This window comes from Nostoc sp., from assembly GCF_036917195.1.
Taxonomy (GTDB): domain Bacteria; phylum Cyanobacteriota; class Cyanobacteriia; order Cyanobacteriales; family Nostocaceae; genus Nostoc.
In genome coordinates, this window is record NZ_JBALDG010000023.1 from 1 (window position 1) to 57671 (window position 57671).

Here is a 57671-nt window from a genome sequence, read left to right on the forward strand (position 1 = left end):
AACGCTCCTTGAAACTGCTTTGGTACTGTTGCCAACTGCTGCACAGGCATATTCTTAGCTTGAACTTGCGCCTGATATACACCATTAGCCACTTGGATATTAGAGGCTGTAATAGTCCCACCCGCAACATTTACCCGCGCCTGACCACTGGCTTGAATAGTTTGCAGTTTAAAAGAATCAACAGAACCCGCGACGTTGAACTGACCATTTAACGCTCCTTGAAACTGCTTTGGTACTGTTGCCAACTGCTGCACAGGCATATTCTTAGCTTGAACTTGCGCCTGATATACACCATTAGCCACTTGAATATTTTTAGCTGTAACCGTTCCACCGCCAATAGCAAGGCTACCTTCACCACTGCCACGCAGGGTTTTCAGGCTGAAATTATCTCTGTTGCCTGCTATTTGGAACGTACCCGCCAATGGATTATTTAAAGCTGGGGGAGACTGTTTCAATATTTGTCCCAACCGCACACCATTAGCTACAAGTTGAGCAGAAAAGCTTTGGTCTTGCAGTTGGACATTAGAAACTGCAACTGTGCCGCCACCAATTTGAACTCCTGCACCATCAGTGCGAATCGTAGCAATTTCAAATGGTGCTGTGCTTCCTGAAAGGATGAGACGACCATTGAACTGTGCCCCAGCCAAAGAGACATTTTGCAGTTGACTTTTGTCTACAAAGGGTTCCAATTTTACCCCAGAGGCAATAGCCACAGCTTGCCAACGCTGATTGGCGTAACTACCAGTTGCCCGTACCGTACCACCATTTACATTAAGAGCCACATTGCGGAAGGAGACAGTGCGATTTGGAGCGATCGCGACTTCGCCAGTTCCGGGGTAAGTTCCATTAGGAGCTTGAAACTGTACCACAGTTTGGACATTGGTAGGAGCGCCGATTAATTGGGCTGTAGCTGAGACATTGCCAATTTGAAAAGTGGGTGTTGTTTCGTAAACTTTTGCGATCGCATCCCCTGGAACATTCTTGGCGGCGAAATTTAAATCCAGTTGGGGGGTTTTGCCAAGTTGAATTGTGCCAGCACCCGTGATTTCACCACCAACTTTAGCTTTACCTTGAATATCTTTTAGGGTAATTAAAGAGGAACTAGTAACAAGCTCAAACTTACTACTGATGCTATCAAAATCAACTTTATCAATCCGGGCAGTTTGGATTGTGGCAACTGAACCTGAGAGAATTGGCTCTTGAGTTGATCCAGTAATCTGCAAAGAAGCTTGTACTTGTCCAGCGATCGCCACAGGTAGTTTTACCTTTAGAGTCTCCTGGGCATTAGCCAAACTCACCGCATTTACACGCGCCGCCAACTTAAAACCTGCTTGAGTGTCGATGATTCCCGTAGCCACTAGGGGAATTTTGCCGTAGTTGGTATTAACATTATTTAACTGCAACTCCGTTCCCTGAAAGCGGAGGTTTCCTTGAGTATTGCTCAACAGTTGCGGGACTTTGGGTATTTGAAGTGTTACCCCTTGCACAGTAGCGCTGCCAAACAATAAAGTCCGCTGTCCTGGTGTCAACCGAACTAACAAGTCGCCATTGGCTCGACCCGCTTGTAAGCTTAGTGGTAACTTAATCAACCGAGTAATATCCTCAGCCAGGAAGCCTTGTGCTCGCAACTGGAAGTTGCCTGCTAGCACCTTGGAACGTGTCTCTCCCTGAATGGAAATACTGGCACCACTGTCTGCTTGACCTTCGACATCAAACCTGATCAACTGATTGTTTGCTAAAAGTTGAGCAGAACCGTTGAGTTGAGAAAATCCCACGGGTAATTGCTGAGTTTTGTTAGCGGATAGCTGTTGTTTAGCCCGTGCTGAGTTAGAAGTTGGGTATTCTCCTTTGCCCCCCTGCCCCTCTGCTCCCCTGCCCCCCTGCCCCCCTGCTCCCCTGTTCTGCGGCATCAACGCCAGCTTGGCATTGCGAAACCGTAGTTTGTCCAAATCGGTTTTAATAGCGCCGCCTTCACCTGACGACACGATGTTAGTGGAAACCCAGCGCCCTTGGTCATCCTGTTGAATGTAAATATCTGGATTGACTAAGGTGACATCTAGCTTTAAGTGGCGATTAAAAATTAGTTGTAACAGGTCAAAACCTACCTCTACAACTTCGACTGTGGCCCGATCTGGATCTATGGGTGTCGCTGGGATAGCTGAAGCCCCAAACTCCACTCCTGTCAACGAAAATTGTGTGACTCTTCCCAGTTTTACTGGACGGTTGAGTGTAGTCGTGAGAGTTTGTTGTGCCAACGGCGTTAACTCTGTTTGGACAAAAGTCCACAACCGCCAAATACCAACAACAATTCCTAACAGTAAAAGTCCGCCCAAGGCAATGCTACCGCGACTCAACACCAGCAACCATAGACGCTTGCGGATAGGGGACGGGAAGTGAATATCTTGATTGGGAGATTTAGTCATTTGCTTTTACTGTATTAACTGCCGGATATCGCTGGCACACACAAGCATTAACTGGCACATTGATTCAGTATGCCATTTCCAGAATACGCCAACTAAACCCAAGACCTGATTGTTGAGTTACGGTATTTCCTTGATCCAATACTTATGCTTATAATATTGGCGTTTTCAGGAAAATCTGAATAGAGTGAAAATAAATTGTTCCTGTGACTTTCGCTGAGGCACAACCTAGAACTTTAATATTAATAGACCTTAAAAAAGACAGATGATTACACCAATGCGTCTTTTTGTGTTAATTTTTAATGCTCGAACGGAAAATGAGGGGATTCACACGATTCGGGAGGGCGATCGCAATAAAATTCTGATGTTTGAGTCAGAAGACGACGCCACGCGCTTTGCCTTGATGCTGGAAGCTCAGGATTTCCCCTCACCTACACCAGAGCCAATCGATGCTGAGGAAATTAAGGAATTTTGCGAAAGTGCTGGATATGAATGGGAAATCATCCCAGAAAACAGCAATTTAGTTGTCACTCCCCCGGAACTGAATGTGGAAGAAACTGACTGGCAAGCAGATGCCCAGAAGGAGGATACTGTTGAAGACACCTTCCCCCTTAATGAACAGCCACTAGAAGAACCAGAATTATCTGATTCTGAACTAGAGAAGATGCGTCGTAAATTGGAAGGATTGTTGTAATTAATCATTAGTCATTAGCAACTGACTAATGACTAATGACTAAGGATAAAGGACAAATGACAGAGGACAAATGACAAACTTGCAGGAACGCGGGCATCTTTTAACCGAGCTGGTAAATCCTAACAGTCTGAACTTAGACCAGCTCAGTTCTCTGGAATTGGTGGAGCTGTTTAATAGCGAAGACCAAAAAGCAGTCGCGGCGGTGGCGGCGGCGAAAGTTCAGTTGGCACAGGCTATTGATAGCACCGCAGAGCGTTTGCGCCACGGCGGACGCCTATTTTATATCGGTGCCGGCACAAGTGGCAGGTTAGGGGTGTTAGACGCTGCTGAGTGTCCACCTACTTTTTGTACGCCCCCAGAGTTAGTACAGGGGATTATTGCTGGTGGTGCAGGTGCGCTGGTACGCAGTTCAGAGGATTTAGAAGACAGCATCGAAGATGGTGAGGCGGCGATCACTGGGCGACACATTACCCAGCTAGATGTAGTAGTTGGTATTACCGCTGGTGGTACAACGCCATTTGTCCACGGTGCGCTTTATGCTGCTCGAGCGCGGGGAGCCACTACTATTTTTATCGCCTGTGTACCAGCTGAGCAAGTTAGCTTTGATGCCGATATTGACATTCGCCTATTGACAGGGCCAGAAATAATCGCTGGTTCAACTCGCCTGAAAGCTGGTACAGCCACTAAGTTAGCTTTAAATATCCTTTCCACTGGGGTGATGGTCAAGTTGGATAAGGTTTACGGCAATCGGATGGTAGATGTGGCGGTAACAAATCAAAAGTTACGCGATCGCGCTTTGCGAATTTTGCAAGACCTCACAGGTTTAAGTCGGGAAGCTGCTAGTTTTTTACTAGAACGTAGTGGCAAGTGGGTTAAGCTAGCGCTATTAATGCACTGGACTGGTTTGGAAAAAGACGAGGGCGATCGGCTTCTTTCAGAACACCAAAGTAATCTCAGGGCTGCTGTTGTGACCTACAAAAACGACAAGCAGCCCTGAGAATTTCTTTATGACCGATTCTGCCAGTTGCGTAAGTCCTGTATTATTTACCTGCAAAGCTTGGAGTGCTGAGAGTTGGTTAATGATTTGGTGTAGAATGTTTTCTACAGATTGTCAGCAACTTGTGTCTGTTGGAGGACGTGATACAGACCTTGAACTACTAACTCTGTTGATTTAGGACTGCTATAGAGTCTACTATCACAGGGAATCACATCGAACGAGCTAGACCACAAACATTGAAAGAACGGGACGTTTCAGTTTGAGTTTATCTCTATTATTAAGGGGTTGATTAACAGTAATACAGAGAATTTCAACAATTCACTTATGGTGACAGATCATTGATATTTTTGGAAATGCCATTGCCTTAATTACTAGGTAGATTATTTGGATCTATACCTAAAGAACGTAAATACTGCGCTAATTGTTCAGCCCGCGATCGCTCTTGTTGTGCCTGTTCTGCGTCTGTCAAATAGCGGTTTCCTTGCTCATCATACCAACATAAAAACTCCTGTTGTATCCCGGCAATTACAGCTTGGTGTCGCCCAATACCTAACCCCACCTCTGACATCAAATAGGGTTCACCTATTTGTAGTTGGTAGTTTCCATCTATCAACTTATACACTTCAAAGGGTTGATGTTGGTCGCGTCGCCAAAACTCAGGGTTATAAATTACGTAGTATAATACACCGATTTTTCGGTATATATCTAGCTTTTCGTCATATTCACCTCCTGGGGTGTGGGATACCATTTCTAATGTGAATTATTGGAACTATCCCATTTTCTTCCCAAACCGCGTAACTTTTGCGTGATTTGCCACCCTTTTTCCGTTCTACTCCCACACTTAAAAAAGCATCTGGCACTACAGGGACTCTAGGATTTACTCCTGTGGAGTGATATACTCCCATATTTACTCGAAGTACCAATCCATGCGATTTGCCCAAATAGAGTTGAGTAAGAAGAGTAAAATGTTGAGCAAAAAATTTTGGTCTTCGTTATTTACTGGCGTATCGTCTGAACAGGGAAGTTCATCAGTAGTTGGTAACGCATTTTTGAGATCAGGTGAGAGCATAACTGTTGTCTCGCTGGCGTTTGATACCTTATTATAAGTAAGTGACGAAAAGTTTAGCGTTTGGGTGCAGGTTCGCCAAACTTAATCAAAAGTGCGATCGCAATACTAACAAGCAAAATTAACGTCATACTCAAGGCTGAACCAAATCCCCAATTTTGCGTTGCTCCAAGAAACTGGTTATAAACTAACCGCGCCGCCGTCATACTAGAAGCACCACCAAGTAATTCTGGATCGACAAAATCCCCCAAGCCTGTGATGAATACAAGCATAGAAGCAGCCGCAATTCCAGGCAAAATTTGCGGTACGGTTACTTGATAAAATGTTTCCACCGGATTTGCACCTAAATCAGCCGCTGCTTCTAACAACCGCTTGTCTAGCTTTTCGAGAGAAGCATATAAAATCAAAACCATATACGGTAACAAGCTGTAACTCATGCCAATAAATACAGCTTGACTTTGGTTAAGTAATTCCAAAGTAGGCAAGCCTAAATTGCTGAGTAAACTGTTCAATAAACCAGTAGGACGAAGAATTGTAATCCAAGCATAGGAGCGAAGTAACGAGGAAGTCCACAAAGGTAATATAAAGCCTAATAGCAGCAAATTTCGCCAACGCTGTGGCGCTATCTGAGCAATCCAATAGGCAACAGGGAAGCCCAAAATTAAACAAATTATTGTAGTACCAAACGCAAAAAATAGCGATCGCCCAATTACTTGCACATAAAGCGGATCAAATATTCGGATATAGTTTTTGAATCCGTTGGGATTGACCAAATCTCCTGGACGGATGTCTGCAACCAAACTTAACTCGAAAATTATCAAAGTTGGTAGCACCAACAAAAGTAATAACCAAATCCCAGATGGTGCAAGTAATACCAAAGGTTGGAGCCAGTTTCCTCGCAGGCGATGCAATTCTTCTATTTTATAAATCTCGTTTTTTTCAAAATTCATCACTTATAACTCTGTCAATTTGAGATTTTGAGTCGCACCTTTGGTGCGCTTACAGCGCAACTTGGATTTTGGTGAAGCAGCGCGTTCTTCTCCCAAAGGGAGAGGCTAGCGCCAAGGGGGTCTCCACGCCACTTGCTTCACTTGGGGAGACCCCAAGACCGCAGTGGCTCCCCATGAGCGACTGCTGTCAGCGCAGCGGTAGCGTTAGCGACGTAGGAGCGTCGGAACGAGCGTCCGTAGGAGCGTCACCCGAAGGGATTGAATTAAAAATCTCAAATCAATCCAAACTTTATTTAGCTGCTAGTTAATTGAGTCCAATAGCGATCATAAACCTCTTCAAATTCTCCTACAGGGGTAACACGTTCACAATTTGCTAAAAAAGATTCTGATGGAAATAAATTAGCATTGTTTTGGATTGTTTTTGGCAATTGCTCAAATCCAGCACTATTAGGCGTAGAAATACTCAGACGTTGACTGATTTTGGCCGCTAATTCTGGTTGCAGAATCATGTTAATCCAAGCATAAGCTCCAGCTAAATTGGGGGCTGCTTTGGGAATAACAATAGTGTCTGTCCATAATGAAGAACCGCTGCGAGGAATTACATATTTTAGTTTAGGATTTTCTTTAGAAATTTTCACTGCATCTGCTGAATAGCACATTGCCAATAGTAAATCTCCTGCTAGAATTTGATTTTGCCAAGCGTCGGTGTCAAAACGTGCGATCGCAGGTTTTAGCACCTTCAACTTTTCATAAGCTTGTTTGATTTGTTGTTCATTTTTTGAGTTGTAAGAATAACCTAGCATCCGTAACGTCGCACCCATAACTTCTCGAACATCATTGAGCAAGGTCATTTGTTGATTAAGTTGCTTTTGGTTTTGCCAAAGGTAATCCCAGTCTTGTGGTGCATCTTTGATTTTTTCGGAATTGTAAAGGAAACCTGTTGTTCCCCAGTTAAAAGGGATACTATATCGGTTATTGGGGTCATAACTAGGATTTTGAAACCGGGGAAATAAATTCTCTAAACCGATTAAGCTATCGTGATCTATTTCTGTTAACAAACCTTTCTTTACCATCTTCTGCACCATGTAATCAGATGGATAGATGATGCTGTAAGTTCCACCGCCTCCAGCTTGCAACTTAGCCAGCATGACATCATTGGAATCATACACATCCGCTAGCACTTTCATGCCAGTTTGGGTGCTAAAAGTTTTCAGTAATTGGTTGTCAGTATATTGCGTCCAGGTAAAGATATAAAGTTGGTCACGTTGACCAGAAGTATTAGAATTAGCACGGACTTCACCCAGCCTCCAGCCACAACTAGCTAAAGATAAGCTAGAAAGCGCTGCCACCCCTTTTAAAAATTGCCGTCTGTTAGTCATTAAGTTAGAAGTCATTCATCGACAACTTCTAGATTACGGTATACCTCATAGCCCCTGGTGTGATTTTCTGGGGTAAATGTATCATTCTTCACACTTACCAAACGCACCCTTTCCTTCTCCTATGGTCGCCCCACTAGGCGAATGTGCGCTCTGCGAACGGGTAAGATGTGGGGCTTCTGTCGGAGTTAGCTAAAGACTTTATTTTACTTTCGAACTTGGTTAATCTATGATGGTTGTCCTCCCTCAAGGAGATCCCTGGATGAAAGGAGTTTTTCATCATATGGATATCAGTGGGACAACAAACCAGAGGTTTTTGCAGATGAAATTATGCAGATTTTGACTATATGGCTTAAACTAGTAGGTTTATGATCATATTTCTTATAGCTTCAATCAATAGGCTGTTATGCTCTTCCCAAAAAAGCCAAACAAGTTTGTAGAGAATTGCGGCACAAAGTAGTTAAATATGTTGTTAAACATTTGTAAACTGTTAGCAGCCGAGTAGCCGCGTGTCACATCTTGTTAAGGAATTATTATGAGACAACTTGTTATCGTTGAACGCGTATGCCTCATTGGTCATATCGTGTCAAAAGCCTTTGGACTGGCAGGGATGCTGCTGGTCGTACCTAATGCCGAAATAATTTTAAACTTATCGCAGGTTGGCGAAACTGCCATACAGTTAAGTATGGCAGGCGGCGGTGTAGTTGATATCATCTTGGGGACAATAGCTGTCTCTATTTATGCCTACCGGACGTTAGGATTAGGAACTTGGCTAGCATTTTTGCTACCGGCTATGTTTATCTCTTTGGGAAGTGAACTACTGGGAACCAGTACAGGTTTTCCATTTGGTGATTATAGCTACTTGAGTGGCTTGGGTTATAAGATTGGGGGGCTAGTTCCTTTCACAATTCCTTTATCTTGGTTCTATGTTGGGCTGTCGTCTTATTTAATTGCCAGAGCTGGTTTGAAAGTGGCTCAAAAACCCAGTTGGGGACGCCATATTACTGCTATAGCCGTTGGTGCTTTGCTCTTTACTTGCTGGGATTTTGCCCTTGAGCCAGCTATGAGTCAATCTTCTTTGCCCTTCTGGTATTGGGAACAACCAGGAGCTTTCTTTGGGACACCTTACCAGAACTATGCAGGTTGGTTTGGCACTAGCGCCCTGTTTATGAGTGTGGCAGGATTGTTGTGGAGAAATACATCGATTAAATTAGAGCGATCGCAACTCAATCTCCCCTTAGTCGTTTATTTAACTAACTTTGCCTTCGCCGCCGGACTAAGTTTGGCTGCTGGGTTCTCCATCCCTGTATTGCTCGGCTTATTGCTTGGTGTGGCTCCCGCCGTGGCGCTGTGGTTAAGGAGTTCAACCACACCCACTCCAGTTGCAGTCGAATCAGCAAGCAAGGAAGTATCAGTAGCAAAGGTTGAAGTTGCCTTGAAATAGCCTAGAGATTGGGGAGTGGGGAGTGGGGACAAAGGGAATAACCCATGCCCAATGCCCAATGACGCCACTTGACGCCAGTCCGCTCAAGTCGCCAGACCATGCACGGCAGTTCCTCCTGGGGGAAACCGCCTACAGCCCTACGGGCATCCTACGGCAGGCGCTAGCCTCTCACGAATGGGAGAAGACCGGACTGCCTTACCATACGGCTGGCTTCTCCACTTAGGGAGACCCCAGACGCTCGTTCGCCTTTGGCGTCTCCCCTTCTCCCAAAGGGAGAGGCTAACGCCAAGGGAGAAGACAGCAGTGGCTCCCCCATGCCCATTTATTTTGTATAGTCGCAATTTCAAATTGTTAAGTATTTTGACAACAGTAGACAACGCTTTGATAGTAGAAAGCGCCATCTCCCTTTTATTGCTACTTATTCAAGTACCAGCAACGGCGATTCTGTTTTCGCGCCTGCTAAAGGGGCCAAGACGCCTTCCCCCAATAGAACCGCAACAGCCGACGCCGGAGCTTTTGGGTAGGGTTAGTGTCGTTGTTCCCACGCTGAACGAGGCGCTTCGCATTAGCCCTCTGTTGGCTGGTTTAAGTCAACAAAGCTACGAAGTTCGGGAAATTATTGTTGTAGACAGCAAGTCTAGTGATGGCACTCCCGACTTGGTAAAAGCGACACAGCAGAAAGATCCGCGCTTTCGGGTGATCACAGATGACCCCTTACCCTCTGGTTGGGTGGGGCGTCCTTGGGCGTTACATAACGGTTTTCTATATAGCTCTAAGGCTAGTCAGTGGTTTCTGGGGCTGGATGCTGATATCCAACCGCATCCTGGTTTGGTTGCTGGTTTGGTGAAGACGGCCGAAGCACAAGGCTATGATCTGGTTTCCCTTTCACCCCAGTTTATCCTCAAATATCCAGGAGAGTGCTGGCTACAACCGGCTTTGTTGATGACCTTGCTTTACCGATTTGACCCCGCTGGGATCAATACAGAGCAGCCTGAACGGGTGATGGCAAATGGGCAGTGTTTTTTGTGTCGTCGCTCGGTTTTAGCTGCTGTGGGTGGCTATAGCAGTGCAAGTGCTTCTTTTTGTGATGATGTCACTTTGGCACGAAAGATTGCTGCTCAAGGGTATAAAGTGGGGTTTTTAGATGGTGCAAAAATGCTAAAGGTACGGATGTATGAAGGGGCGATGGAGACGTGGAAGGAATGGGGGCGGAGTCTCGATCTTAAAGATGCAACTTCTCCTTCGCAGTTGTGGGGAGATTTATGGCTACTCACATCTGTTCAGGGTTTACCCCTTTTAATTGTCCTCACTTTTTTGTTGATTTCTCCCCCACTTGCATACTTGCTACAAACGCGATTAATCGCGTCTCCTCCACTCCTTCTGGTGGGACTGAATTTATTCTTGGTGGTGATTCGCTTTGCTATGCTAATTGCGATCGCACCTTCCTACGATCGCAAAAGCGCCAAAGGTAGCTGGTTATTCTGGCTTTCCCCTTTGGCTGATCCCTTAGCTGTGCTGCGAATCTTCTTATCTGCGTTCCATACTCCGCGCGAGTGGCGAGGACGCAAATACAGTGCTGAGTTATGAGTTATGAATTATGAATTTTCAACTCCTAACTCCTCACTCCTCTTCACCTCCTACTTGATCCCCGCGTTCCAGTTCCCAAAGAATTTGATTTCCTTCACGACGTACCCGTGACACTATCCAGTTTCGCCAGCGCCATTGATCTCCCCGACTGGTAACAGCGCTGGCGTGGACATCCATCAAGTCTGCTAATTCAGAACTGGTGATTAAGTAGCCTTTTTCAGAGATTTCGTCAGCGATACGCAGAGTTTCGACCAAGCTGCGGAGTTGCGAAACCCTCATTTCTGGCGGTTTCTCTTCGGTTGCGGCCGCAATTGGCCCAGTTGATGGTTCCATAAGAGTTATTTCTGGTGCAGAAGTACTGACTTGTTGTCTACTTTGGTTAATTACTCTAGAGTTTTTCTCAGAATCAGCTACTTTTGCTACATTTAGTTCATTTGTAGAAGGTAAAGATTTATAAAAATTTGTCGGAGTTAATTGTTGTAGCGAAGGGATTTTGCCACTAGCATAGGTGCGAGCGATCACATCACAACGTTCGTTACCTATGTTACCAGAATGTCCCCTGACGTATTGCCATTTTACCTGTTGGGTATTGAGTTGATCGAGAGTTTCCAAAAGGTCTTGGTTTTGGACGGGTTTACCATCTGACTTTTTCCAGCCTTTATTTTTCCAGCCTTTCACCCACTTGGTAACGCAGTTAATCAGGTATTCGCTATCGGTATGAAGGGTGATGGCTTGGGCTTGTTGAGATGTTTGGAGGAATTGTAGGGCTGCGATCGCAGCTTGCATTTCCATTTTATTATTAGTGGTATGAGGGGATGCATCGCCCATTTCGTGGATTGAGCCATCGTTAAAGTAGACAACTACTCCCCAACCGCCAGGGCCAGGGTTCCCGGTGCAAGCACCATCGGTGTATATGCTTTGGATTGTGGGTTGGGTGGACATGGTTTAGGATATCGAACTGCAAAAAAGAGGCAGCGCGTTGCTTTGGTTCCCAAAGTTGTAGCGACTGCGGGTTTTTAGGGCGAAAAGGAGACGCCGAACCAGGTATTAAGAGGATTTGTTTAGGGCTGAGACGTTTACATGACATTGCCTCGACTTGAAAATTGATTCATTCACATTCCCTAACTTATGTTTTCAGTTAACGACCGCATTCTCAAATCTAATTTGTCATCCAGTCAATCTCCACCCTCCACACTTATTAATATTTGTCAAGTCTCAACCTCTGCTTTTTCAAAACCCTGATCATTAAAGTATTTTATAATTGTTAATAAAGTTCCCAGTAATGCATAGCTGATCAAAGAGCAGTTGATATTGGTTAAGGTGCGTCTCGTTTTTGTCCGGTCATTCATCCCAGGCTGCCCGAAGTGACAGACGTGCGCTTCTGCCCAATTAAGCTAAGATATTCTGATTATATGAATGTATTTGTGTTGGATAGGCTTTCCCTAGAGTTAAAGTGGTGCTTTGAAGTTATTTATTAATATGTATATCCTGAATAGGGACTTTGAGTTATGAAGGTTAGTTTGCAGCCTGCCTTGAATGATGGTAATTTGGACGCGAATCAACTGAATAGTCAACGTCAGTTGGGAATTTCGATTTCGGCGATCGCGGAAAATCAAGACCGCAATGTGCCACTGAATTTATGCTTAATTCTCGATCATAGTGGTTCCATGAATGGGCGATCGCTAGAAACGGTCAAAAAAGCAGCAAATCGTCTGGTAGATAGACTCAATCCTGGCGATCGCCTCAGTATTGTAGTTTTCGATCACCGTGCTAAAGTCTTAGTACCTAGTCAAAGTGTCGAAGATCCAGAGAAAATCAAACAGCAAATTAATCGCTTATCTGCCGATGGTGGAACTGCGATTGATGAAGGATTGCGCTTGGGGATTGAGGAGTTGGCGAAGGGAAAAAAAGATACTGTTTCCCAAGCTTTCCTATTAACTGACGGGGAAAATGAACACGGTGATAACAATCGCTGTTTGAAATTCGCCCAATTGGCTGCTAGCTATAATTTGACTTTGAACACTTTGGGATTTGGTGACAACTGGAACCAGGATGTTTTAGAAAAAATTGCTGATGCTGGTTTGGGGACTTTATCTTATATTCAAAAACCCGAACAGGCAGTGGATGAGTTTAATCGCCTGTTCAGCCGCATTCAAACAGTGGGATTGACTAATGCTTACCTGCTATTCTCCCTGATGCCCAATGTCCGGCTAGCAGAACTAAAACCTGTTGCCCAAGTTTCCCCAGACACAATTGAGTTACCACTGGAACAAGAAACTGATGGACGTTTCGCTGTACGGTTGGGAGATTTAATGAAAGATGCAGAACGGATGATTTTAGCTAATATTTATTTGGGACAATTGCCAACAGGTGAACAAGCGATCGCTAATGTGCAAGTCCGCTATGATGATCCAGCCGCCAACAAAGTAGGTTTATTAACACCAAATATCCCAGTTTATGCCCATGTAGTCAAAAATTACCAAGCAGACCCGAATCCCCAGGTGCAACAATCTATTTTAGCATTAGCTAAGTATCGCCAAACCCAGCTAGCAGAGACGAAATTGCAACAAGGCGATCGCACTGGTGCCGCGACGATGCTACAAACGGCTGCTAAAACCGCCCTACAAATGGGAGATACTGGTGCAGCGACGGTGTTACAAACTTCTGCCACCCAGCTACAATCTGGTGGAGATTTATCCGAAAGTGATCGCAAGAAAACCAGGATGGTCTCCAAAACAGTTTTGCAAGATACCCCTTTGCAATGAAAGTTAAATTGCTATCGGCGTTAAATGACAATAATGTTGATGTGGCTCAAACAAGTAGCCAACGTCAACTGGCAATGACAATTTTTGCGATCGCTGGTGAGTTTGACCAAAATCTGCCCCTTAACCTCTGCTTGATTTTGGATAGAAGTGGTTCTATGCATGGACAACCAATTAAAACGGTGATCCAGGCGGTGGAAAGATTAATAGATCGGTTGAAAGTAGGCGATCGCATCTCAGTTGTGGCTTTTTCTGGTTCTGCGGAAGTCATTATCCCCAACCAAGAGATCCAAGACCCCGAAAGCATCAAATCTCAAATAAAAAGCAAACTCAGTGCTAGCGGCGGTACAGTCATCGCTGAGGGTTTGGAACTGGGAATTACAGAACTGATGAAAGGCACAAGAGGCGCTGTTTCCCAGGCGTTTCTGCTGACGGATGGGCATGGTGAAAACGGTTTGCGAATTTGGAAATGGGATATTGGGCGAGATGACAACAAGCGCTGTCTTCAACTGGCGCAAAAGGCTGCCAAGTTGAACCTAACTATCAACACTTTCGGATTTGGCAATAACTGGAATCAGGATTTACTGGAAAAAATTGCCGATGTCGGTGGTGGGACTCTAGCCCATATTGAACGTCCTGAACAAGCCGTGGATCAGTTTAGCCGACTGTTTGGACGGATTCAGTCGATTGGGCTAACTAATGCCTACTTGCTGTTATCTCTAGTGCCCAATGTCCGATTAGCAGAATTGAAACCTATTGCCCAAGTTGCCCCAGACACTATCGAGTTACCAATAGAATTAGAAGCTGATGGTAGCTTTGCTGTGCGTTTGGGAGATTTGATGCAGGATGTAGAACGGGTAGTTTTGGCAAACATTTATCTGGGACAATTGCCAGAAGGTAAACAAGCGATCGCTCATCTGCAAATCCGTTATGATGACCCGTTAGTTAATGAACAAGGCTTACTTTCGCCCCTTGTGCCAGTGTATGCAGATGTGGTGCGGGCGTATCAATCGGCATCCAATCCCCAGGTACAACAGTCTATTTTAGCATTAGCGAAGTATCGCCAAACCCAGTTAGCCGAGGCGAAATTGCAACAAGGCGATCGCACTGGTGCAGCCACGATGCTGCAAACAGCCGCCAAAACTGCTTTACAAATAGGAGATAAAGGTGCAGCGACAGTGTTGCAAACTTCTGCCACCCGCCTGCAAGCTGGGGAAGAACTTTCGGAAGCAGACCTCAAGAAAACTAGGATTGTATCAAAGACAGTTTTACAGGAATAGTAATCCAGCGTTACTGATTAACGGTATGAAAGTTTCACGCCTTGGCAAGGCAGGCGCTAACAGCGGGTTTCCCGACTTGAAGCGACTGCTGCGTAAAGCGAGAAAAAATATTTTATTCCTCAATTGAGCAACAAAGTAGTCGCATATTCCTAAATATTGATTAACAATTACAGAAGAGTTTGACTTATGCTGATCCAGAAGATTGTCCAAGAATTGCAAGACATCCTTGAAGACAAATTAGCAGAACTTTATGACCTAATCCACTACTTTCGGCTAGGTTTAAGTCAAGAACGTACACAACCCCGCACCCCTGGTTTATTAAAAGGACAACTTGGCGATGCTTTCTTAGAACCACTACCAGAAGATGAACTCCAGCAATGGGAATGAGCTACCTCATCGACACCCATATCTTACTGTGGTGGCTCTTTGACGATCCAAAACTCCACATGTTCTTCACGATTAGGGTAGGTAGCTAATAACTCAATCACCCGATGAACAGTAAGGCGAAGATTACGAATAGAAGGTTGTCCATTCATCCGATTGGGATTGCTGGTGATGCGATCTAATTTCATGGCAGTAACTCTAGCTCCTTACGAAAATTATCGTTTTTCTTACACCCACCAACAAGGAAACTTAGCAGAATAATGCTAAAAACTAAAAGTTTCAGAGAAAGGTAAATAAATTTCTGACTATAATTACGAATCGGTTTTAACTTTCACAAATGTAGCAGGTGTTTCAAGTCTTCCAATAAAACATCCTCTTAGCAAAATTAGACTGCTTATGTTGATGAGAGACGATTTGTACTCCAAGCAAAATTTTCTAGCAGGGAACAGGAAATAAGGCTTCTGCCACTAAAATAGAAAAATCATTCACGAGCGTTGTATTTATGGGTAATGAAGTTGAATTACTTGAATACTGGCGAGAACTCACACCCCAAAAGCAACAAAAAGTTTTGGAGTTTGTTGAACTACTTAAATCGGAGTCAGAAACAACACTTCCCGAATCTGATTTTGTGCCACAAACACCCTTAGCCAAAAAATTATGGTCGATCCGACAACGAGCGATCGCTGCTGGATTGCAACTTCTCAACGAAGAAGAAATTGAACTTGAACTTGCTGCACGTCGCGGTGGATTCCGTGAGTCTTAAGAAGACTTACATAGACTCTGGTGTACTTATCAGCGCTTTCTGTGGCATTCAGTCAGTCAGCATCAGAGCGAATCAAATTCTTAACGATGAAAATCGGGAGTTTGCCTCAAGTAGCTTCGTTCAGTTAGAAGTTTTGCCTAAAGCAACTTTTAACAAGCAACAAGACGAAGCAGAATTTTACGAAACATTTTTTAGTGCTGTCATCCACTGGGCAACTGACTTAGAGCAAATTATGCAGAATGCTTCTCAAATTGCCTGTACTTACGGTTTAGCTGCGATGGATGCACTTCATGTGGCGGCTGCTTTGCAAATTAAAGCTGATCAACTGATCACCACTGAAAAGCCAAGTAAACCAATGCATCGAGTAACAGAAATCCAGATTATTTCAATATAAAGCGATCGCTCACAACCAAAAGCTCCGGCAAACAAGCCAATTTAGTAAGTCGAATGCCATTTTGCTTGCGGAAAACACTAAAACTTGATGAACTCAGCGAAGTCTCGTCACGAAGAGGGGAGTAGGGAGTGGGGAGTAGAGAGTAGGGAAGACAGCATTGGTCGTGGCTCTGAAACCCCGACCAATGCAATCGTCTTTCATTCGGGGCTTGTATCCCACGCTCTTGTTGGGGCTATTTTTTCCCAACTCCCTACTTCCTACTCCCTACTCCCGCCCCAACGGGGCTTGGTCAAACCCAGTTAGCCGAGGCGAAATTGCAACAAGGCGATGTCTTACGACAAGCCGCTACGCGTCTACGCACTAGTGCAGCATTTAATTAATATAATTACCCTTTATACTGCTAATTCCATCATTACGAGGCTGCACAAGCTCTTGGCAATCGCCTCTGGAGTCAGAACAAAATCTACTTTCCCAGTGTCAATAGCAGCTGAAGGCATATCAAAGTACTCCGAAGTAGTTTCATCTTGAGCAATTGTCGTGCCGCCATACTTTTTCATTGCTATCACTCCTAAAGCACCATCTCTGCCGCATCCACTTAAGACAACAGCAATCCCCCGAATTCCGTAATTAAGTCCTACCGACATGAATAGTTTATCCACTGAGGGACGAACAAAGTTCATCTTTGGCGACTCTAATAGAGACAGACTACCGTTAGCATCGACTACTAAGTGCCGATCTTGAAGATAAGTGTAAACTGTCCCCGGACGCATTATTTGCCCTGGATTTGCCTGCTCTACGGACAACGCTGTATAGCGTCCGAGGATATGTGCTAAACGACTAGGGTAGAGAGGATTCATGTGCTGAACTACAATAATCGCCGCTGGGAAATCTGCTGGTAAAGCCGACAAAATTTCGATGATTGACTTTTGCCCACCCGCAGAAGCTCCGATCGCCACTATATTGTAAGCAATATTAGAGCCTCAATGCCTCTATTCTTCAGAAGGCGGGGCTAATTAACTATAGTCGCGGGCAAATAACTATCCTTGACCGCTTAGGTCTAGAAAATATCACCTGCGAGTGTTACCAAGTCGTCAATGCGGAGTTTAAGCGTTTGTTTAACGGTAAGTAGGTCGGCGTAAATATTTATCCTTGGATGAAGCAGGAGGTAAAAGGGTTTGAGTCTATTTAATTTTTCTTAACTATAGTTTTGTTTTTTCACACCGTTCTACTTAATTAAGATTATTGGCTCCATCTTTGGGACTTCCAACAAATAAATTATCTAATCTTGTGGGGTGGGCCGGACAGCCCGCCTTTAGCTATGGGTTTGAGAAAGCAATATCTCTTTTTGCTTGCTAAATCTACTGAAATCAGAAAGCAAACTGGGGTTTGAGAAAGCAATATCTCTTTTTGCTTGCTAAATCTACTGAAATCAGAAAGCAAACTGGGGTTTGAGAAAGCAATATCTCTTTTTGCTTGCTAAATCTACTGAAATCAGAAAGCAAACTGGGGTTTGAGAAAGCAATCAAGCATTTTGAGAAAGCAATATGCCTTTTTGCTGATTGAATATGAAGTTTTGAGAAAGTAATATACCTTTTTGGGAAACTCCTGGCGCAGTTCTTCTCGATTAGGGTAGGCAGCTAATAACTCAATCACCCGACGAACGGTAAGGCGAAGATTACGAATAAAGGGTTGTCCATTCATGCAATTAGGCGCAGGTTGCTTGGTGTGTAAATAGTGCGTTATAAGCTAAGTACAGCCGCCGCGACAGCGAATACTATTAGATTCGCGGTAAAGGAGCTAAGTTGGATAAATTTGGAAAATTATTGTGGTGGGGTTGGTTGATCTTTTGCCTGGGATGGACAGTAACTCAAATGAATGGAGGTAGGGAAACTCTTTGGTTGCAAATTGCTAACAAATGTCCAAATTGTGACTTGAGCGATGCCAAGCTGAGTAGCGCCTATCTGGTCAATGCTGATTTAAGCGGTGCCAATCTGAGTGGTGCTAACCTGAGTAGTGCCTCTCTAACCAATGCTAATCTGAGCCGTACCAACTTGAGTGATGCCAACCTGAGCGGTGCCAGCTTGAGCTACCTCCCGTTCTTCGGTAAAAGTGCAAACCTCAGCGGTGCTTACCTCATCCGTACCAACTTGAGCGGTGCAAACCTGAGCGGTGTCAACTTCAGCAGTGCCCGACTGAACAATGCCCGACTGGGCGGTGCAACATTAGATGCTAATTTAGAGGGTGCTGATCTAAGTGGTGCCGACCTGCGAGGTGCTTACCAGGGTGGTGCTAACCTCAAGGGTGCTAACCTCAAGGGTGCCGACCTGCGCGGTGCCAACCTGCACGATGCCAACCTGAGCGGTGCAAACCTGAGCGGTGCAAACCTGAGCGGTGCAAACTTGACGCATACATACATACAGGGAGCAATTGGACTTAAGAAATAATCACGGCACGATAAGGTGAAGATTACGAATAAAGGATTGTCTATTCATGTGATTAGGATTGCTGGTGATGCGATCTAATTTCATGGAAGTAACCCTAGCTCTTTGCAAAAATTATGGTCGTATATTGCTTTATGCCATTGCTTATTTTTGTTTCTTACTTGCGTCCAATTTTATAAACAAATTTTTGATTAACATTATTTAGGCATTATAACGGTTACCGCATGGGTAAGATACAAAAATAAATAATTAACTACAAATCAACGCTCCACTATGCATATTATAATCTTCTTTGTCAAGTTTAACTTTGCTTTAAAGGTGGGTAAACTTCCGCTACAGTGTACTAGTAAAATTCTGCTAAAAGTGCTAAAGGTAAATGATTGGGAGCTTGAGAAGTATACATGAAAACCACTGGTATTCATCATGTAGCAATTATTTGTTCTGATTACGTTCGCTCAAAAAAATTTTATGTAGAAGTTTTAGGCTTTTCGATTATTCAAGAGACTTTTCGTGCCGAAAGAAATTCTTATAAATTAGATTTAAAAGTTGCAGAAAATACTCAAATAGAACTATTCTCTTTCCCAAATCCTCCAGAACGAGTCAGTAATCCAGAAGCTTGTGGTTTAAGACATCTTGCTTTTGAAGTTGATGATATAAAGCAAACTGTTGATTACTTGAAATCTCATAATGTTGAAGTAGAAAATATTAGAGTTGATGAGATTACAGCTAAAAAATTTACTTTCTTTAAAGATCCAGATAATTTGCCATTGGAAATTTATGAGGGTTAGAGGTTTCAGAGATATCTTGCGTAAGTCCTACCCTTTACACAGATATAGTAGTCCTAAATCATTTGTGAGAAACTATTAATGACAAATCACAAATGACAAATAATAAAAGACAGGCTGAATTAGATATAGTTAACGGGAGTATAGCGAAATATATGGAGAAAGATTACATTTTGTAATTTTTTATAAAATTAATTATTAACTTTATTGATTTTAGCCGAAAATAGATTATAAATAAAAAAATAATCTAAATAAATAGAAAATAGTCGTAATCCACTAAATGAATTGTCTAAGAGGATGTTTCAAAAATCGCAAAGTATACTATAAACTCCTCTCTTGAAAAGTTTTGCATAAGAATTAAGTATGACAAAAGTTAAAGATATTATTAATAAGTGCGATACTGGTTTGAGCAAGAGTCTCAATTTGCAGATTATTGCTGTAATCAACACAATTGTTCCGAATTTACTTGTCAATTTTGACGATCTAGACGTAGATGTGTCAGGTGATCAGATTAACCCATATCTGCAACCTGCTGCTAAAGAGTCACTACGTTTGGCGATTAAAGAACGTGGAAAACAACTCGTTGTTAACTCAGCTTATCGAACGGTTGCCCAGCAGTATCTTATACGTAAACAGTATGAGAGGAATCTGTGTGGAATTACTGCTGCTGCCTATCCTGGTTCTAGTAATCATGAAGGCGGTTTAGCATTGGATGTAGAACATGCTGATGATTGGCAACAGTTTTTTGAACGGCACAATTGGTTTAGGCTTGGTCGAGACTTTGACTTTCCTCACTATGACTACAAATTTCCGGCTGCTACTCGTAGAGATTTAGGCAAAATTGGCATCATAGCTTTTCAGAAATTGTGGAATCAGTTTAATCCCAAAGATCAGATTCTTGAAGATGGTGATTATGGGCCTCAGACTGAAGCACGACTGGCAAATTCACCTGCTGAGGGCTTTAGAGCTATTCCTGTTAGGACATTAGGATTAACAAACCCACCTATGCAGGGCGATGATGTCAAAAAAGTGCAAGCAGCATTGCTAAATGCTAAAATAGCGAAAATAGATATTAAAGTCACTGGAATTTTTGATGTTGCTACTGACAATGCAGTTAAGCAGTTCCAAGAAGCAACAAAGCGTTTAAGTGTAGATGGTAGGGTTGGAGAAACGACGTTGAAAGCCCTGGGATTATAGCTGAGTATTTGGTTGTGCTTGGATAATATTTTTTATGCAACTACTGACAAAATTTGGACAAAAAAGTTGATAACAGCTTTGATAATTTATTTTTAAGCTTCCTCAACTTGTCCCATTGGAATCATTATTTAGTATGAGTATCATTTCCTTGAAGCATCTAATTATAGGTGCAAGTATTAGTTTACTTTCCCTATTGTCCAGCTTGAGCGTCCAAGCCCAACAACAGTCACAAACTATTGAGCTAAAAGTTCATAGCGAAAGCGATCGCAAACAAAGCTGTCCAGACAAAGTTATAGTCACTGAAAAAGCTCGTCCTTATCAAGAAGGTGGTTTTGTCACAGATGGCTCTGTTGACCTGAGTGCATACGCAAGTAATATCTCTGTCAATGGTAGTAATAGATTTAGCGTTACATGGGTTGGTAAGTTAAAGCCAAAATATGCCAAATGCTTCGCATCTGCTGGAATAACAAAGGTTGATGGCAAAGATTACTCTGGAAACACCAATTATTTACGGACGCATTTTTTCAAAGGTAAGGTTTACTTCATCCTGGATTTGGCTGGTGGGCACGACGCTAATGACTATCCTCTGATCGTTCTTAAGAAGAGTTTAAATAATGGCAATCCAGCGTGGAGTTGGGGTGGAACTGATTAGAGTTACGAGTTAGTATACCAGGGATTCAACGCCGATTTAAGTGATATTAAGTCTGGATAATCATATCATGTCTGCTTGATTAGTTATGATTCTAGACATCTATCTAGTCTTTTGAGCTTTCCACTTTCCACTGTAAACATAAAACGGGTTGTTTTCACTGACAGAAGGCCAACATTCAGAACAGACAAAAATCCACTTGTTACCCTCTTGATATTTCACCCTATACAAAATCGGTGCAGGTTGACTGCACCGATGGCTGCGCCGACGCTGCGCGTACGCACAATTTAACTCTAATTGCACCTGGCATTTCCCTCACGCCAATGCGGAAGCTTGGGGTTTGGCAAAAATCATTCTTCCTGCGCTGGTTTGCAAAGCACTAGTGACTACCACCCGCAATTCACCACCTACATAACTACTACCTTCTTCAACGACTACCATTGTACCGTCATCTAGGTAGCCAATACCTTGACTGGGTTCTTTGCCTTCCTTGAGAATTTTCAAATCCAGATTGTCGCCAGGTAAATAACTAGGACGGACGGCGTTCACTAAATCATTCACATTCAAAACAGGTACTTTCTGGACGCTGGCGACTTTAGACAAGTTGTAGTCGTTGGTTAGCAATGTACCGCTAATTTCTTGGGCGAAGCGGACTAACTTCGCATCCACTGTGGGAATATCTTCGTAGTCAACTGCATTAATCAGGATGCGATCGGGGTAATCTTCCTTAATGCGGTTGAGAATTTCTAGTCCTCGTCTTCCCCGCACCCGCTTTTGGTCTTTACTAGCATCCGCTACTTGTTGAAGTTCTTGCAAGACAAACTGCGGTACAATAATTTGTCCTTCCAAAAACCCTGTTTCTAGTAACGCTTCAATGCGACCATCGATAATGCAGCTGGTGTCTAAAACTTTGGTATTGGCGGGTTTTAGCGTTCCTTCCACTACCATCGATTCGACGGTGTTGGGATTAATGAACCGCAATAAGCCTCGTCCGTGGGTATCTGCCAAATTCATCCCAGTGACGGAGAGGATAATACTGCCGACAACTGCCACCAGTGGCTTAATAAATCCAAAATCCGCCGGTATAGGTAGTAAAAATAGTGGGGCTAGCATGAGATTAGCTAATAATAGCCCAATCACTAAGCCAATGGCACGAGTTAAGATCACTTCCAGAGGCATTTCTTTGACTTGTGATTCTAGGCGACGATATGTCGTCTGGAAACTCAGCCCGATCGCACCACCAATAATAGCGGCAAAGACGGCAACAACTAAGCGTAAAGCTTCAAGATTTGTTACCTGATCTAGTGTGCCATTGGGTAGTAGTTCAATGCTGTAGAACCCTATTCCCGACGCTGCTAGGATAAATGAGAAAATAATAATGGCGTCAAGCATGGTTGTCTTGTTTTCCTGCAACTGTGTTAACCGAGAAACTTAAGTATTTTTTATTTCATCGGTAAGATAAACTAATCAATATTGACTTACACTAAGGGTTTAGTAGGGCAATATCTGCAATTATTATAACCAAAGCTTTTTATCTTAATATTTTTCATTGTTTCGTTGTAAAACGACAAAAACTTGTAAAAAAATCAGTTATTTTCATTGTCTTTAATTCGCAGTTGGGTTAACTTAAAACTTTTCTCAAAATGAGTCAAAAATTTAGTATTTCTGGAATTGCGAGTTCTGCTTATGTGCATATTCCCTTTTGCAGACGGCGGTGCTTTTATTGTGATTTCCCGGTATCTGTTCTGGGCGATCGCTTGCGGGGCGAAACATCTGGTACTATTTCCCAATATGTTGAGGTGCTATGTCAAGAAATTGCCATTACACCAGCATTGGGTCAACCCCTGAAGACAATTTTCTTTGGTGGTGGTACCCCTTCGCTGCTATCAATAGAGCAGTTACAACGGATAGTAACAGAGCTAGAGAAGCGTTTTGGTATTGCATCTGGGGCAGAAATTTCTATGGAAATAGACCCAGCCACCTTTGATTTAGCACATATAGCAGGCTATCGGAATGTGGGCGTGAACCGAGTAAGTCTAGGTGTACAAGCTTTTCAATCAGAATTATTGCAAAGGGCGGGGCGATCGCACTCAGTTGAAGATATTTTTGCAGCTGTGGAACTAATCCACCAAGTTGAGGTTCCCGAATTTAGTTTAGACTTAATTTCCGGGTTGCCGCATCAGTCTTTGGATCAATGGCAGGATTCCCTAACAAAAGCGGTGGCGCTTTTACCCACTCACATTTCCATCTATGATCTTACCATCGAACCAGGTACAGCCTTTGGTCGTTACTACAAACCTGGTGATACTCCTCTGCCCACAGATGAAGCCACAGTCAAAATGTACCAGATGGGGCAGCAGATTTTGACTAGTTCAGGTTATGAGCATTATGAAATTTCCAATTATGCCCAACCTGGTCATCAGTGTCGGCATAATCGAGTGTATTGGGAAAACCGCCCTTACTACGGCTTTGGGATGGGTGCGGCGAGTTATGTTGAGGGGAAGCGCTTCACTCGTCCGCGCAAGACTAGGGAGTATTACCAGTGGGTGCAAGCTGGCGGTGTGATTGATTGTGATCTGACTCCCCCAAAGGAAGTATTGTTAGAGACGTTAATGTTGGGGTTGCGTTTGGCGGAGGGTTTGAGTTTGGGGGCGTTGGCACAGACGTTTGGGGAAGAGAAGGTAGAAGAGATTTGCAAGTGTTTGCGATCATATTTTGAGAAAGGTTGGGTGGAAGTTGCAGACGGAAGGTTGCGTTTGATTGATCCCCAAGGATTTTTGTTTTCTAATGTGGTGTTGGCACACTTGTTTGAGAAGTTGGGGTGAGGAACTCCTTATGCAGAAAAATCAAGTTAGAAAAGCTGTGATTCCGGTAGCTGGTTTTGGCACTCGTTTGTTTCCAGCTACTAAAGTTGTGAAAAAAGAACTTTTCCCGATTATTGATCGAGATGGGAGGGCAAAACCTGTCATTCTTGCAATTATTGAAGAAGCAATCAGTGCTGGAATTGCAGAAGTAGCGATCGTGGTGCAGCCAGATGACAAAGAAATATTTGAAGATTTCTTGAAAAACCCACCCAAAAAAGAACTTTTAGATAAACTTTCACCGCAAAATCAAGAATATAGCCGATATCTCGAAGATTTAGGTAGCAGAATTACCATTTTATTGCAAGAGGAGCAATTAGGCTATGGACATGCGGTATTTTGTGCTAAGGATTGGGTGCAAGATGAGCCGTTTTTGCTCATGCTGGGCGACCACATTTACGCATCTGACACTGAAAAATCTTGTGCTAGTCAAGTTTTAGATGTTTACAAACAAGCTAATCAAAGCGTTGTGGGTTTAACTACAATGCCAGCAGAAATTATTCATAAAGCTGGATGTGTAACAGGAGTTTGGCAAGATATAAACTCGATTCTGGAAGTTACACAACTCTATGAAAAGCCTACTATTGAGTATGCACAACAGCATTTGCGTGTAGAGGAAATGTCAGAAAATGAGTTTTTATGTATATTTGGCTTATATTTACTAACGCCGAAAATTTTTGACTTTCTAGCAGAACACATCAACAAAAATTTCCGAGAACGAGGCGAATTTCAGTTAACATCCTGTCTTGAAGGATTGCGTCAGAAAGAGGGAATGACAGGATATGTTGTTAAAGGCAAGTGTTTTGATACAGGATTGCCAGATGCCTATCGTCAGACAATGATTGATTTTAGAAAATTATAGATTAATTTCAGTTCAATTAGTTTGTCTGGGAGGATCTCACTTTTTAAGGTGGCTCAAGCAGACAGTAAGGACTTGAGGGACATTGAAACTACACCGTTTTGTTTGCCCTGGTGACAGCCTCCTGTTTTCTTTGTTATTAGGACTCCATAGCCTTAACCGAAGCGTATTGGCTTATAGCGAGGGTATGTGGAGCGTGTGGTGCAGCACTGACTGATCACACTCTCCAATGATTATTATTAATGACTAAGTACTTTATTCCTTGGAAGTCCTTTGTGTGAAGTTGAAAATTAAATTAACTCAATCACAAAACTACCTCAAAACTATCAGTAGTTAGAGCCGGAAACGAGGTAGCACCCAATTGTGCAAATTTACCCCCCGAATTAATATCAGCAAAACCATCCGCTGAACCATTGGGGTTATAAAAGAGACTACCATTAAGGCTATTGTAAACAATTTTAGCACTACTAACTGCTGCTAAACTATCGTTCGTCACTGTGGCAAAGTCTGTGGAATCTAATGCAGTTGGGAAGAGCGAGTTACTGAGAGCGGTGAAGGTATATTTCGATAGTTGGATCTTGTCTTGAGCAGGAGTGAAATCATTAATAGTATCAACTCCGAGTTCCCTAATATCAAACTTTGATCCTGTTGCAAATGCAAACTTATCTGAACCTGCGCCTCCTATTAAGATGTCGTCCCCACTATCTCCCTGAAGGTAATCGTTGCCGTTGGCACCGATCAGAATATCTTTTCCACTACTGCCAAAGAGAATATCATCACCCTTGCCCCCCACGAGCTTGTCGTCATCACTACCCCCATCTATTCTGTCGGCACCAGATCCACCAAAAAGGGTGTCAGAACCCGCCCCCCCATCGATGTAATGGTTCCCAGCAACACCAGAAAGCGAAATACTGTCATTACCGCCCTCAGCAAAAATAACCTTATTGCCAGGTGAAAAATCCCTTTTATTAAGGGTATCGTCTCCATTTGTGGTAGCAACATCAGTACTTATCACATTTCTGGATCGAGCAATTCCCTCTTTTATGGCATCACCAACATTCTCACTTTCAGAACCAAGAGTCAGTACATCACCTCGACCAAGCTTAGTAACTAGTTTCTCGTAATCGGCTACAACATCACTCGTAGTTAAAAAAATTGGAATAATGTTATTTGCTTCTAGCGCAGTTTTTACTTGTCCAATCTCTGGATAATCTTCATAAGGATCAATTACACCATCTCCATTATTGGCAATAGTATTACTTGGACTAACTGCTGCCCGATCGCCGGCAACGTGATAAACACTATCAGTGGCTAGGAAAACAACGCGAAATGAACCTACTCTGTAACCAAGGCTGCTACCGCTATCTAAAGCTGCATACAAGAGTGCGTCTAATTGTGATTCGGGCCCATCATTGCCACCAAAAGCTTCAAAGCCAAAAATTTTGTCTTTAATTGTTGTTACATTATTTGTCAAAGGGACTTCTGCTTGATATACATAGTCAGCGTAACCACCAAAAGGCGGAATTGGCTTATCCTTGAAAGAGGCAATACCAAATTTAAGGTCACGACCAAAGATACTTGCTAAAAGCGGGTTGGTTAACTGATTTACCGTCGCCGCAAGTTCAGCTTTCAACTCGACCAATTCGTGATCATCTGACGCTGTTAAGTCTTGTAGCAGAACAATATCAGATATTAAAGTCATAGTTTATTCCTCTGACTATATTTAATTAATCGGTTGTATTGCAAAGTGCAATAACACTATTTCAGCCTGATACTAGCAGGGTTGATTGATTTAAGATAGTACTTCAACTGAAGAAATATAATCTCTTTCAAAAAATAAGCCAACGGTTCTACGTTTAAGCCTACCCAAGGCACACAATACGAGGTGGGTGTCAAAGCGGATTTGAGTGACAGACTGTCTGTAACCCTGGCTGCTTACCAGATCACAAAAACCAACGTCCTGACCACCGATCCCAACAATCCTGATTTTTCCATTCAAGTCGGAGAGCAACGTAGTCAAGGCATTGAGTTCGATATCGCTGGCGAAATTCTGATCGATTGGAAAATTATTGCCTCTTATGCTCATACTAATGCTGAAATCACGAAAGATAATCTATTCCCAGTTGGGAATTTGTTTTCCAATGTGGCGAAGAATACTGCCAGTCTGTGGACAACCTATGAAATCCAACGTGGGAGTTTACAAGGTTTGGGATTTGGATTGGGACTGTATTATGTGGGGGATAGACAGGGCGATTTGGAGAATACTGTTGTGTTCAGCTACTTCCGCACAGATGCAGCACTTTATTACAAACGCAACAACTGGAAATTTGCGCTCAATATCAAGAATCTCTTCGATGAGAAATACTACGAAACTAGCCAGGCAAGAAGTATCATCTATCCTGGTGCGCCATTGACAGTGTTGGGCACAATTTCGTGGGAGTTTTAGTGACTGCGGTAGGGAGTTAGGGGATGAAGGGGTTGGAGTTTGAGCTTGGGGTTATTTTACATCGGCCATCGCCAGGGAGACTTGAACAACTCGTTTACTCTACCAAGTTATTTACGCACGGATGCTGCTATCTTCTACAATCAGGGAGGTTTTCGAGCCGCACTCAATGTTAGGAATCTGTTTGATGTTGACTATTTTGAGAGTTCCCAAAGCAGACTGCGAGTTTTCCCAGGCGATCCGTTGACGGTAGTGGGGTCGATTTCTTGGGAGTTTTAGCCCAACTCTAACCTGAAGTTCCCCCATGCATTTGTACTAACATGCCTGTAAGCTTGATTGAGCACTTGATCGCTTGTGAGTGGTTAGAGCGATCGCACAAATGTCTGCGAGGGTGTGGGAAAAGGTGACATCAGCGATTGAGACTGGCTTTCGGAGATATTTAACCACGCCTAAATCTTGATTCTCTGGATCTGCTGCTATGCGTCAACTCTGTGTGTCAAGAAAACTTAACACTTAGTTGTAATTACTTGCCTACTTCCGGTAATATTTATTTTCAAGTAGATAATGACTATTTTCAATAAATAGCAACTGTTTGCTGGTTTATTAGACCTCTTGCATAAATGCTTAAATTGTCATATTAAGCGGAGCGATACATCTAGTGAGATTCTTCTCTCCACTGCGTTTCGTACCCTGCGGGAACGCTGCGCGAACAGAATGACATACCTGATTTTGGGACTTTTGCAAGAGGTCTATTGAGAGTAGTGGCAAGTGAAGATGTAGGTGTAGGGGTGGAAATGGTCTTAAGGCAAATATTAAAGATTCTTTTGGCTACAAGTTGTGTTTGGTTGTGGGTTGCAATTAGTGCAGCTGCTGAAGTGTCCTTTCAAAAAGTACAAAATAAAACTGCGTTCGCAAAAGTACTAGGCAATTCTAGAACGATTAGAGAGATTCCTCTCCTTAGTGAAATAGAACGTCCTACCAGCAGTGCTCAACATTTAGTACAGTCACCAACACCAACCAACCCCCTCCAGAATCAAGGTGAAGTAGTGCAGGTGACAGGAGTAAAAGCTAATCCCACTCCCCAAGGTGTGGAAATAATTTTACAAACTCTTGGTGGGCAACAGTTGCAACTGTTAAATCGTACTGCTGGCAATAGCTTTATTATTGACGTTCCCAACGCACAATTGCGTTTACCTAATGGCGATGCATACACATTCCGCTCAGAGAAACCAATTACGGGTCTTAGTGAAATAACAGTCACTAACTTTGATGCCAAGACTATCCGAGTTACGGTGACGGGTGAAGCGGGTGTACCAATTGTCAAGTTGTATGACAGTGCCAACGAAGGTCTGATCTTCAGTGTAGCTAGTACTGCACAAAGAGCGCAACAGGGGCAGCAACCTCAAACACAACAACCACCACAGCAGCCAGGGTTGCAGACACAACCAACTCAACCATCAGCTAGTGGTAATGAACCGATTGAGTTAGTGGTGACGGGCGAGCAGGATGGATACCGTGTACCAAATACCTCTACTGCCACCAAAACCGATACACCCCTGCGTGACATTCCTGCCTCAATTCAAATAGTGCCCCGACAGGTGTTACAAGACCAAAAAGCAGTGCGGCTACAGGATGCAGTGCAAAACGTCAGCGGCGTGACGCAAGCAGGCAACTACGGGGGTACAGGAGCTGCTCGCTATGTCATTCGTGGTTTTGAGCAGGATGGAAATTTTAGAAATGGATTCCGCGATGCCGATTTCTTCACATTGTCAGAAATAGCAAACTTGGAACGGGTTGAAGTACTCAAGGGACCAGCTTCAGTCCTTTTCGGTCAAGCTGAACCGGGTGGGATTATCAACCTTGTCACAAAGCAACCGCTGAGTGAACCTTATTACGCTGCTGACTTCACCGCAGGAAGCTACAGTTTTTATCGTCCCACATTCGATATCTCTGGTCCACTGAATGCGGACAAAACTCTGTTATATCGCTTGAATGTTGCTTACCAAAACTCCGGGAGTTTTCGTGACTTTGTTGACACCGAACGTATCTTCATCGCACCATCTCTAACCTGGAAAATCGACACCTACACAACATTAAACCTTGATTTTGAGTATTTAAACAATAATACCCAATTTGATCGAGGCATCGTCGCTATTGGTAACAGACCTGCCCCAATTCCGATTAGTCGGTTCTTAGGGGTTCCAGGAGAAAATGATTCTAAAACCACAGCTTACAGAGCTGGCTATAGATTAGAACATCAGTTTAGTAAAAATTGGCAGCTTCGCAATGCTCTTTCCATTACTATAAACAAGATAAATGATAACCGTGCAGAACCAGGAGACTTGATCGATGATCGGTTTTTGGATAGGAATTTTACAAATGCTAAATTTGAAACTGACAACTACAGTCTCCAAACAGAGGTCATAGGAAAGTTTGCAACCGGGTCAATTATCCACCAACCGCTTTTGGGAATAGAGCTAAACCGAAGCGAAGGTCCGCTGATTTTTAGCAGAGGTATTTTGTCACCTATCGATATTTTTAGTCCGGTGAATAACAGCGTTATCCCTACCAATCCTTTAACAACTTTTGTTAATAGACAAAATCGCACTGATAGATTAGGAATTTACCTGCAAGATCAGATTACCCTACTGGATAATTTGAAGCTGCTAGTCGGAGGGCGTTTCGATTTTACCGAGCAGAAAAGTGACAATTTACTTGCCTCAACTAGCACCAGTCAATCTGACCAAGCCTTCAGCCCTCGGGTTGGTCTTGTCTACCAGCCGATACCAGCAATTTCTCTCTACGCTAGCTACAGCAGTTCTTTTGTTCCTAACATTGGTACTTCAGTCAATGGTTCTACATTTGATCCTGCCCAAGGTACACAATACGAGGTGGGTGTTAAAGCCGATTTGAGTAACCGACTGTCTGCAACCCTGGCTGCTTACCAGATTACAAAAACTAACGTCCTGACCACCGATCCCAACAATCTTGATTTTTCCATTCAAGTTGGAGAGCAACGTAGTCGAGGCGTTGAGTTCGATATCGCTGGCGAAATTCTGACTGGTTGGAAAATTATTGCCTCTTACGCTTATACTGATGCCCAAATCACCAAAGACAATGAATATGCAGTTGGGAATTTGTTGGAAAGCGTTGCTAAGAATACTGCCAGCCTATGGACAACCTATGAAATCCAACGGGGAAGTTTGCAAGGTTTGGGATTTGGATTGGGACTGTATTATGTGGGCGATAGACAGGGCGATTTGGATAACAGTTTTGTGTTGCCCAGCTACTTCCGCACGGATGCAGCACTTTATTACAAACGCAATAATTGGAAGGCTGCAATCAATATCAAGAATCTTTTTGATGAAAAATATTACGAAAGTAGCCAGGGAAGCGATACTATCTATCCCGGTGCGCCGTTAACGGTGTTGGGCACAATTTCGTGGGAGTTTTAGTGCCTGCGGTAGGCAGGGCAAACGCATCTAAATATTGACAAGCCTGAATCTTGGTGAAAGACACCAAGATTCAAACCACATAAGGCTTTGGTGGAAATTAAATATCACTATTTATGGAAATGATAATCATTACGAGGGGGAGTTAGAGGCAGCCGACGGCTGCCTGAATTTTCATGGTCAGTTCTCAAGTCACTAAATAGCGTAGGTTTTCTCACAGTCTGATTCTCAATAGTTTTAAATTAATGACTAGGAATCAAGAGAAGATCAGCGCAAAGAAAAACTCAATTTATGCGATCGCCTCCGGCGGGCGGTTACGCCATCGCTAACCGACCAAAGTGACTTTTACAGATGTTGTGAAAATAACTAAGGAGAAGCGTGTAAAACGTGGAATAAAAAACAAACAGTTTCTCGCCGCGATGGATGATAACTATTTAACAAGAGTTTTAGCGTTAGCTTAAAATAGTATATCAAAACTTGAATTGAAATTTTTACGTCGAAGTTTAACTTTTCTGGAGGAAAAGCATACTTTTCTGTACGGCTCAATGAGTTTTTTTAGTATTAATATATAGTGATTTATCTAGAGATAAGCTAATCTATATTATTGAAAATTTAGGAATTTATTTTATTTATAGTTGTAGCAATTTGTAGGATTATCTATGTCATTTTTAAATCTTTTTTAGTTTTATTAGTAAATAAGATGCGTTCGCCCTGGCCTTGATTCCGTTTGTCTGGGGCAAGTGATGCTGAGTTACTTAATTCGTTGTTACCCTACTTAACGAGAGAGAATGTCACGAGATATGAGTTAAGCTAAAGTGCGTCAATCGGTCAGCAATGAAGACAATGCTTTGGATTAGAGGATGAATCAGTATTTTGCAACGGTTGCTCGCGGATTAGAAAGCCTTGCGGCTCAGGAGTTAGAGCAACTGGGTGCCCATTCCGTGGAGCCAGGGTTTTGCGGTGTAGCCTTTGAGGGCGATCGCACCCTGCTTTATCGCGTCAACCTCTGGGCTAGGCTGCCGTTCCGAATCTTGGTGAACATCCATGAGTTTCCATGCCTTGATGCCAAGGATCTCTATCGCGGTATCCAGAGCATCGATTGGGTAAACTATTTGACGCCAGACATGACGCTGGCGGTGAATACCACGGGCAAAAACGATCGCCTCAACCACTCCCACTTCACATCTCTCCAAATCAAAAATGCGATCGTTGACCAGCAGCAGCAAAATCTGGGTGAGCGTTCAAATGTAGAGCTTGATGAACCAGATGTACGGATCAATGTTCATATTGAACGCGACTTTTGTACCGTCAAACTCGACAGTTCTGGAAATAGTTTGCACCGCCGAGGCTACCGCCCTGCGGTTGGATCAGCCCCTCTCAAGGAATCTCTGGCTGCTGCCCTGATTCAACTTTCAGGTTGGCAGCCAAACCAGATGTTCTACGATCCTCTTTGTGGGTCTGGCACTTTACCCCTGGAAGCTAGTTTAAAGGCTCTCAACATAGCACCAGGGCTGTTTCGCGATTGCTTTGGATTTGAAACTTGGCTCGATTTTGATCTGTCCCTTTTAGAAAAGCTGCTCCAAGAAGCTAAGGATAGCCAACTGCATACCCTGACTGCGCCTATTTGGGGAAGCGATCGCGATGAGAACGTGATTGAGCAGGCGATTAACAATGCTCAAAACTGCGGCGTTGATAACCATGTATGGTTTTCTCAAATGGAGCTTGCCGATGTTGTCGCCCCCGCAGACAGTGGAGTTTTATTCTGCAATCCACCCTATGGCGAACGCCTGGGGCGAGATAGCGACTTGGGAGCATTTTACAAACTCTTGGGCGATGTCCTGAAACAACGCTTCAAAGGCTGGACTGCATTTGTCCTGAGTGGCAACAAGGAACTGTCTCAATCGATTGGACTAAAATCATCCCAGCGGATTGCAGTGTACAACGGAACGCTGCCCTGTCAGTTAATGAAATATGAGTTGTACTAAGTACAGTTCATATTTGACAGGACTTACGCAAAATCATGAAAAAACGAACCGCAAAGGAGAGGCAGCGCGTTGCGGGGGTTCCCCCCGTTGTAGCGACTGCCGTCGCAAAGGACACAAAGGAATAAGGTTTCAGAGAGTTATTGCGTAAGTCCTATTTGATTAATTCGTAGCGAATTAAATTTGGTAATACCTTGCAATGCCAATGCATCCCAATACAATGTTAATGCGTTCCTCTGCAATGCCAATGCATCCCGATACAATGTTAATGCTTGGCCGCAATGCCAATGCATCCCGATACAATGTTAATGCGTTGGCCGCATTGTTAATGCATCCCGGTACAATGTTAATGCGTTGGCCGCAATGCCAATGCATCCCCCTGCATTAAAAACGCTACGCTTTTATGTAAAACTGTACTAAGACAGAATCGATCAGATTTTGCGATTTATGGTTTGTAGTATGTTTAAGGCGATCGCTCTCAACTACTTCTGCTCAGTAAAAAATACATTGCCTCAAAATTTAGTGACATTGGGGATGTGCTGTATTGTCGGGGTTTGTCAGAGCTGCAACCTAAATCCGCTCTTGTGTAGCATTGGCTATCTCAATAGACTCATATAGAGTCAGTGAGATTTTTAATCCTGTTTCATAAATTTAAGTTGAGCTAAAAAAAACTTCAACTCTTTTCTGAGCATAGATTCTAACAGTTAAAATCACAAATGCTTTAAAAAAGTGCCAGTATGATCTGTGACTGAGAACCTGCAATTTATTTATTGCTAAAAGGCTATTTATGTCAGACCTATTTACCTTTACCGTTACCAATAAAACCGAACTGACAATTACAGAGTTATGGGTATCTGTCGATGATCAGGAGTGGGCTTCATTTAGCTTGGGTGAGTCAGGGATTCCATCAGGTCAAACAGCAACAATTGCTTGGGCTGAATATACAAATGGTTCGCCCTGTGAATGGTACATCTCTGCTGTATTTGAAGATGAATCAGAAAGTGAGTCAGCCCTATTTAACTTCTGTAAAGAACCAGCTTTAACAATCGGATAAATTCTTCACTGCGATCGCTATAAAGCGGGCGTGTACGCCATCGCGCTTGATAGATGATTCTATATCGACTCCAGACATAAAAACAAAAGCCCTACCTCAAAAGCATCTAGGTAGGGCTTAATATTAGAATTGATACATAATCGATCAGGTTTTGCGATTTCCAGTTTGTAGTATGTTTAAAGCGATCGCTCTCAACTACTTAGACTTCGGACTCTTGGCAGCTTACAGTAGGTATCGCGATCGCCTTAAAGAAATTGACAATCTAGCTACTTGAGTAAACGAATAAAGCTTGCTTTGTCATTTGCCCTATTTTGTCGGGCTGAAACAGGTTTCATCCTTACTTATCAGACAAAGCTGTTTCTGACCCAGATCGGTTTTAAATTTCACCTGATAAGTTTCGTTTTCCGCAGGCAAAGTTTTTGTGTAGTTGTTTGCTCTGTCGCACGAAAAGTCACGAGTGAAAGTTGCTGGAGACCAGTTAATTGTCATCGTACTGCCGCTCAGACTGGCTTTTCCTTTTCGAGATTGGAAAATTTGCTGGTTGCAGCTGCCGTTCATTACGTTCATTATTCCCGTAAACTCGACCGTTCCGTTCGGCATAAATTGATAAGTGAAACGCGAACCGTTTGATCCGATATATGCGCCACTCGTGCTTATAGCACTGTTTCCGGTATGCGTCCAAACCCATTTTCCAACTAGAGACGAAATCTCTCCAACGCTACCAGATGAATCACCAGCATCATTTGAAGCGGTTTCAGCCGCGTGTGCGCTATCGTAAACAGACAGCAAAAGTTTGGCTTCTGCATCATTCGGTAAATTTCGCAATTGCCCTACAAATTCTCCGTTAAATGCCTGCCGAATCCGGCTTTGTTCCTCTTCATTCTTAGCACGAGCTTGGGTATAATTGGAAATTATATTGTCAATGCTTTTTCTGGTTTCATCTGGATTTTTGCGAAACTCATTTAATTTTATTGACTGATATTCATTGCGCTGTTCACTAGTGAATTTTGCTGAAAATGCCCATTCGTAAAAAGCGATAACTTTATCAATATCCGATTTATTGAGAGATTCGTTTTGAGCCGTTACTAATACTTTAGTTCCAGCAGCCTGGGCAGAAATATTTATAATCACTCCGTCCATCAAAAAGATATATAAAAATAAGATGGAAAAATATTTTAATTTGTTCATAATTACTGTAATTCTGTTGCCATTCAATTAATTTTCTCAGCAAGTGGGGAGTTTACAGTTCTTTGCAAGGAAATTAAGTACACTCCTCCCCAACCCTCCTCAAAGCATCGGGGAGGGTGCGCGACAGCGCGGGTGGGGTATTTTTGTACTTCACAAACTTGAAATCTGCTGTATATGCAAGATTACACCTGTAAGTGTGTGACGCACTAGTACGCTACGGCGTAAATATAGCAACCATTTAAAATCCCTAAAAAGCCCATTCCATAATACTTTTGACTTTTGACTTTTTATTTTTGACTTCCGCCTTGCGGTACTAGTTAGGTTGCCATTAAATTAATTGTAAACGTTCAGGGGGTACAAATAAGAATAAAAGCACCCAAAGCTAAATAATTTATATTACATTTGCAAGTTTCCAAAACTTATCAAGAGTAAAATCAAGCTATTATAAATGCACTTAATGTATTGACTAAAAAAAGCATTAGCACTTGTCCAATATAGAAGTTATTTCTGTGCCAAATCAGGAATATTTACACTCAGGGAGGCAATTAGTTATAGAAGCAGGTATATGTGTATTTGCTGTATAAAGCTAAACTGAAATTAAGTTGTTAATTGTTGTGATCTAGCAATCCTATTTGAGATCCGAACAGGGTTCATACTGATGTACCTTGGAAAAACCAAATTCTTGTTGATTGGTAAAGAACTTTAGTTTAGTACAAAAGTATTACTAGTTTGTATTTCATTTAGGATTGCTATAGTACTTGCAATACAACTTCCTCTAAAGACTTATTCAAACGTTTTGCTTGAGCATTCAGTGCTTGCTCTAAGTTATCAAGAAGGTTTGAGCCATAGATTGTTCTTCGGGCTAGATTATAACTATTTTAGGCGATCGCTCTCAACTCAAAATCGGATGCTGAGACTGCGTAGTTTACTGCCGTAGGCATCGCATTCACTATTTCAGATTTTACGCTCGCAATGTCAGATTTTGCGATTTAAAGATATAGAAATTGTAAAAAGTTTATGCAGGTGGACTGCTAGTACAGCTTGGCAAAAATAAATTTTTTCTCACTTAATGCATAATATTGATTTCTCACACCCATAAATATATAGAAGTCAAGTTTCACTTACAAAATAGGAAAAAAACATCATGAATCCAGTAATGCTGAATAATAAATTCACACTTTTGGCAGTTTTAATTGCCAGTTCCATAGGTGGATTTGCTATTTACCAGACAAGTGTATCGGCACAATCTTCACAGACTGTAACAGATGTAACTTTGTGGGATCAGCAAATTGGAAAAGGAGCATCATTTGATACGAACAATGCTGTAGCAGATTTAACTAAGTTTGGATTCAACAACAAAGCTTCAGCTATTCAAGTCAACAATGGTCAAAAGTGGAGATTCTACGCAGACAGAAACTTCAGAGGTGAATATATTGATGTAGGACCAGACGAGGCTCGTGGAAACCTTGGTAAGCTCAATAATAGAATCTCATCCCTCAAATCAATTCGTTAAGTCATCATCCAATACGGTTAGGATAAGTATTAGACAGCTAGGGGTAAGGCACTTGTCCTGAAAGTGGAGTATGTCACTTAATCTGATCTTCTGAATGCTTTCAACTAGGCGTTGCTGAATCATGGAATGATTTCGCCCAATTTGGAACGAATTTTCAATGATTTCAATCGCTGATTCATCCCGCATTTATGCAACGCCTGCTTTCAACTACTCGTACTTTGCACTCTTGGCAGCTTACCGTAGGTATCGCATTCACTATTTCAGATTTTGCACTCGCAATTTTTCAAAATACTTAAAGCCACTGCCTCCGCCACCTTGATACCATCGATACCAGCCGAGAGGATTCCCCCTGCGTATCCTGCTCCTTCACCACCCGGATAAAGACCGAGTGTATTTACGCTCTGATAATCTTCTTGGCGTTTAATCCGAATCGGTGATGACGTGCGAGTTTCCACCCCAGTCAACACGGCATCGTCCATTGCAAATCCTTTAATTTGTTTGTCAAAAGCGGGAAGTGCTTCACGGATGGCGGCGATCGCATAATCTGGTAAACTCTGACTCAAATCACCCAAATGTACCCCAGGTGTATAAGACGGTTTAACTGTGCCCAATACTGTAGAGGGGCGATGGTTGAGAAAATCACCCACCAACTGCCCTGGAGCTTCATAAGTCCCACCGCCTAATTCAAAAGCCCGTTCTTCCAAGCGTCGTTGGAAGTCAATTCCCGCTAAGGCATTTCCCGGATAATCTGCGGGGGTGATCCCCACAACGATCGCACTATTAGCATTGCGCTCATTACGAGAGTATTGGCTCATCCCATTGGTTACAAGTCGCCCCGGTTCTGATGCGGCTGCAACCACCAAGCCCCCCGGACACATACAAAAACTATAGACAGAACGACCATTTTGACAGTGATGAACCAGTTTGTAATCAGCAGCACCTAAAAGCTTATGACCAGCTTGAGCGCCAAAACGACATTGGTCAATGAGATACTGGGGATGTTCCACCCGAAAGCCGATGGAAAATGGTTTAGCCTCGATGTAAACCCCGCGATCAAATAGCATTTGGAAGGTATCGCGGGCGCTGTGACCCACCGCCAGAACTACATAATCGCTGGCGATATATTCCCCACTGGCGAGGGTGACTCCCCGCACCTGTCCATTTTCGATGTTGATATCTTCCACCCGACTTTGAAAGCGAATTTCACCGCCGAGAGATTCGATTTTGGCACGCATACTTTGGACGATTCCCACCAGTTTGAAAGTGCCGATGTGCGGTTTGTTGATATAGAGAATTTCCGGTGAAGCTCCCGCATTCACAAGTTCGGTTAGTACCTTGCGCCCATAATGCTGAGGATCTTTGACTTGACTGTAGAGTTTACCATCGGAAAATGTACCCGCACCACCTTCGCCAAACTGAACATTGGATTCTGGGTTGAAGTCTGATTTTTTCTTCCAAAAGTTAAAGGTATCAACGGTGCGATCGCGAACTTGTTTGCCACGTTCTAAAATGATTGGGCAAAAGCCCATTTGCGCGAGCATCAAACCCGCAAACAAGCCACAAGGCCCTGTACCAATCACGATGGGGCGAATCGCCAAATTGCTGGTAGCTCGTGCCACTGGGCGATAACTCATGTCTGGCGTGACCATCACATGGGGATCTCTTTTCAGGCGCTTGAGTAAATGAGTCTGGTGAGTCGTTTCTACATCCAGAATATAAACAAGGGTGATCTCTCCTTTTTTACGGGCATCGTAGCTACGCTTGAAGATGGAATAGCTGATCAATTCTTCGGCTGTGATTTGCAGCTTTTTCAAGATGGCAGACTTAATCTCATCTTCAGGATGATCAAGCGGGAGCTTTACTTCTGTTAGTCGTAACATAGCGAGGAGAAATGCATACTGTCTATTAAAATCTTAATCAAAATCACTGTGAGGCGGCTGATTTTCGTGGCTCAAACAAGACTGACAGCCGCCTCTAACATTCGTATTGTCCCAACATTCGCATCTATTTCCACTTCTACACCAATTGGCAAGGTAAATTTGTCTTTAATATGACCAATCATTGAACCGTACCAAGCAGGAATACCTAAAGGAAGTATCTGGTCTTGCAATACTTGCATTAAGGTAAATGATGGTTCATCCCCAAGACTACAATTAGTACATTGCCCAAAGATAAAGCCAGCAATTTGGTTAAGTATTCCAGCAGTTTTTAACTGCGTCAGCATCCTATCTACACGGTAAACATCCTCGCCAATTTCTTCCACAAACAGGATGCTTTTGTTCCAGGAAGGTAGGTAAGGTGAACCTACCATCGCTGATACCACTGACAAGTTTCCACCTACAAGTTTACCCCTCGCCTTTCCCGATGCGATTATCTCCACTCGCACTTCGCTAGGGTTAAGATTTTGCATAGTCACCGCTTCAGCATTAAATATAATGCGCTTGAAGTAATCGACTGTAAATTGATTCCAGGTAGACGTGGCAACTGGGCCATGAAAAGTAATCATTTGACTACGGGCATTAATTGCCAACAACAGCGTAGTAATATCGCTGTACCCCATAAGAATTTTCGGATGTGAGCGGATCAACGAGTAGTTTAGTAGAGGTAAAATGCGATTACAACCCCAGCCACCACGCATAGCAATAATTGCTTTTATGGAGCGATCGCTAAACATCAAGTTTAGATCATCGGCGCGATCAGCATCTTTCCCCGCTAAATAGCCATAACGATCTAAAATATGTTTCCCTAGCTTGACTTTTAATCCTAACTGTGAAATGGATTGCTGCGCTGCTTCAATATCTTTGACATTAACGATACCCGCAGGGGCGATTAATCCTATGGTATCGCCCATTTGCAGGCGGGGGGGCTTGCGGATGGTGTTTGGGGATAGCTTACCTTGGGCGGTAAGTGGTGATATTTGGGTGGCTAGGGTAGCCAGTCCACAGGTTGTAAGAAATTGCCGACGTTTGATAAGCATAACCATTGAGTTGGAGACTGGAGATTAGGAATAGTGACAAATTTTGCTGGAGACTCAAACCCCAACCAAGAGTAAATTCGGTTTCTTGAAAGAGGGTTATAAAAAGATTAAATCATTCATAGAAAAGTTAGATCCCCGACTTCTAAAAGAAGTCGGGGATCTGAATACCGCGATTTTTCACAAATCAAATAGGATTGCAATATCTAAAATTAAATCTCTTTTACCACATCGCAAATCACAAATCCATTATCAGCAGACTTACCATCAGTGTCAAATGAATCATTAATTACAGGCAAAAGATGGTCATATAATTGCATCGCATGTAAACAACTATTGATGTTAGAAACTGCTGAATTATATCCTGCAATATTTTCTTCAAGAACACTTAATAATCGCCGATTATTCGCAATTTTTTCTTCAGCTTCTTGTTGCAGTGTTTTCTCTAAATAAGCACGCGCCTGTGGATATTGCTGTAAAATTGCATCTGCTTGCTGATCTGCCATTGGTAACAACTGAGTTTTCAGTGTTTGGTTGATGGTTTGACGGAAAGATTTCCGAATAGTTTGAGAAACTTTTGGTTCAAAATCTAACTTCAATAATTGCCTAATTGCTGGTTCTGCTTCTACGATACTTTCAGCATCGTAACCTTGAGAAGTTTGTAATAAAGTCTGGCGAAATTGATATATAGAAAAAGTGCCTTCATCATAAAATCTCGGACTTTCTCGCACAAAGCGATCGCACTCTACGCTAGCTGCACTCAACAGTGCTTGAGTAACTAGTTTTTCTAAAATTCTCATCTCTAGTTCAATTCCACCATCATTATCTAACAAACGATACAACTGGCGATAATATTCTGACTTGCGAATCTTTTCAATCAACCGTTGGAAAAAATTGGCGATTACTTGCTGAGAAGATTCAACCAAAATATCTTCTAATTGATTAGCTAAGTAATAAAATGCCTCTACTAAAATAGCAATTAAAGGTGCCGTAGCATTGCGAGGATGACTAATTGTTGCACGTTGATAAGCAGAAGCTACAGAAAAAGTATCTAGCAATTCATCTAAACGGCGAATCATTCGTGATTGCAATTGCTTAAAATCTGCATCAAAAGTATCACAGGAATTATTAATTATATGGTTAACTTCTTCTGTGATATGTTCATTAAATTCTCTACCAATTTGCTGGATTTGCTGATTTAGGCGTTGCAACTCTTGCGCCTTCATTGTTTCAATTTCTTGGGGCTGACTATCTAAATTACGTTGCACACTTTGATAATGTTTTTTCAGTTTAATACAAACATCTTCCAAATCATCGGCAAGATTTTTAAATAATTGTGGACGCTTTTCTTTTGTAAGATAGCGAGTTATAGCTGTGCGAAATTCCTCAGTTCCACTATCTTGAATTAGCTTTTCTATCAGTTCATTTCCCCAATCTCCCAGAATCCGCACATAATTTTGATTTGGGGTTTCAAAGCCGTTAACAGAGACACGGAATTTACTAGAAGACAGCTTTCCTGAATTTACACAGTAGTTGTTAAACGCATAGACAAATTGTGGTGTTTCTTCTTTACCATTTAAACCTTTAATACTTTCTGCAAAAACAGAATCTAAACCAAATCTATCTCGTTGGCTTGTCTGTTTAATTTGACTGCCGTAAAATCCTAATAATCCACTGGTTTTATAAACCTTGCTTGAATTACCAAATTGTCCACTAATTAAATCGTCTAATCGCTGCCGTAGTTGGGTATTATACCAAGTTTCGTCAATGCGGTTGAAGATATAGAAAACGCGATCGCGTACTCCCCCATTCTCCCCCATTAATTCCAAAAGTTCTGTTTCTTCTTTTGTCATGTCACCCGCCGAAGCAGATTTTAGTACACACACCACCGCCGAAGTATCAGGATGTTGAATTTTGGCATAAGTTAGTTGTGCATCTTTCTCCACTGGTGCATCTATACCCGGCGTGTCAATAATTACATTCCCATCTTCTAGTAGAGGATGATTACAGTAATATTCTATCCGCTTCAATACGGCACTATTACTACCACGACGCGCATATGCAGCAGCTTCTTTGAGGTTAGAAAAGTGAAATTGCTCCATTGAATATGTAGCATTATTCACCGTGTTGATGCGAGCGCGGTTGGCTATATATCCCTCTAGCAATAACATTAACGCCTTCGCCTGTTTTGCACGTTCTGATTTACTCTCACCACCTTCCTGCTGAATAATAACTTCAGAACCTTGACGTAGCAACTTAATTACCTCAGCTTGGTTAATATTAGTTACTGTCTTAAATCCTAGCTGTTGACACAAATAAACTGCTTGTTCCCTAATTTCTACTTCACTTAAAAACGTCAAAACAATACGTTCTTGATCTACTTCTGCATACTCGATTTTGCATTCTGTACCTGTAGCGTGTCCCTCTGCACTGTACAGTAATTCTCTCTCCAACAGTGCATTGATTAGCATTGATTTACCAGCACTAAATGCACCCGCAAACACAATCTCAAACTTTGGAGAAATCGCCTTACTTAGGGAAGTTTGTACAGGTATAATATCTTGGGAACGTAGCGTGGGTTCTTGCTGTAAAAGTTGTAATATAGATTCAACCTGCTCTTTCAAATTTTGGCACTGAAGCGGTAAATCTGACATATTCAGCATCCTCATAATATTTATGTATATATTAGTAATATTTATTGGGGGTATGGCTCAGTAAAATTTCTGAGAAAATTAATGCTGTTTAGTTGCTTGATATTACCTAAACGACTAATTAAAGACTATTGACTAATGAAAAGTTTTGCGAGCAGATTAAATAAAACCCGATAACCATTTAAAACAAAGCTTAAAGAATTTTGTCAAACAGGAAGACATCAAAGCAGGGTTTATATTAAGTGCCATTGGTAGCATAGAAAAAGCAAAAATTCGCTTTGCTAATCAAGTCATTAGTACAGGCTTTAATAGAACTTTTGACAAACAGGTTACCTAGAACTAGAAATTATCCTTAACCATTCATAAATATGGTTAGATTACAATCCAGTTCGGATAAGATTCAGGGCTATTTGATTAGACATAGGAGTGAAAAAGAATGTAGAGACGTAGCAGTGCTACGTCTCTACAAGGGTTCTGGATCAACGCATATTTAATTTCACCAGATGTCTATTACCTATCCTCTCGCGAATCCATTGAGAATGATGATTATTAACTCGATTTTGGCAACCAATGGTTCCCATTAGATTGTCAAACACTACACAAATATCGTAATCCTAAGTAAATCATGAGAAAACACTACATTGATTTCCTATTACCAAGTAAAAAAGTTGACAGTTAATTTCTGATAAAACTTACGCATTGACAAAAAGAGCCGACTGAGAGTGTTTTCTAACGAGACAACAAGACAAAACTTATTGTTTAGGCTGACGCAAAGAGAAGCCTGATTACGACGTTGGCGAGGGTAACCCATGCGCCTCGCCGTAGTCGGTGAGTTACTTTTTACTGATGCTCAAAAAAGTATCTACTCAATTTTCAAGTTGAAAGGCAAGCGGGCGTAAACCCCCTGTGGATCGTTCATTTTTTGTACAATCTCTATTTCATGTTGCAGTTTCTGGAATTCAGCAGTAAGGGGATTAGATGGTTTGAGTTGCGCCCCCTCAATTCCTAAAGCAGTCCGCGCCTCTTCAGTTGCACGCCCAAAAAACCGTTCTCCGAAGTTGTTAGTGCGAGGAAACTCTTGCACTTCCCAGTCTTCTCCTAGTTTCGCCTGCTTGGCAGCATATGCGATCGCAGTCTTCAAACCGCCAATTTCATCCACCAAACCAATTTCTTTGGCCGTCACACCCGACCAAACTCTTCCTTGGGCAATTTCTGCTACTTTTTGTTCTGGCAGTTTGCGACCTTGAGAAACTTTATTCAGAAACATATCATAAATGCGGTTAACATTGCGCTGATAAAGTGCCAACTCTTGGGGCGATTTCGGACGTGAAACTGTTTGACTATCAGCGTAGCGTGCAGTTTTCACTGAATCCCAAGTGATACCATTATCATTCGCCAGCTTTTGCCCATTGAATAGCAACCCAAATACACCTATTGAGCCTGTAATGGTATTTGGTTCGGCAAAAATGCGGTTAGAGTCACTAGCAATCCAATAACCACCAGAGGCGGCCACATCACCCATTGAGACTACAACTGGTTTCGCCTCACGAGTTAATTTCACTTCTCGCTGCATCACTTCAGCTGCGGTAGCACTACCACCAGGACTATTAATCCGTAATACAACAGCCTTCACATCCTTATCTTGTCGGAGTTTGTTGAAGATTTTGGCAAAGCGATCGCCTCCTATTTGCCCATCATCACCTTTACCATCGACAATCTCGCCCTCAGCATAAACAACGGCAATTTGATTTTTTGAGTTCCGTTCTACACCAAAAGATTTGCCGGAAACTTCTGCATAGCTATTCAAGCTAATTTGTCGGAATGTTTTGTCGTCTTTATCGCTATCTGTCAACTTTTTGAGGTCAGTCACAACTTCATCGGAGTATGCTACTCGATCAACTAAACCCCTAGTTTTGGCTTGTGTGGCTTCCAGTAGCGCCTGATTATCTGCGATCGCTTGCAACTGATTAGGTTCAATTTTCCGACTTGCGCCCACAGCAGTGCGCCACTCTCCCCAAACATCATCCAATAATTTCTGAGTTTGTTCCCGGTTTTCTGGACTCAATTTTGTGAGGATAAACGGTTCAACAGCTCCTTTAAATTTCCCCACCCGCACAACTTGAACACCAATGCCATATTTCTGCAATCCTCCTGCTAAAAACATCGATTGTGAACTCAAACCGTTGACTTCCATCATTCCCAGAGGATTAAGTACAATGGAATCTGCCACTGAACTGACGTAATATTCCTTTTTACTCCAATCACTGCCATAGGCCACAATCTTTTTCCCAGCAGCGCGAAACTCCTCCAACGCTTTCCGAATTTCTTTAAGGGAGGCATAGCCGACATTACTAACTTGGCTTGTGCTAGTTGCATCCAGGTAGATCCCGACAATTCGCGGATCGCGCCGCGCCTTTTCCAAAGTTTCCACAACTTTGCGGAGTGATATCCTTTCATCATCCACACCTGATATTGTGTTTTGAAACAGTTCGCCTGAACTAGGTTCGCTATCAGTAATTTTCATTGACAAGTCAAAAACCAGCACTGACTTATTTTTCACGTTTGGCCCACTATCTTTAGAGGAGGTAGCAGCCATTATTAGCAAGAACAGTCCAGTGGTTCCTAAACCACCGAAAATAATTAGTCCTAGTAACGTGCCAACTAAACTAGCAAAAGTTTGTTTGATAAAATTACGCATTAGTTATTAGTTATTGGGCATTGGGCATTAGGCATTGGGCATTGGGCATTGGGGAGCCAGCGCTGTGGTGTTAGCGTTAGCTAGTCATCAATGCCAAGCGGTAGTGACGTAGGAACGTCAAGTCTAGTCTTCTCCCATTCGTGAGAGGCTAGCGCCATGGGGGAAACCCCCAGACGCTCGCAGGCTCGCTACCGCTGCGCTATCGCCCTTGGCGTCTCCCCGAATCACATTGGGAGAGGCTAACGCCAAGGGAGAAGACCGCGCTGGCTCCCCAATGCTCAATGACCTACTTAATTTATTCTATGCGCTGTAAACTATCAGAGTGCTTTAACTGATACAAGGTGGCGTTGCCAGTGCAAAATAAGACTGTGGTGATTTCAGCGATTAATACTTCAGCGAGTTCCGCTACTGCTGTTTCTGATGTTGCTGCTGCTTGCAAAAAAGGCATTGCTAAACCAGCTATATCTGCTCCCAAGGCGATCGCTGCTGCAACATCTAATCCATGACGCAAACCTCCCGAAGCAATTAAGGGCACATCTGGAGCGATCGCTCTAATAGTTGTAATGCACTCTGCCGTCGGTAAACCCCAATCGGCAAAAGTTCTCCCTAAGCGACGTTGCAAGGGATTTTCTGCCCGTTCACTTTCTACTTTTGCCCAAGAAGTACCCCCCGCACCCGCCACATCAATTGCTGCTACCCCGGCGGCGATCAGTTTTTCGGCGATCGCTGCTGAAATGCCGTTACCAACTTCCTTCGCAATCACTGGCACTGGCATTTTTATGCACATTTTAGATATTTTGTCAAGCAAACCCCGAAAATTAGTATCACCTTTGGGTTGAATGCACTCTTGTAGAGGGTTAATGTGTAAAATCAGGGCATCAGCCTCTAGAATATCAACTACCCGCAAACATTCATCTAAGCCGTACTTGTAGTTAAGTTGCACAGCGCCTAAGTTCGCAAATAGCAGAACATCGGGGGCATACTTGCGGACAGCAAAAGTATCAGCCACCTGGGGTTTTTCCACCGCTACCCGTTGGGAACCAACACCCATTGCAATTTTGTAGTATTGCGCGACTTCGGCCAAACGTTGGTTAATGATTGCGGCTTGTTCTGTTCCGCCAGTCATGGAAGAAATTAACAAGGGTGCGCCAAGGTGTTTCCCCAAGAAAGTTGTATTGATATCAATATCATCGGGGTTTAGTTCGGGTAAGCAAGAATGGGTGAAGCGATAGCGTTCTAGTCCATTGGTGATTTGATCACACTGAACATCCTCCTCTAAACAGATCCGAATGTGATCGGCTTTGCGATTCTGAGTTTGTGCAGAGATATTGGTAGGGGCGTTCACTGGTGGGTATGGCTAAAAGTATTTGCGATCGCTATTGTTACATTGTCTGGAATCGTCTTTTTACAACAAAAATATTTATTTTCGCTATCTTTAGTCAGCTTGTATTGTAACAGTAGTTGGCAATTATCAGGCGGTGTCGCTCAAGATAAGTACAGAAATTCTTCGCCTGCTTACCCAAAAATCGGTAAACAAAGCCTGGGCTGCTTTTGCTTGCCCTTGCTTGCCACAATAGGGTTTCGGCTTTTTTGAGCCGTTTGACGGAACCACCAACAATGCAAGAGATTTTCTTTATCGTTGAAAGCAGTCTAAAATTCCCCACCAATGGAAAGGCGATGTCTACGACGGGCAACTCTTCAAGACGCGCAAGGAACGCCTACGCAAATTCTTTGACTAAATTCCATACTCCCTGAACTTTATTAATAATCAATAGTTACATGTGCTAACTAGTGATTATTAACAAAGTTTTATATCTGATTTGTTTAGCAGTTTCGCACTCCTGATTAGTTTAAACTCCAGTAACGACTGAGGATAATTCAGTTTAAAAGTATATTTATATAGTAAAATAGCGATGCGATTTACCTATCACTCTTGTTTTTAGAGTTTCCGATTCCGTTTTCAAAATCTTCTCACCTTAAGTTATTTTTTACAATTGCAGTTGTTATATAAAATATAACAGTAACTAGGAAAATGAATCATGCCAGTACTTCGTATCCTTCATTTAGCTGGGTCTGCATCCAATGATTTTTATTGTGAATTGTCGCGCAATTACGCCCTAAGCTGTATAATGGCTACGGCAAATCCATCGCTCTATGACTTTTTGATTGCATACATCACACCTGATGGTCAATGGCGATTTCCTTCCTCCCTCAGTCCTGAAGATATTGCTGTCGCCAAACCGGTTTCTCTGTTAGATGCCATACAGTTTATAACAGCGCAAAACATTGACGTTATGTTGCCACAAATGTTTTGTCTCCCTGGAATGACTGAGTACCGGGCACTATTCGACCTGCTTAAGATCCCTTACATAGGCAATACTGCGGATGTTATGGCATTAACGGCTCATAAAGCCAGAACCAAAGCAATTGTCGCAGCAGCAGGGGTGAAAGTGCCTTCTGGAGAACTGCTCCGCCAAGGAGACGTTCCAACAATTATACCTCCAGCAGTCATCAAACCCGCAAATGCTGATAACTCTTTAGGGGTGTCCTTAGTTAAAGAAAAGAGTGAGTATGAGGCTGCTTTGAAGAAAGCATTTGAATTTGCAGATGAGGTGATCGTAGAAACATTCATTGAAGCCGGTCGAGAAGTTAGATGCGGTGCTATTGTCAAAGATGGAGAGCTAATCGGTTTACCCCTTGAAGAGTATCAGATAGACCCCCAAGATAGACCCATCCGCAGCTATACTGACAAATTCAAAATACCCATCGAGGGCGATTTGGCTTCAACTGCTAAAAATTATGTCCCAGGTTGGATTGTAGATATTAATGACCCGATCACCCAAAAGGTTCAGCAAGAAGTTAAGAAGTGTCATTTGGCTTTGGGCTGTCGCCATTATAGTTTATTTGACTTCCGGATCGACCCACAGGGACAACCTTGGTTCTTAGAAGCCGGATTGTTTTGTATTTTTGACCGCAAAGCGGTGATTTCCTGTACGGCGAACAGAGTGGGAATTCCTTTAAATGAGTTATTTCTGACGATGATCAATCAAGCGTTGAGCATCAAATGATGTGTGGAAAATCACCTTATTAGCTTTTTTCTAACTTGGAAGAAGCTAATAAGCATTTAATGCAACATATTGCTTATTTCCTTTATTTTATCTAGCTATGCCACTTAATCACTAACTCGGTTTGATTCAATAGCTTATCTAGTAAAGATTTCAATTCATCTACTAAAGCAAGGAAAGGAGCGCATCTCCAAGTCCCCTTAGCCTCTGACTTGCCACCAGCCACAGGTTCAACTATCATGTCACAATTACAACTATGAGAGAGCAGATTTTTGCAATATTCCAAAACTTGGGCACTCTTGCATTACTGGCGATCGCATTTCCCTTTAACTGCACCGTCCTACTCGCATCGTTGCTGTGGAATTTTTTCAGCCGACCGTTCAGCAAACAAGTGGTTTTGAATGAGAATCCTAAAAATATCTTGATCGGTGGTGGTAGAATGACCAAAACCCTTCAGCTGGCGCGATCATTTCACGCTGCTGGGCATCGAGTCATTTTATTTGATCTCCACCAATACTGGTTCAGTGGTTATCGATTTTCCAAGGCTGTGGCTGGCTTTTACACAGTTCCTGACTCGCAAGAAGACTTAGAAGGCTATACTCAAGCCGTGCGGGCGATCGCCAAAAAAGAAAACATAGACTTTTTTGTCCCGGTAGGCATTTTTGCAGCCAGCTACTTTGACTCTGAGCGCAAGCCAGTGTTATCAGGCTGTTGCGAGAATTTCCACTTCGACGCTGAAACCATGAAGATGCTGGATAATAAGTTTACCTTTGCAGAAAAAGCACGCTCACTCTCGCTATCTGTTCCGAAAACCTTCTTAATTACAGATCCCGAACAAGTTCTTAAATTTGACTTTTCTAACGAAAAGCACAAATATATTCTCAAAACTATTGTCTATGACTCTGTTTTACGCTTAGATCTGACTAAGCTACCAATGGAGTCTCCCGAGAAAATGGCGCTTCATGTTAAAAGTAAGCCAATTAGTCAAGATACCCCTTGGATATTGCAAGAGTTTATTCCCGGAACAGAATACTGTACTCACAGTACAGTGAGAAACGGTGAATTAACGGTACACTGCTGCTGCGAATCATCTGCTTTTCAAGTCAATTATGAAAACGTTGAACACCCAGAAATTCAGGAGTGGGTGAGTCATTTTGTTAAAGAACTACAACTAACTGGACAACTTTCTTTTGACTTCATTCAGGCGGAAGATGGAATAATTTATGCGATCGAGTGCAACGCTCGCGCTCACTCGGCGATTACAATGTATTACAACCATCCAGGTTTAGCGGATGCCTATCTCAATCAAGAACCTCCGGCTGAACCTCTGCAACCCCTGACTGATAGTAAGCCTACTTATTGGCTTTATCACGAACTTTGGAGACTTAATGAAATTAGATCGTTAAAGCAGTTACAAAAGTGGTTTAAAAATATTTTGCGAGGAAAAGATGCAATATTTGAAGTTAACGATCCACTACCGTTCTTAATGGTACATCACTGGCACATTCCTTTACTGTTACTCGATACTTTGCGCTCCTTAAAAACTTGGGTGAGGATTGATTTTTGCATCGGGAAACTCATCCAGTTTGGAGAAGACGTAAAATATAAAACCTCTACCTCTGCAACCCCTAAGTAATAGTAAGCCTAGTACCGCAGGGCGGAAGGCAAAAGTCAAAATTCAAAAGTCAAAAGTATTATGGGATGGGCTTTTTAGTGATTTTAAACGGTTGCTCTATTTACGCTGTGGCGTACTAGTTATCGGCTTGGTGACGAACTTTAGAGACTTAATAGACCTATCCTAAAATTAAATTTGCGTAAAGATAGAATATAAAATTTTATCTTTATAAATACTAATATTTTCCGTATATAGTTTCTGCGGATTTTACAGGATAATAAATCATGTTGACGCTCAAAATTTAAAAATTTTATTTTTTCTCTCTAAACTCTCATAAACTATGCCAAACCCTCATTGCTACGTTGAATGAAGACATATAGTCAACCTTTAAAACCCTTGTACAGACTAAGTTATAAAAGTCTGGACAAGTCTAATGAAATTAGTTTGTTAATACAGTTGCAATTATTGATTTAAAAATATTTTGCGAGGAAAGGATGCATTCTTTGAAGTTAACAACCTACTACCGTTATTAATGGTATATCGCTGCCACATTCCTTTACTATTACTCGATAATTTGCGCTCGTTACAAGGTTGGGTAAGGATTGATTTCAACATCGGGAAACTCGTGCAGTTTGGAGAATGAGTTTGCTTGCCATCTTTCGCTTTGCTCCCCAGGTTAAATACCATTCGATAAAGCAAACTAAGGAGTGTTCATCCCAGATTGCTTGGAATGCGCTCGGAAATGCTGTATTTTTAATAATGAGGTAAATGTTGCATTTTGGAAGCATGACAGCATCACTATACCAATTCATCTGGTCACGCTCGCCAACGACAATTTGTTGGCTTTTATTGGATTTATCTGTGTGGACAATACATTGCTTCAAGGGCAAGTTTACTTGCGCTCAGAAGAACGAGCCAAAAATGGAGAGGCAATCGCTTGTTGCAATCGCATCGTCAAAGATGATTCCCAGTCCCGTGTAAGTGTGTGATGCCAATTCGAGACGGCTTGACAATCATATATGCGAGTGTAGGAAAGCATGGAAGCGAGAGCAGGATCGTATCTGCTTGTCCCCTTAACCTTTTCCTATCTACCAGCGAATTATTCCACTATTATGCAACAATTATAATTATGAGAAAGCATATTTTTGTAGTGTTCCAAAACTTGGGCACTCTTGTATTACTAGCGATCGCATTTCCCTTAAACTGCATCGTCGTCTTAACATCGCTACTGTGGAACTTTCTTAAGCAACCATTCAGTAAGTCAACTGTTGTTAACCCTAATTCCAAAAATATCTTGATTGCTGGCGCTAGAATGACTAAAACCCTTCAGCTAGCGCGTTCATTTCATGCAGCAGGGCATCGGGTTATTATAATTGACATTGAAAAATTTTGGTCAAGTGGTAATAAATATTCCAACTCTGTTGCAGGCTTTTATACCGTTCCTGATCCCAGCAAAGACTTAGAAGGCTACATTGAAACCTTACACGCGATCGCCAAAACAGAAAAGATCGACTTTTTTATCCCGGTAGCCATTTTTTCTGTCATCCACTATGATCACGGCAAGCCACCATTACCAGACTGTGTAGAGTTTTTCCACTTCGATGCTGATGTGACGAAGATCCTGGATGACAAGTTTGCCTTTGCCGAAACAGCGCGATCGTTCGGTTTATCTGTCCCCAAATCATTCAAAATTACCGATCCCGACCAAGTCATCAACTTTGACTTTTCTCAGGAGAAACGCAAATACATTCTTAAAAGCATCCCCTACGATCAAATACGTCGCTTGAATCTCACCAAGCTACCTTGCGATACAGAATTACAAACAGCAGCATTTGTCAAGAGTCTGCCCATCAGTGAGGAGAATCCTTGGATTATGCAGGAATTCATCCCTGGAAAGGAATACTGCACTCACACTACCGCGCGAGATGGAGAGTCAAGAATGTACTGCTGCTGTGAGTCATCCGCCTTTCAAGTTAACTACGAAAACGTTGATCAGCTAGAAATAATGCAATGGGCGAGTCATTTTACCAAAGAACTGGGAAAAACCGGGCAACTTTCCTTTGACTTCATCCAGGCAGAAGACGGAACTGTTTACGCGATTGAGTGTAACCCCCGGACTCACTCCGCCATTACTATGTTTTACAATCATCCAGGAGTAGCGGATGCCTATCTTGGTAAAGAGCCTCTGGTTGAATCTTTGCAGCCTCTTCCTGATAGTAAGCCAACCTATTGGCTGTACCACGAAGTTTGGCGGCTGAATGAGATTAGATCGTTTAAGCAACTGCAAACCTGGGTAAGAAACATCAGGCGGGGGAAAGAAGCAATTTTTGAGGTGGATGATCCCTTACCCTTCCTGATAGTACATCATTGGCAGATTCCCTTACTGATTCTCGACAATTTACGAAGACTCAAAGGTTGGATAAGAATAGACTTTAATATGGGCGAACTTATAGAGTGATACCAATCCGCATTCTAAAACGTAATATTGGTAAAATGAAAAACTAGAACAGCAATTGTCAGTAGTGGTTTCTCAGCAGCAGGTATTGACAGAAGCATTCCTAATTTTGTATTAGAATTTGTACCTGCATATAGTCCTGATTACAACATCATCGAATTAGTCTGGTATTCATGTAAGGAATACATTGCTAATTGTCTATTTCAATTAGTAGATGAGTTGAAGTATTTACTAGATAAGCTATTGAATCAAGATGAGTTAGTCATTAAGTGGCATAGGAAAATCAAAAAAAAGGGAAATAGAGACTATGTTGCAATTAAATGCCGACTAGCTTAACATACTCATTTCCCCATTTTGTGAGGTTAATTAATATGGTTTTACAAACAGAAAAACGCTACTACACCCCAGAAGAATATTTGGAATTAGAAGAGAAGGCTGAATATAAAAATGAATACAGAGACGGAGAAATTATATCTGTGACAGGGGGAACAACGAACCACAATAAAATTGCAGGTAATTTTTATAAAAAATTTCCCACGACAGTGCAAGGTCAAGCTTATGACATATATATAGGCAATGTTAAATTATCAATACCTCGTTATCGCCTCTATACTTATCCTGATGTTATAGTCATCAAAGGTAAGCCTATTTATGAGGGAACAGGTACAACAACTATTACTAATCCCTTGTTAATTATTGAAGTCTTATCAAATTCAACTAAAAATTATGACAAAACAGATAAGTTTAAATATTATCGTTCAATTCCTGGTTTTCAGGAATATATTATGATTGACTAGTATAGTTTTGCTGTGGAACAATTTGCCAAGCAAGCAGAAGGTCAATGGATTTTTAAGGAATATGAAGGTGAAGAGGCAGTTTTAATCATAGATTCTATCGATTTTCAAATTGCCTTGCGTGATATTTATCAACGGGTTGATTTTGAGTTGATTGAGGAATAAAACAGCAGATAAATAGGGAGTCAGGGCATAGCCGACGCCTGTACCTTGACTCCCTATTTATAGGGGTTATCATTATTTATACTGGAATATTTTATTTTTTAAAAGTCCCTAACTTTTATATCACGCATATAGGCTCAATGCCTATTTTTCCTGTGTTTAACGGTTGTAGCACTAGTGACTTCCAACTCATCATATTTATTGACTTTGTAGATGATAGTCGAAAGTAACCAACTTAATATAAAGATGGCAATGATTAAGTAACCAATTGTGCCAAAGTTATCACTTAATTGACTAATGAAATCCCAAAATGGACTTTTCAGTTGTAAGTGATTACCAATAATATTGAGAGCCTCAATTCCACCAATGATCACAGCAACTAGTACAGAAACAAGGGTAATGGTCATGTTGTAGTAGAGCTTGCGGATTGGTTTTACGTAAGCCCAGCCATAAGCACCAAGCATTAAAATACCGTCAGTGGTGTCAATCAGGGACATACCTGCTGTGAACAAAGCTGGAAACAATAGGATCGACCAGATAGGCAAACCTTGAGCTGCTTGATTGGCAGAAATCCCCAGCAGTGCTACCTCTGTCGCCGTGTCAAAGCCTAAACCAAAAAGGAAACCTAAAGGAAACATTTTCCAGCTACTATCTATCAACCGAAACAAAGGACGGAAGATGCGACCGAGTAGCCCACGTTGGTTCAAAAATTCATCTAAGGATTGCTCATCGTAGATTCCTCCCTGCTTGACGCTTTGGAAGGTCTTATAAACATCCCACAGCACCACCATATTGATTGCTGCAATTGCTAGTAGGAAAAGTGCAGAAACGGTACTGCTAATTAGCCCTCCAAGCTTTTCCAAACTAGGAAAGTCGTTATGGATGGTTGTAGTGGTTAAAGCGATCGCAACAGAGGCGGCAATTACAACGGTGGAATGACCTAGAGAGAAGAAGAACCCAACAGAAACAGGTCGTTTGTTCTCCTGCATCAATTTACGGGTAACATTGTCAATCGCAGCGATGTGATCAGCATCTACAGCATGACGTAGACCAAAGCTATAAGCTAATACGGCAGTGCCAAGCAGAAGGGGGTAGCGATGGAATGTAATCAGAGAAACTACCCAGACTAAAATATTCACGCCAATCAGGAAAGCATAAATGTTGATAACTTTACGTCTAACGTTTCTGGAACTATCGTTGAAAACACGCGAAAATCCGGATAGCATTTATCACTCCTCGTAAAGGCATATTTCGACAAAGTGAAAAACGAATCAGACTCTGTATGAGGTGTACCAGCATACTGAGCCAGCTATTTCGTTTTCATTCATGAATATTATTTATATTGACATTGACGTAAGGTTAAGTAAAACCTATCTAAATGACAGAGGCATTGCAAAGTTATGTCAAAAGCGTGACTAGTCGGTGATACTTCATAACTGTAAGCAGCATTAGCAGGCTTAAATCTTTATAAATAAAACTTGTCAGCACAGTAAAAAAATCCCATTCTTATACCAATTTGAAAAAAGAATGCAACATATTAGGTAAAGGCACGACAATGTTGTGCCCTTACGAATAATTGATGTGTCGCAAACATTTATAGTGTACGACTTATTATTAGGCGACAAGGAGATGATCTGCGATGTCTACGACGGGCTACGCCTACCTGTTTGCTGACGAGCTTAACTACTAAGGTGCGATTATGCAATGCCTGCGGCGGGCTACGCCTACGCAAAGCAATGGGCATCATTCATGGTGTAATGATGCCTACTTGTTGCTTGTTACGCTGTCTGTGTAGAAGCCGCTTTCGAGTCTATATAGTGATCGCTTGATAATATTTAATCGAAAAAACTTATAAATTATTTCTATGAAATTAATATAACTCAAAATTATACCACAAAATATTTATCCAAGATTTCTATAAGCAGAGAATAATACTGTTATTTGAACAGTCTACAAGATACCAAATGGGTTCTATAAGAGCCGCACCCAATTGATTTAGTTGATTTATTTTTTCCAAGAACCACTCTCACACTTCACCAAACGATCAAGTATTGCAATATCTTTTTGATTGCCATTCGTACGGATCTGCTTTTCGACAGCAATGTTAATTAGTTCCCTATTCAAACGTTTTAAATAAGCCTGTTGTTCATTAGTTGGAATTTTATCATTATCTATATTTCCTAAAACCTGCAAAGCAGGCTCTTGTTTGTCTAAACTAAACTTTTTCATTAAAGAATTGATTACATAACGCTGTTCAGGACGAGCTGTCTTTAAAATTTGACTAATTGATTGAGTAAGAATTGCCTTTTTCTGTATTGGAGAAACTTTGTTCTGCAACCAAGCCTCAGAAGTCGATATTGGTAAATCATTCGATTTTTCATCCACCTTTGCAAAAGCATGAGCTTCGGCATAACTAATTCGTCCATCTTGATTGTAGTCAGCAGAACTCACCGTTTTACCTGTGCGATCGCGTCCACTCAAACCTGCAAAGAAGCTAGAACTATAATCTCGATAATCAGCTTCATTTACCTCTGGTGTACAGCCGACTGAAGGTAGACTTTTAATAGTTGCAAAGAATCCACAACGTGTTTGAAGTGCTACAGGATGTTTGGGATTCCCATCTTCATAGATAAAATTAGCAAAAGAGCCAGAAAAACACTGAGCCATCATTGTTACAACAGGTGTCTCGCTTGGCATTTTATCTAGCATTTGAGAAAACTGTGTGACGCTCAACTTTTGTCCGTTCCACAACACAAAATAATTGTTATCTAGGTCTTGTATATTTTTGCCTCCATGTCCTGTAAAGTATAAAAACGAAACTTTAGAACTTTTCTGTTGTGCTAACTGCTGGAAATAACGCTCTAAGTTATCTAAAGTAGTAGCGCCTTGAAGGTAGGGAATATTTGGTCTTTTAAATTGCTGTCTTCTTTGCTGGTCAATATAGCGCACAGAGGCTTGTCCATCGTTACCATTGGCAAAAAAAATCGATGCGACTTGTTTTGGATTGTACCCCATGAATTGCAGGGTACGCTGAAAGTAAAGTACATTTTTCTCTAAAGCAATTTCGTTGTAAGAAGGCGCACCACCACCACTTACAACTAAAAAATTTGGTGTTGAATGCGAACTTAGACAAATATGAGTTTCTTGTAGACTTACTACTCTAGAATATGCAAATACAGCTAGCAAGCCACAGGTAAAACTAACTAATAAGCGGCGCATTTGGTAATTGTCCTGTATTATTTAATGCTATCTTAAGTAGGTAAGCGTGAGATAACTAAAATGTGTAACAATAAGTAAATATGGTGAATTAGAAAAGTAAGCACAAAAAATGCTAGTACGTCTTAGGGTATTTTTAACCCCGGAAGAAGGTTAATATGGGACTCAATAGGTAAACCACCTATAATATTTGGAGCTAAACTGAATACGGTTTTCGGCATTTACGCTAATTAATATTATTTGCATATTTTGAACAGGATGGGAATGCGATCGCTTTTTTGATTGCCACGATGAATTGATTAAGCGACTTCCAAATAAAAAAATATCCTCAAATTGACGCAAAAATCTTCTCTATTTCTCTTATCTGTGCGTTCTCTGCATCTGGAGTGGTTAGTTTATTTGGATAATTTATAGCGGTTCCCATTCACATGCGGTACAACATTATATCGCTAAGTGCAGGGCACGGCAGTGCCGTGCCCCTACGGGTGTAACTCACGTAAACGATAAATTTGCATTTAACTGAAAACTATTGTCCCATTCTCTATTGACGGGTATAGCGATGCTTCACGCCAATGGGGAAATATTCGGAATCACCCATTGGGGCTAATGTAACTTGTGGTGTTTGATATTCTGGCGGAACATAATTAGCAAACTCGCTATTTAAGCGTAGCAGTTGTGAAAGAATAGAAGATGCGATCGCAAGTCTATGAGCTTCACTACTCTCTACCCCTGGTGCTAACTCCACAACCACCGATAAAAATCGATTCTTGTCTGCATCTTCCTGTACCTGCAAGACAAATTTACCCGTCACCCATTCTTGAATTATTGGTTGCTCTAATCCTACCGTCACATTTTCTGGATAGATATTTGCGCCAAAGTAAGAAACTGTAAAGTTAGAACGACCGAAGACATAAACAAAAGGTAGCTGATGAATACCTCTAGGTGATTGTTGAGTGTTAGAACAGAGATTTTCGAGCGGGTTAAATCCCCATTCTGCTAAAAATTGCAGCATGGCATCATAACTAATTATTCCGCCAGTATCCAAGATGTCATAACGCACTAAGGGAATACCGTTATCTCCAGAAAACAGCAATCCGCCATCGTGAACTTCAAAAAAGCGACTGCAAGGATCATACTGTACTAATGTGGGTAAACGTGATTCCCCAAATAAAGCTCTAGCTGCATCGGGATTTTTTGCCAAAAAACGGCGAATGCAGATACTTAACGGTGTTTCATTACCCAAAACTCCCGCATCCGCAGTGCCGTAAAGTGATGCAAAATCAGAGCAAGGATTTTGTGAACCAACTCTTTCGCCAACTAAACTCCGCCATTCTTCACTAAATACTTCTCCCGCCATCACTAATTTAATCTGATATTGCTGCCACTCCACACTACGGGCGATACCAGTATCAATTACATCTTTTAAAAATGGCGGGTATCCCAATAGCACCACTTGCTCAAATAAGGCAGCGCTTTGCGGGGGTTCCCCCCGTTGTAGCG

At 42.1% G+C, this 57671-nt stretch carries 45 protein-coding genes and 4 pseudogenes (1 of these 49 running past the window's edge); 30 read left to right on the forward strand and 19 right to left on the reverse strand.

All coding sequences use genetic code 11. The features are described from left to right. The coding region (locus tag V7K40_RS08350) for a DUF3971 domain-containing protein (protein ID WP_334958506.1) at positions 1 to 2423 on the reverse strand (2423 nt) is incomplete at its 3' end. A 262-nt stretch (positions 2424 to 2685) separates the two neighbouring features. Between V7K40_RS08350 and V7K40_RS08355 the strand changes: the two genes are divergently transcribed. From V7K40_RS08355 to V7K40_RS08365, 3 genes are all read left to right on the forward strand, one after another. Beyond that, positions 2686 to 3114 carry a DUF3110 domain-containing protein gene (locus tag V7K40_RS08355; protein WP_334723735.1) on the forward strand — a complete coding sequence of 143 codons (429 nt, stop codon included), beginning with the start codon at positions 2686 to 2688 and terminating at the stop codon, positions 3112 to 3114. 70 nt (positions 3115 to 3184) lie between these two features. Continuing rightward, a complete protein-coding gene (gene murQ, locus V7K40_RS08360) occupies positions 3185 to 4111 on the forward strand; it encodes an N-acetylmuramic acid 6-phosphate etherase (protein WP_334958509.1) in 927 nt (308 codons plus the stop codon). A gap of 10 nt (positions 4112 to 4121) precedes the next feature. Then, on the forward strand, positions 4122 to 4289 hold the full coding sequence (locus tag V7K40_RS08365) for a hypothetical protein (RefSeq protein ID WP_334958511.1): 168 nt from the start codon (positions 4122 to 4124) through the stop codon (positions 4287 to 4289). 186 nt (positions 4290 to 4475) lie between these two features. On the opposite strand, the pseudogene V7K40_RS08370 reads toward V7K40_RS08365, so the two are convergent. The 3 genes and pseudogenes from V7K40_RS08370 to V7K40_RS08380 form a co-directional block, all read right to left on the reverse strand. Further along, positions 4476 to 5180 (reverse strand): annotated as a pseudogene (locus tag V7K40_RS08370) (Uma2 family endonuclease). Between the two features lie 53 nt (positions 5181 to 5233). Further along, positions 5234 to 6127, reverse strand: a complete 894-nt coding sequence (locus V7K40_RS08375) for an ABC transporter permease (RefSeq protein WP_334958513.1) — start codon at positions 6125 to 6127, stop codon at positions 5234 to 5236. Between the two features lie 293 nt (positions 6128 to 6420). After that, entirely contained in the window at positions 6421 to 7506 is a 1086-nt protein-coding gene (locus V7K40_RS08380) for a spermidine/putrescine ABC transporter substrate-binding protein (protein ID WP_334958598.1), read from the reverse strand. Positions 7507 to 8038: 532 nt separating this feature from the next. On the opposite strand from V7K40_RS08380, the gene cruF reads away from it, so the two are divergent. Further along, positions 8039 to 8947, forward strand: a complete 909-nt coding sequence (gene cruF / locus V7K40_RS08385; RefSeq protein ID WP_334958516.1) for a gamma-carotene 1'-hydroxylase CruF — start codon at positions 8039 to 8041, stop codon at positions 8945 to 8947. 381 nt (positions 8948 to 9328) lie between these two features. Beyond that, positions 9329 to 10534, forward strand: a complete 1206-nt coding sequence (gene cruG / locus V7K40_RS08390) for a 2'-O-glycosyltransferase CruG (RefSeq protein ID WP_334958600.1) — start codon at positions 9329 to 9331, stop codon at positions 10532 to 10534. 33 nt (positions 10535 to 10567) lie between these two features. Here the strand turns inward: cruG and rnhA are convergent, their stop codons facing one another. Continuing rightward, the gene (rnhA, locus tag V7K40_RS08395) at positions 10568 to 11476 is read right to left on the reverse strand and encodes a ribonuclease HI (protein ID WP_334958518.1); all 909 of its coding nucleotides are present in this window, start codon (positions 11474 to 11476) and stop codon (positions 10568 to 10570) included. A 566-nt stretch (positions 11477 to 12042) separates the two neighbouring features. Between rnhA and V7K40_RS08400 the strand changes: the two genes are divergently transcribed. The 3 genes from V7K40_RS08400 (at position 12043) to V7K40_RS08410 (ending at position 14963) form a co-directional block, all read left to right on the forward strand. After that, on the forward strand, positions 12043 to 13299 hold the full coding sequence (locus tag V7K40_RS08400; protein WP_334958520.1) for a VWA domain-containing protein: 1257 nt from the start codon (positions 12043 to 12045) through the stop codon (positions 13297 to 13299). Continuing rightward, positions 13296 to 14576, forward strand: a complete 1281-nt coding sequence (locus V7K40_RS08405; RefSeq protein WP_334958522.1) for a VWA domain-containing protein — start codon at positions 13296 to 13298, stop codon at positions 14574 to 14576. The genes V7K40_RS08400 and V7K40_RS08405 overlap by 4 nt, the downstream gene beginning before the upstream one ends. A 186-nt stretch (positions 14577 to 14762) precedes the next feature. After that, on the forward strand, positions 14763 to 14963 hold the full coding sequence (locus V7K40_RS08410) for a hypothetical protein (protein ID WP_334958524.1): 201 nt from the start codon (positions 14763 to 14765) through the stop codon (positions 14961 to 14963). Positions 14964 to 14986: 23 nt separating this feature from the next. On the opposite strand, the gene V7K40_RS08415 is transcribed toward V7K40_RS08410, so the two are convergent. After that, positions 14987 to 15148: a DUF433 domain-containing protein gene (locus V7K40_RS08415; protein ID WP_334958526.1), complete on the reverse strand. Its 162-nt coding sequence runs from the start codon at positions 15146 to 15148 to the stop codon at positions 14987 to 14989. Between the two features lie 314 nt (positions 15149 to 15462). Here V7K40_RS08415 and V7K40_RS08420 point away from each other — a divergent pair, with 314 nt between their 5' ends. Continuing rightward, entirely contained in the window at positions 15463 to 15723 is a 261-nt protein-coding gene (locus V7K40_RS08420; protein WP_334958528.1) for a hypothetical protein, read from the forward strand. After that, complete coding sequence (locus tag V7K40_RS08425; RefSeq protein WP_334958530.1) at positions 15713 to 16117, forward strand: PIN domain-containing protein; 405 nt, start codon at positions 15713 to 15715, stop codon at positions 16115 to 16117. Before V7K40_RS08420 ends, V7K40_RS08425 begins: the two co-directional genes overlap by 11 nt. A gap of 392 nt (positions 16118 to 16509) precedes the next feature. Here V7K40_RS08425 and V7K40_RS08430 read toward each other — a convergent pair whose 3' ends face one another. Both V7K40_RS08430 and V7K40_RS08435 read right to left on the reverse strand, forming a co-directional pair. Next, positions 16510 to 17073: a chemotaxis protein CheB gene (locus V7K40_RS08430; RefSeq protein ID WP_334958532.1), complete on the reverse strand. Its 564-nt coding sequence runs from the start codon at positions 17071 to 17073 to the stop codon at positions 16510 to 16512. A 535-nt stretch (positions 17074 to 17608) separates the two neighbouring features. Further along, positions 17609 to 17818 (reverse strand): DUF433 domain-containing protein, encoded by a 210-nt coding sequence (locus tag V7K40_RS08435; protein WP_334958535.1) that lies wholly within the window; start codon positions 17816 to 17818, stop codon positions 17609 to 17611. 170 nt (positions 17819 to 17988) lie between these two features. Here V7K40_RS08435 and V7K40_RS08440 point away from each other — a divergent pair, with 170 nt between their 5' ends. The 4 genes from V7K40_RS08440 (at position 17989) to V7K40_RS08455 (ending at position 21192) form a co-directional block, all read left to right on the forward strand. Next, a complete protein-coding gene (locus tag V7K40_RS08440; RefSeq protein ID WP_334958537.1) occupies positions 17989 to 18561 on the forward strand; it encodes a pentapeptide repeat-containing protein in 573 nt (190 codons plus the stop codon). A gap of 398 nt (positions 18562 to 18959) precedes the next feature. Beyond that, the gene (locus V7K40_RS08445; RefSeq protein ID WP_334958539.1) at positions 18960 to 19346 is read left to right on the forward strand and encodes a VOC family protein; all 387 of its coding nucleotides are present in this window, start codon (positions 18960 to 18962) and stop codon (positions 19344 to 19346) included. Positions 19347 to 19706: 360 nt separating this feature from the next. Then, entirely contained in the window at positions 19707 to 20540 is an 834-nt protein-coding gene (locus tag V7K40_RS08450) for a peptidoglycan-binding protein (RefSeq protein WP_334958542.1), read from the forward strand. A gap of 133 nt (positions 20541 to 20673) precedes the next feature. Beyond that, positions 20674 to 21192 (forward strand): hypothetical protein, encoded by a 519-nt coding sequence (locus V7K40_RS08455; protein ID WP_334958543.1) that lies wholly within the window; start codon positions 20674 to 20676, stop codon positions 21190 to 21192. A gap of 312 nt (positions 21193 to 21504) precedes the next feature. Here the strand turns inward: V7K40_RS08455 and V7K40_RS08460 are convergent, their stop codons facing one another. Continuing rightward, complete coding sequence (locus V7K40_RS08460; RefSeq protein ID WP_334958545.1) at positions 21505 to 22581, reverse strand: PIN/TRAM domain-containing protein; 1077 nt, start codon at positions 22579 to 22581, stop codon at positions 21505 to 21507. 251 nt (positions 22582 to 22832) lie between these two features. Between V7K40_RS08460 and hemW the strand changes: the two genes are divergently transcribed. Both hemW and V7K40_RS08470 read left to right on the forward strand, forming a co-directional pair. Beyond that, positions 22833 to 24014, forward strand: a complete 1182-nt coding sequence (gene hemW / locus V7K40_RS08465) for a radical SAM family heme chaperone HemW (RefSeq protein ID WP_334958547.1) — start codon at positions 22833 to 22835, stop codon at positions 24012 to 24014. A gap of 10 nt (positions 24015 to 24024) precedes the next feature. After that, the gene (locus V7K40_RS08470) at positions 24025 to 24912 is read left to right on the forward strand and encodes a UTP--glucose-1-phosphate uridylyltransferase (RefSeq protein WP_334958549.1); all 888 of its coding nucleotides are present in this window, start codon (positions 24025 to 24027) and stop codon (positions 24910 to 24912) included. A 301-nt stretch (positions 24913 to 25213) separates the two neighbouring features. Here the strand turns inward: V7K40_RS08470 and V7K40_RS08475 are convergent, their stop codons facing one another. Next, the gene (locus V7K40_RS08475; RefSeq protein ID WP_334958551.1) at positions 25214 to 26611 is read right to left on the reverse strand and encodes a hypothetical protein; all 1398 of its coding nucleotides are present in this window, start codon (positions 26609 to 26611) and stop codon (positions 25214 to 25216) included. Between the two features lie 159 nt (positions 26612 to 26770). Here V7K40_RS08475 and V7K40_RS08480 point away from each other — a divergent pair. From V7K40_RS08480 to V7K40_RS08505, 6 genes and pseudogenes are all read left to right on the forward strand, one after another. Beyond that, positions 26771 to 27355: pseudogene (locus V7K40_RS08480) on the forward strand (TonB-dependent receptor); the annotation flags it as partial. 39 nt (positions 27356 to 27394) lie between these two features. Further along, positions 27395 to 27631, forward strand: a complete 237-nt coding sequence (locus V7K40_RS08485; protein ID WP_334958553.1) for a hypothetical protein — start codon at positions 27395 to 27397, stop codon at positions 27629 to 27631. Between the two features lie 482 nt (positions 27632 to 28113). Further along, on the forward strand, positions 28114 to 30807 hold the full coding sequence (locus tag V7K40_RS08490; RefSeq protein WP_334958555.1) for a TonB-dependent siderophore receptor: 2694 nt from the start codon (positions 28114 to 28116) through the stop codon (positions 30805 to 30807). A gap of 857 nt (positions 30808 to 31664) precedes the next feature. Then, the gene (locus V7K40_RS08495; protein WP_334958557.1) at positions 31665 to 32789 is read left to right on the forward strand and encodes a class I SAM-dependent RNA methyltransferase; all 1125 of its coding nucleotides are present in this window, start codon (positions 31665 to 31667) and stop codon (positions 32787 to 32789) included. Positions 32790 to 33573: 784 nt separating this feature from the next. After that, entirely contained in the window at positions 33574 to 33840 is a 267-nt protein-coding gene (locus tag V7K40_RS08500) for a hypothetical protein (protein ID WP_334721587.1), read from the forward strand. Positions 33841 to 33991: 151 nt separating this feature from the next. After that, the gene (locus V7K40_RS08505; RefSeq protein ID WP_334958559.1) at positions 33992 to 34114 is read left to right on the forward strand and encodes a hypothetical protein; all 123 of its coding nucleotides are present in this window, start codon (positions 33992 to 33994) and stop codon (positions 34112 to 34114) included. A gap of 32 nt (positions 34115 to 34146) precedes the next feature. Here V7K40_RS08505 and V7K40_RS08510 read toward each other — a convergent pair whose 3' ends face one another. After that, a complete protein-coding gene (locus V7K40_RS08510; protein ID WP_334958561.1) occupies positions 34147 to 35028 on the reverse strand; it encodes a hypothetical protein in 882 nt (293 codons plus the stop codon). A gap of 1144 nt (positions 35029 to 36172) precedes the next feature. Here V7K40_RS08510 and V7K40_RS08515 point away from each other — a divergent pair. Next, the gene (locus V7K40_RS08515) at positions 36173 to 36541 is read left to right on the forward strand and encodes a beta/gamma crystallin-related protein (RefSeq protein ID WP_334958563.1); all 369 of its coding nucleotides are present in this window, start codon (positions 36173 to 36175) and stop codon (positions 36539 to 36541) included. A gap of 260 nt (positions 36542 to 36801) precedes the next feature. Here the strand turns inward: V7K40_RS08515 and V7K40_RS08520 are convergent, their stop codons facing one another. From V7K40_RS08520 to V7K40_RS08530, 3 genes are all read right to left on the reverse strand, one after another. Beyond that, entirely contained in the window at positions 36802 to 38421 is a 1620-nt protein-coding gene (locus V7K40_RS08520) for an NAD(P)/FAD-dependent oxidoreductase (RefSeq protein ID WP_334958565.1), read from the reverse strand. A gap of 71 nt (positions 38422 to 38492) precedes the next feature. Beyond that, positions 38493 to 39518: an LD-carboxypeptidase gene (locus V7K40_RS08525; RefSeq protein WP_334958567.1), complete on the reverse strand. Its 1026-nt coding sequence runs from the start codon at positions 39516 to 39518 to the stop codon at positions 38493 to 38495. Between the two features lie 209 nt (positions 39519 to 39727). Further along, positions 39728 to 42169: a dynamin-like GTPase family protein gene (locus tag V7K40_RS08530; RefSeq protein WP_334958569.1), complete on the reverse strand. Its 2442-nt coding sequence runs from the start codon at positions 42167 to 42169 to the stop codon at positions 39728 to 39730. Positions 42170 to 42329: 160 nt separating this feature from the next. Here V7K40_RS08530 and V7K40_RS08535 point away from each other — a divergent pair, with 160 nt between their 5' ends. Beyond that, positions 42330 to 42503, forward strand: a complete 174-nt coding sequence (locus V7K40_RS08535; RefSeq protein ID WP_334958602.1) for a DUF296 domain-containing protein — start codon at positions 42330 to 42332, stop codon at positions 42501 to 42503. 525 nt (positions 42504 to 43028) lie between these two features. On the opposite strand, the gene sppA is transcribed toward V7K40_RS08535, so the two are convergent. Further along, positions 43029 to 44864 (reverse strand): signal peptide peptidase SppA, encoded by a 1836-nt coding sequence (gene sppA / locus V7K40_RS08540; protein WP_334958571.1) that lies wholly within the window; start codon positions 44862 to 44864, stop codon positions 43029 to 43031. 295 nt (positions 44865 to 45159) lie between these two features. Continuing rightward, a complete protein-coding gene (gene fni / locus V7K40_RS08545) occupies positions 45160 to 46209 on the reverse strand; it encodes a type 2 isopentenyl-diphosphate Delta-isomerase (RefSeq protein WP_334958573.1) in 1050 nt (349 codons plus the stop codon). 694 nt (positions 46210 to 46903) lie between these two features. On the opposite strand from fni, the gene V7K40_RS08550 reads away from it, so the two are divergent. The 6 genes and pseudogenes from V7K40_RS08550 (at position 46904) to V7K40_RS08575 (ending at position 52958) form a co-directional block, all read left to right on the forward strand. Then, on the forward strand, positions 46904 to 47932 hold the full coding sequence (locus V7K40_RS08550; protein WP_334958575.1) for a D-alanine--D-alanine ligase: 1029 nt from the start codon (positions 46904 to 46906) through the stop codon (positions 47930 to 47932). A gap of 253 nt (positions 47933 to 48185) precedes the next feature. Further along, positions 48186 to 49565: an ATP-grasp enzyme gene (locus tag V7K40_RS08555; protein ID WP_334958577.1), complete on the forward strand. Its 1380-nt coding sequence runs from the start codon at positions 48186 to 48188 to the stop codon at positions 49563 to 49565. 686 nt (positions 49566 to 50251) lie between these two features. Beyond that, positions 50252 to 50533 carry a hypothetical protein gene (locus V7K40_RS08560; RefSeq protein ID WP_334958579.1) on the forward strand — a complete coding sequence of 94 codons (282 nt, stop codon included), beginning with the start codon at positions 50252 to 50254 and terminating at the stop codon, positions 50531 to 50533. Between the two features lie 140 nt (positions 50534 to 50673). After that, the gene (locus V7K40_RS08565) at positions 50674 to 52002 is read left to right on the forward strand and encodes an ATP-grasp enzyme (RefSeq protein ID WP_334958581.1); all 1329 of its coding nucleotides are present in this window, start codon (positions 50674 to 50676) and stop codon (positions 52000 to 52002) included. 99 nt (positions 52003 to 52101) lie between these two features. After that, positions 52102 to 52335: pseudogene (locus tag V7K40_RS08570) on the forward strand (transposase); the annotation flags it as partial. A 35-nt stretch (positions 52336 to 52370) separates the two neighbouring features. Further along, positions 52371 to 52958: pseudogene (locus V7K40_RS08575) on the forward strand (Uma2 family endonuclease). A gap of 134 nt (positions 52959 to 53092) precedes the next feature. Here V7K40_RS08575 and V7K40_RS08580 read toward each other — a convergent pair. The 3 genes from V7K40_RS08580 to V7K40_RS08590 form a co-directional block, all read right to left on the reverse strand. Next, a complete protein-coding gene (locus tag V7K40_RS08580; protein WP_334958584.1) occupies positions 53093 to 54181 on the reverse strand; it encodes a HoxN/HupN/NixA family nickel/cobalt transporter in 1089 nt (362 codons plus the stop codon). Positions 54182 to 54959: 778 nt separating this feature from the next. Continuing rightward, on the reverse strand, positions 54960 to 56174 hold the full coding sequence (locus V7K40_RS08585; RefSeq protein ID WP_334958586.1) for a Caspase domain-containing protein: 1215 nt from the start codon (positions 56172 to 56174) through the stop codon (positions 54960 to 54962). A gap of 538 nt (positions 56175 to 56712) precedes the next feature. Further along, positions 56713 to 57671: the 3' portion of a phenylacetate--CoA ligase family protein gene (locus V7K40_RS08590; RefSeq protein ID WP_334958588.1), read on the reverse strand. The gene runs 601 nt beyond the window's last position; 959 of the gene's 1560 nt are visible here — the last part of the coding sequence; its start codon lies beyond the right edge, outside the window — the gene reads right to left on this strand; its stop codon occupies positions 56713 to 56715.

Coding starts and splice junctions, on each gene's coding strand:
- V7K40_RS08355 (WP_334723735.1), top strand. CDS start 2,686: ATGATTACACCAATGCGTCTTTTTGTGTTAATTTTTAATGCTCGAACG.
- murQ (WP_334958509.1), top strand. CDS start 3,185: ATGACAAACTTGCAGGAACGCGGGCATCTTTTAACCGAGCTGGTAAAT.
- V7K40_RS08365 (WP_334958511.1), top strand. CDS start 4,122: ATGACCGATTCTGCCAGTTGCGTAAGTCCTGTATTATTTACCTGCAAA.
- V7K40_RS08375 (WP_334958513.1), bottom strand. CDS start 6,127: ATGAATTTTGAAAAAAACGAGATTTATAAAATAGAAGAATTGCATCGC.
- V7K40_RS08380 (WP_334958598.1), bottom strand. CDS start 7,506: ATGACTAACAGACGGCAATTTTTAAAAGGGGTGGCAGCGCTTTCTAGC.
- cruF (WP_334958516.1), top strand. CDS start 8,039: ATGAGACAACTTGTTATCGTTGAACGCGTATGCCTCATTGGTCATATC.
- rnhA (WP_334958518.1), bottom strand. CDS start 11,476: ATGTCCACCCAACCCACAATCCAAAGCATATACACCGATGGTGCTTGC.
- V7K40_RS08400 (WP_334958520.1), top strand. CDS start 12,043: ATGAAGGTTAGTTTGCAGCCTGCCTTGAATGATGGTAATTTGGACGCG.
- V7K40_RS08405 (WP_334958522.1), top strand. CDS start 13,296: ATGAAAGTTAAATTGCTATCGGCGTTAAATGACAATAATGTTGATGTG.
- V7K40_RS08410 (WP_334958524.1), top strand. CDS start 14,763: ATGCTGATCCAGAAGATTGTCCAAGAATTGCAAGACATCCTTGAAGAC.
- V7K40_RS08415 (WP_334958526.1), bottom strand. CDS start 15,148: ATGAAATTAGATCGCATCACCAGCAATCCCAATCGGATGAATGGACAA.
- V7K40_RS08420 (WP_334958528.1), top strand. CDS start 15,463: ATGGGTAATGAAGTTGAATTACTTGAATACTGGCGAGAACTCACACCC.
- V7K40_RS08435 (WP_334958535.1), bottom strand. CDS start 17,818: ATGAATGGACAACCCTTTATTCGTAATCTTCGCCTTACCGTTCGTCGG.
- V7K40_RS08440 (WP_334958537.1), top strand. CDS start 17,989: ATGAATGGAGGTAGGGAAACTCTTTGGTTGCAAATTGCTAACAAATGT.
- V7K40_RS08445 (WP_334958539.1), top strand. CDS start 18,960: ATGAAAACCACTGGTATTCATCATGTAGCAATTATTTGTTCTGATTAC.
- V7K40_RS08450 (WP_334958542.1), top strand. CDS start 19,707: ATGACAAAAGTTAAAGATATTATTAATAAGTGCGATACTGGTTTGAGC.
- V7K40_RS08455 (WP_334958543.1), top strand. CDS start 20,674: ATGAGTATCATTTCCTTGAAGCATCTAATTATAGGTGCAAGTATTAGT.
- V7K40_RS08460 (WP_334958545.1), bottom strand. CDS start 22,581: ATGCTTGACGCCATTATTATTTTCTCATTTATCCTAGCAGCGTCGGGA.
- hemW (WP_334958547.1), top strand. CDS start 22,833: ATGAGTCAAAAATTTAGTATTTCTGGAATTGCGAGTTCTGCTTATGTG.
- V7K40_RS08470 (WP_334958549.1), top strand. CDS start 24,025: ATGCAGAAAAATCAAGTTAGAAAAGCTGTGATTCCGGTAGCTGGTTTT.
- V7K40_RS08475 (WP_334958551.1), bottom strand. CDS start 26,611: ATGACTTTAATATCTGATATTGTTCTGCTACAAGACTTAACAGCGTCA.
- V7K40_RS08495 (WP_334958557.1), top strand. CDS start 31,665: ATGAATCAGTATTTTGCAACGGTTGCTCGCGGATTAGAAAGCCTTGCG.
- V7K40_RS08500 (WP_334721587.1), top strand. CDS start 33,574: ATGTCAGACCTATTTACCTTTACCGTTACCAATAAAACCGAACTGACA.
- V7K40_RS08510 (WP_334958561.1), bottom strand. CDS start 35,028: ATGAACAAATTAAAATATTTTTCCATCTTATTTTTATATATCTTTTTG.
- V7K40_RS08515 (WP_334958563.1), top strand. CDS start 36,173: ATGAATCCAGTAATGCTGAATAATAAATTCACACTTTTGGCAGTTTTA.
- V7K40_RS08520 (WP_334958565.1), bottom strand. CDS start 38,421: ATGTTACGACTAACAGAAGTAAAGCTCCCGCTTGATCATCCTGAAGAT.
- V7K40_RS08525 (WP_334958567.1), bottom strand. CDS start 39,518: ATGCTTATCAAACGTCGGCAATTTCTTACAACCTGTGGACTGGCTACC.
- V7K40_RS08530 (WP_334958569.1), bottom strand. CDS start 42,169: ATGTCAGATTTACCGCTTCAGTGCCAAAATTTGAAAGAGCAGGTTGAA.
- sppA (WP_334958571.1), bottom strand. CDS start 44,864: ATGCGTAATTTTATCAAACAAACTTTTGCTAGTTTAGTTGGCACGTTA.
- V7K40_RS08550 (WP_334958575.1), top strand. CDS start 46,904: ATGCCAGTACTTCGTATCCTTCATTTAGCTGGGTCTGCATCCAATGAT.
- V7K40_RS08555 (WP_334958577.1), top strand. CDS start 48,186: ATGAGAGAGCAGATTTTTGCAATATTCCAAAACTTGGGCACTCTTGCA.
- V7K40_RS08565 (WP_334958581.1), top strand. CDS start 50,674: ATGAGAAAGCATATTTTTGTAGTGTTCCAAAACTTGGGCACTCTTGTA.
- V7K40_RS08580 (WP_334958584.1), bottom strand. CDS start 54,181: ATGCTATCCGGATTTTCGCGTGTTTTCAACGATAGTTCCAGAAACGTT.
- V7K40_RS08585 (WP_334958586.1), bottom strand. CDS start 56,174: ATGCGCCGCTTATTAGTTAGTTTTACCTGTGGCTTGCTAGCTGTATTT.